At 42.6% G+C, this 57,671-nt stretch carries 48 protein-coding genes and 1 riboswitch (1 of these 49 running past the window's edge); of the genes, 17 read left to right on the top strand and 31 right to left on the bottom strand.

Going from position 1 to position 57,671, the window contains the following annotated elements; genetic code table 11:
* The 6 genes from ACSX1H_RS17220 to ACSX1H_RS17195 all read right to left on the bottom strand — a co-directional run.
* Positions 1–980 carry the 5' portion of a TolC family protein gene (locus tag ACSX1H_RS17220; RefSeq protein ID WP_439185481.1) on the bottom strand. The gene continues 391 nt to the left of window position 1, outside the view, so the window shows 980 of its 1,371 coding nt (coding positions 1–980); it begins with the start codon at positions 978–980; its stop codon lies off the left edge, out of view.
* Positions 981–1,086: 106 nt separating this feature from the next.
* A complete protein-coding gene (locus ACSX1H_RS17215; RefSeq protein ID WP_439185480.1) occupies positions 1,087–4,155 on the bottom strand; it encodes an efflux RND transporter permease subunit in 3,069 nt (1,022 codons plus the stop codon).
* An 11-nt stretch (positions 4,156–4,166) separates the two neighbouring features.
* Positions 4,167–5,225 carry an efflux RND transporter periplasmic adaptor subunit gene (locus ACSX1H_RS17210; RefSeq protein WP_439185479.1) on the bottom strand — a complete coding sequence of 353 codons (1,059 nt, stop codon included), beginning with the start codon at positions 5,223–5,225 and terminating at the stop codon, positions 4,167–4,169.
* A gap of 210 nt (positions 5,226–5,435) precedes the next feature.
* Complete coding sequence (def, locus tag ACSX1H_RS17205; protein ID WP_439185478.1) at positions 5,436–6,017, bottom strand: peptide deformylase; 582 nt, start codon at positions 6,015–6,017, stop codon at positions 5,436–5,438.
* Positions 6,018–6,128: 111 nt separating this feature from the next.
* Positions 6,129–9,479: a sensor histidine kinase gene (locus ACSX1H_RS17200; RefSeq protein WP_439185477.1), complete on the bottom strand. Its 3,351-nt coding sequence runs from the start codon at positions 9,477–9,479 to the stop codon at positions 6,129–6,131.
* Between the two features lie 143 nt (positions 9,480–9,622).
* Positions 9,623–10,411: a PhzF family phenazine biosynthesis protein gene (locus ACSX1H_RS17195; RefSeq protein WP_439185476.1), complete on the bottom strand. Its 789-nt coding sequence runs from the start codon at positions 10,409–10,411 to the stop codon at positions 9,623–9,625.
* 280 nt (positions 10,412–10,691) lie between these two features.
* Between ACSX1H_RS17195 and ACSX1H_RS17190 the strand changes: the two genes are divergently transcribed.
* From ACSX1H_RS17190 to ACSX1H_RS17180, 3 genes are all read left to right on the top strand, one after another.
* A complete protein-coding gene (locus ACSX1H_RS17190; RefSeq protein ID WP_439185475.1) occupies positions 10,692–13,031 on the top strand; it encodes a S9 family peptidase in 2,340 nt (779 codons plus the stop codon).
* Positions 13,032–13,399: 368 nt separating this feature from the next.
* Positions 13,400–15,805, top strand: a complete 2,406-nt coding sequence (locus tag ACSX1H_RS17185) for a mechanosensitive ion channel family protein (protein ID WP_439185474.1) — start codon at positions 13,400–13,402, stop codon at positions 15,803–15,805.
* Between the two features lie 126 nt (positions 15,806–15,931).
* Positions 15,932–17,551, top strand: a complete 1,620-nt coding sequence (locus tag ACSX1H_RS17180) for a diflavin oxidoreductase (RefSeq protein WP_439185473.1) — start codon at positions 15,932–15,934, stop codon at positions 17,549–17,551.
* Between the two features lie 44 nt (positions 17,552–17,595).
* Here ACSX1H_RS17180 and ACSX1H_RS17175 read toward each other — a convergent pair whose 3' ends face one another.
* The 5 genes from ACSX1H_RS17175 to ACSX1H_RS17155 form a co-directional block, all read right to left on the bottom strand.
* A complete protein-coding gene (locus tag ACSX1H_RS17175) occupies positions 17,596–18,870 on the bottom strand; it encodes a KamA family radical SAM protein (RefSeq protein ID WP_439185472.1) in 1,275 nt (424 codons plus the stop codon).
* A gap of 154 nt (positions 18,871–19,024) precedes the next feature.
* Entirely contained in the window at positions 19,025–19,282 is a 258-nt protein-coding gene (locus tag ACSX1H_RS17170) for a hypothetical protein (protein WP_439185471.1), read from the bottom strand.
* Between the two features lie 7 nt (positions 19,283–19,289).
* Positions 19,290–20,549, bottom strand: coding sequence for a permease (locus ACSX1H_RS17165; RefSeq protein WP_439185470.1), 1,260 nt, complete (start codon positions 20,547–20,549; stop codon positions 19,290–19,292).
* Between the two features lie 117 nt (positions 20,550–20,666).
* Positions 20,667–21,236, bottom strand: a complete 570-nt coding sequence (locus ACSX1H_RS17160; protein ID WP_439185469.1) for an AraC family transcriptional regulator — start codon at positions 21,234–21,236, stop codon at positions 20,667–20,669.
* A 13-nt stretch (positions 21,237–21,249) separates the two neighbouring features.
* Positions 21,250–21,897 carry a cation diffusion facilitator family transporter gene (locus ACSX1H_RS17155; RefSeq protein WP_439185468.1) on the bottom strand — a complete coding sequence of 216 codons (648 nt, stop codon included), beginning with the start codon at positions 21,895–21,897 and terminating at the stop codon, positions 21,250–21,252.
* Between the two features lie 169 nt (positions 21,898–22,066).
* Between ACSX1H_RS17155 and ACSX1H_RS17150 the strand changes: the two genes are divergently transcribed.
* Positions 22,067–22,861 carry a cation efflux transmembrane domain-containing protein gene (locus ACSX1H_RS17150; protein WP_439185467.1) on the top strand — a complete coding sequence of 265 codons (795 nt, stop codon included), beginning with the start codon at positions 22,067–22,069 and terminating at the stop codon, positions 22,859–22,861.
* A gap of 30 nt (positions 22,862–22,891) precedes the next feature.
* On the opposite strand, the gene ACSX1H_RS17145 is transcribed toward ACSX1H_RS17150, so the two are convergent.
* Positions 22,892–23,752: a histidinol-phosphatase gene (locus ACSX1H_RS17145; protein ID WP_439185466.1), complete on the bottom strand. Its 861-nt coding sequence runs from the start codon at positions 23,750–23,752 to the stop codon at positions 22,892–22,894.
* 185 nt (positions 23,753–23,937) lie between these two features.
* Between ACSX1H_RS17145 and ACSX1H_RS17140 the strand changes: the two genes are divergently transcribed.
* Positions 23,938–25,515: a peptide chain release factor 3 gene (locus ACSX1H_RS17140; RefSeq protein ID WP_439185465.1), complete on the top strand. Its 1,578-nt coding sequence runs from the start codon at positions 23,938–23,940 to the stop codon at positions 25,513–25,515.
* Between the two features lie 123 nt (positions 25,516–25,638).
* A complete protein-coding gene (locus ACSX1H_RS17135) occupies positions 25,639–26,070 on the top strand; it encodes a thioesterase family protein (RefSeq protein ID WP_439185464.1) in 432 nt (143 codons plus the stop codon).
* Between the two features lie 55 nt (positions 26,071–26,125).
* Here ACSX1H_RS17135 and ACSX1H_RS17130 read toward each other — a convergent pair whose 3' ends face one another.
* The 13 genes from ACSX1H_RS17130 to ACSX1H_RS17070 form a co-directional block, all read right to left on the bottom strand.
* Positions 26,126–26,713, bottom strand: a complete 588-nt coding sequence (locus tag ACSX1H_RS17130; protein WP_439185463.1) for a hypothetical protein — start codon at positions 26,711–26,713, stop codon at positions 26,126–26,128.
* Between the two features lie 10 nt (positions 26,714–26,723).
* Entirely contained in the window at positions 26,724–27,206 is a 483-nt protein-coding gene (locus ACSX1H_RS17125; RefSeq protein ID WP_439185462.1) for a YncE family protein, read from the bottom strand.
* A gap of 204 nt (positions 27,207–27,410) precedes the next feature.
* On the bottom strand, positions 27,411–28,718 hold the full coding sequence (locus ACSX1H_RS17120) for a PKD domain-containing protein (RefSeq protein ID WP_439185461.1): 1,308 nt from the start codon (positions 28,716–28,718) through the stop codon (positions 27,411–27,413).
* Positions 28,719–28,741: 23 nt separating this feature from the next.
* Positions 28,742–30,664, bottom strand: a complete 1,923-nt coding sequence (locus tag ACSX1H_RS17115; protein WP_439185460.1) for a TonB-dependent receptor plug domain-containing protein — start codon at positions 30,662–30,664, stop codon at positions 28,742–28,744.
* An 89-nt stretch (positions 30,665–30,753) separates the two neighbouring features.
* Positions 30,754–30,964, bottom strand: a riboswitch (cobalamin riboswitch).
* A 71-nt stretch (positions 30,965–31,035) separates the two neighbouring features.
* Positions 31,036–31,737, bottom strand: a complete 702-nt coding sequence (locus ACSX1H_RS17110) for a sulfite exporter TauE/SafE family protein (protein WP_439185459.1) — start codon at positions 31,735–31,737, stop codon at positions 31,036–31,038.
* Positions 31,738–31,743: 6 nt separating this feature from the next.
* Positions 31,744–32,187, bottom strand: coding sequence for a FixH family protein (locus tag ACSX1H_RS17105; protein WP_439185458.1), 444 nt, complete (start codon positions 32,185–32,187; stop codon positions 31,744–31,746).
* A 32-nt stretch (positions 32,188–32,219) separates the two neighbouring features.
* The gene (gene ccoG / locus ACSX1H_RS17100; protein WP_439185457.1) at positions 32,220–33,611 is read right to left on the bottom strand and encodes a cytochrome c oxidase accessory protein CcoG; all 1,392 of its coding nucleotides are present in this window, start codon (positions 33,609–33,611) and stop codon (positions 32,220–32,222) included.
* A gap of 82 nt (positions 33,612–33,693) precedes the next feature.
* Positions 33,694–34,053, bottom strand: coding sequence for a four helix bundle protein (locus ACSX1H_RS17095; RefSeq protein WP_439185456.1), 360 nt, complete (start codon positions 34,051–34,053; stop codon positions 33,694–33,696).
* Between the two features lie 56 nt (positions 34,054–34,109).
* A complete protein-coding gene (locus tag ACSX1H_RS17090) occupies positions 34,110–34,724 on the bottom strand; it encodes a c-type cytochrome (RefSeq protein ID WP_439185455.1) in 615 nt (204 codons plus the stop codon).
* A 64-nt stretch (positions 34,725–34,788) separates the two neighbouring features.
* The gene (locus ACSX1H_RS17085) at positions 34,789–34,980 is read right to left on the bottom strand and encodes a cbb3-type cytochrome c oxidase subunit 3 (protein WP_439185454.1); all 192 of its coding nucleotides are present in this window, start codon (positions 34,978–34,980) and stop codon (positions 34,789–34,791) included.
* Between the two features lie 11 nt (positions 34,981–34,991).
* Entirely contained in the window at positions 34,992–37,136 is a 2,145-nt protein-coding gene (gene ccoN, locus ACSX1H_RS17080) for a cytochrome-c oxidase, cbb3-type subunit I (RefSeq protein WP_439185453.1), read from the bottom strand.
* Between the two features lie 39 nt (positions 37,137–37,175).
* Positions 37,176–37,382, bottom strand: coding sequence for a cbb3-type cytochrome oxidase assembly protein CcoS (gene ccoS, locus ACSX1H_RS17075; RefSeq protein WP_439185452.1), 207 nt, complete (start codon positions 37,380–37,382; stop codon positions 37,176–37,178).
* Positions 37,383–37,585: 203 nt separating this feature from the next.
* Complete coding sequence (locus ACSX1H_RS17070) at positions 37,586–39,955, bottom strand: heavy metal translocating P-type ATPase (protein WP_439185451.1); 2,370 nt, start codon at positions 39,953–39,955, stop codon at positions 37,586–37,588.
* 287 nt (positions 39,956–40,242) lie between these two features.
* On the opposite strand from ACSX1H_RS17070, the gene ACSX1H_RS17065 reads away from it, so the two are divergent.
* Both ACSX1H_RS17065 and ACSX1H_RS17060 read left to right on the top strand, forming a co-directional pair.
* Entirely contained in the window at positions 40,243–42,030 is a 1,788-nt protein-coding gene (locus ACSX1H_RS17065) for a T9SS type A sorting domain-containing protein (protein WP_439185450.1), read from the top strand.
* A gap of 32 nt (positions 42,031–42,062) precedes the next feature.
* Complete coding sequence (locus ACSX1H_RS17060; RefSeq protein WP_439185449.1) at positions 42,063–42,266, top strand: hypothetical protein; 204 nt, start codon at positions 42,063–42,065, stop codon at positions 42,264–42,266.
* A 204-nt stretch (positions 42,267–42,470) separates the two neighbouring features.
* Here the strand turns inward: ACSX1H_RS17060 and uraH are convergent, their stop codons facing one another.
* From uraH to ACSX1H_RS17045, 3 genes are all read right to left on the bottom strand, one after another.
* Positions 42,471–42,890, bottom strand: coding sequence for a hydroxyisourate hydrolase (gene uraH / locus ACSX1H_RS17055; RefSeq protein WP_439185448.1), 420 nt, complete (start codon positions 42,888–42,890; stop codon positions 42,471–42,473).
* A 342-nt stretch (positions 42,891–43,232) separates the two neighbouring features.
* A complete protein-coding gene (locus ACSX1H_RS17050; RefSeq protein ID WP_439185447.1) occupies positions 43,233–44,537 on the bottom strand; it encodes a serine hydrolase domain-containing protein in 1,305 nt (434 codons plus the stop codon).
* The gene (locus ACSX1H_RS17045; protein WP_439185446.1) at positions 44,534–46,966 is read right to left on the bottom strand and encodes a mechanosensitive ion channel domain-containing protein; all 2,433 of its coding nucleotides are present in this window, start codon (positions 46,964–46,966) and stop codon (positions 44,534–44,536) included. The genes ACSX1H_RS17050 and ACSX1H_RS17045 overlap by 4 nt, the downstream gene beginning before the upstream one ends.
* Before the next feature lie 361 nt (positions 46,967–47,327).
* Here ACSX1H_RS17045 and ACSX1H_RS17040 point away from each other — a divergent pair, with 361 nt between their 5' ends.
* A complete protein-coding gene (locus ACSX1H_RS17040; protein WP_439185445.1) occupies positions 47,328–49,178 on the top strand; it encodes a hypothetical protein in 1,851 nt (616 codons plus the stop codon).
* Positions 49,179–49,279: 101 nt separating this feature from the next.
* Here ACSX1H_RS17040 and ACSX1H_RS17035 read toward each other — a convergent pair whose 3' ends face one another.
* Positions 49,280–50,584, bottom strand: coding sequence for a B12-binding domain-containing radical SAM protein (locus ACSX1H_RS17035; protein ID WP_439185444.1), 1,305 nt, complete (start codon positions 50,582–50,584; stop codon positions 49,280–49,282).
* 481 nt (positions 50,585–51,065) lie between these two features.
* Entirely contained in the window at positions 51,066–51,365 is a 300-nt protein-coding gene (locus tag ACSX1H_RS17030) for a hypothetical protein (protein ID WP_439185443.1), read from the bottom strand.
* A gap of 348 nt (positions 51,366–51,713) precedes the next feature.
* Here ACSX1H_RS17030 and ACSX1H_RS17025 point away from each other — a divergent pair, with 348 nt between their 5' ends.
* The 5 genes from ACSX1H_RS17025 to ACSX1H_RS17005 all read left to right on the top strand — a co-directional run bounded on the left by ACSX1H_RS17025 (position 51,714) and on the right by ACSX1H_RS17005 (position 54,470).
* Entirely contained in the window at positions 51,714–52,376 is a 663-nt protein-coding gene (locus tag ACSX1H_RS17025; RefSeq protein WP_439185442.1) for a hypothetical protein, read from the top strand.
* A 165-nt stretch (positions 52,377–52,541) separates the two neighbouring features.
* Complete coding sequence (locus ACSX1H_RS17020; protein WP_439185441.1) at positions 52,542–53,018, top strand: glutathione peroxidase; 477 nt, start codon at positions 52,542–52,544, stop codon at positions 53,016–53,018.
* A 75-nt stretch (positions 53,019–53,093) separates the two neighbouring features.
* Complete coding sequence (locus ACSX1H_RS17015) at positions 53,094–53,795, top strand: SDR family NAD(P)-dependent oxidoreductase (protein WP_439185440.1); 702 nt, start codon at positions 53,094–53,096, stop codon at positions 53,793–53,795.
* A 3-nt stretch (positions 53,796–53,798) separates the two neighbouring features.
* Complete coding sequence (locus ACSX1H_RS17010) at positions 53,799–54,293, top strand: hypothetical protein (protein ID WP_439185439.1); 495 nt, start codon at positions 53,799–53,801, stop codon at positions 54,291–54,293.
* Positions 54,294–54,305: 12 nt separating this feature from the next.
* Entirely contained in the window at positions 54,306–54,470 is a 165-nt protein-coding gene (locus tag ACSX1H_RS17005; protein ID WP_439185438.1) for a Lacal_2735 family protein, read from the top strand.
* Between the two features lie 250 nt (positions 54,471–54,720).
* Here ACSX1H_RS17005 and ACSX1H_RS17000 read toward each other — a convergent pair whose 3' ends face one another.
* Positions 54,721–55,008 (bottom strand): sll1863 family stress response protein, encoded by a 288-nt coding sequence (locus ACSX1H_RS17000; RefSeq protein ID WP_439185437.1) that lies wholly within the window; start codon positions 55,006–55,008, stop codon positions 54,721–54,723.
* A 1,009-nt stretch (positions 55,009–56,017) separates the two neighbouring features.
* Between ACSX1H_RS17000 and ACSX1H_RS16995 the strand changes: the two genes are divergently transcribed.
* The 3 genes from ACSX1H_RS16995 to ACSX1H_RS16985 all read left to right on the top strand — a co-directional run bounded on the left by ACSX1H_RS16995 (position 56,018) and on the right by ACSX1H_RS16985 (position 57,280).
* On the top strand, positions 56,018–56,566 hold the full coding sequence (locus ACSX1H_RS16995; RefSeq protein ID WP_439185436.1) for a hypothetical protein: 549 nt from the start codon (positions 56,018–56,020) through the stop codon (positions 56,564–56,566).
* Between the two features lie 247 nt (positions 56,567–56,813).
* Positions 56,814–57,062, top strand: coding sequence for a hypothetical protein (locus tag ACSX1H_RS16990; RefSeq protein WP_439185435.1), 249 nt, complete (start codon positions 56,814–56,816; stop codon positions 57,060–57,062).
* Positions 57,063–57,118: 56 nt separating this feature from the next.
* Positions 57,119–57,280 carry a hypothetical protein gene (locus ACSX1H_RS16985; RefSeq protein WP_439185434.1) on the top strand — a complete coding sequence of 54 codons (162 nt, stop codon included), beginning with the start codon at positions 57,119–57,121 and terminating at the stop codon, positions 57,278–57,280.
* The last annotated feature ends 391 nt before the right edge of the window (positions 57,281–57,671 follow it).

Below are 57,671 nucleotides of genomic sequence, written 5' to 3'. Positions count from 1 at the left end.
GAGAGTTGAGCCGCAACCTGAGTGGTTGTTTGCCCATCGACTAAATCGGGTATTTCCATATAGCCATAACTCACCTGGCCTCCAATTTGTGGCTTATAGGCACTCATGGCCGATTTCTTTTGCAACTCTGATATGGCCACCTGACCATCCATCATTTTAAGCTCGTTGCGGTTGGCAAAGGCCTGCTCCACACTGTTACTAATGGCAATTAATTCGGGATCGAGGTTGAGCGAGTCAGACACATCCACATTTGAATTCAGATCTAAACCAATAATCTGACACAGGTTCATCTTCATGACCTTATAGGCATTCTCAGCCTTCAGCAGGTTTAGTTGAGCCTCATTTTTTTGAACGGTTACAATCAACTGCTCACTCTTAGGTGTCAGCCCCAATTCATACATGTCTTTCATTTGTTGCTCCAACGAATCGAGCATTTCGAAATACTTGTAGGCGACTGTCAGCTGCTCCTTAAAAGCAACCAGGCTCCAATAGGCGTTATCGGTATTGTAAATCACCTCATCGCTTTGCAACTGGTAGGCCTGCTCAGCAATTTCAACACCTTTATCGGCCATTTTATTCGCAAAACGAATTTTACCACCTAAATAGATGGGCACATTCATGGCCACCTGTCCATTGTAATAGCGCATTTTCTCAGTACCAATGGTCATACCGGGAAAACCAACTACCTGATTGGTTGCATTACCCGTGCCGTCTACAACGGACAGTTCAAAGCCCGGGATATTAATATCATCCATACTTGGCAGGTAAAGCGCACTGGCAGAACCATCAATTTTAGGCAGATAAGCCGTACGTGCCTCCTTTTTCTGTGACTCCGCTTCGTGATGCTTCAGCTTGGCCACTTTAAGTGTTTTGTTATAATCGAGTGCCATCTGACGGCTTTCCTGTAGCGACACCTTTTGCTGTGCCATACCAGAGTAGCCAACCAAAAGGCAAATAATTGATATGTAATATTTCATCATTTTTGTAATTATTGAAAGGTCTTCAACGTTGTTTTTTTTCAAAAAAGGAACCGGTTAAAGGCTTTCCTTATAACCAGCTCCTTCACACTATTCTGCATGAAAAAAATTATTCTTCGATAACCTCAGCTTGATGGTGCAGAGATTTAGTATCAACTTTGTACATAACCGCATATAGCACTGGTATTACAATCAGTGTAATTACCGAACCTATCAGGAGACCAAACATTATGGCAATGGCCATGGTGTTAAACATGGGGTCAAAAGCCAATGGCAACATCCCCAAAATAGTAGTCAGTGAAGCCATCATAACAGGTCGCACCCTGGTCAGGGTTGAATCCACAATCGCTGATAATTTATCCTTTCCTGTTTTTATCTGCAGATTGATCTCATCGAGCAACACCACGGCATTCTTAATCATCATTCCCATCAAACCAAGGGTACCAATGATTGAGAAAAAGGTAAAGTAGATGCCTGTTACAATAAATCCGAAAATAACACCAATAAAAGCTAATGGCATGATTGTAAATATAATAACCGGCTGACGGAAGTTATTAAACAGTCCGATAACAATGATAATCATCAGCAACACGGCCAGGGGCAATTTCTCACCCAAGCCTGCATTGGCCTGATTACTACTCTTATATTCACCTAACCACTCCAGCGTGTAGCCTTCGGGTAATGGAATTGCCTCAATTTTATGACGCAACTTTTTAAACAGTTCAGGTGGTGCCACACCGGCTATCGGGTCGCATTGCGCTATAATGGCACGCTGATTATCATAGCGACGAATCATGCTATTTTCCCAGCCTACGTCAATAGAATCCACCAGCTGACTTAAGGCAACACTTTGGGGCAATCCGGACCATACAGGCACTGATGCCAGTTGGTTCACGTTCTGCTCGATGGATTTATCGAGTTTGAGCATTACCGGTAATTTGTAATCACCATCGTAAAAAATACCTACCGGTAAACCATTGGAGGCAATGGCCAAGGCATTGGCCACATCGGCCCTGCTCACCATCAGCTCGCGCGCTCTGTCTTGCGAGTACACCGGCTCCAATACTTTCATCTGGTTTTTCCAGTCGTGGGTTACGAAAACAGCGTTGGGCTCATTACGCATGATTTCATTGGCTTGCTCAGCCAACTGACGTAACACATCTTCGTCAGGCCCAGTAAACTTAGCTTCAATTTTAAAATCACCTCCCACAGCCATGTAGGTTCTAACCCTGGCAAAAGCCTCAGGATAGTTCTTATCAACAAAAGCCTGCAACTCTGCAATGGTATGCTCAATTATTTCTTTGTCTTTAATGGTAATGATGAGCTCTCCATAGCTCAGACTCAAGCCGTTCATCGGACGCATCAGCGTATAACGTGCAGGCGTACTTCCCAATCCGGTTACAATGGAACCAATATTGTCCCAATCGGCAATGGCCATCTGTATTTCATCCAAATCTTTCTCCACCTGGCTGATGTCCTTCCCTTCGGGCAGACGATATTCCAGAATAAACTGATCATAATCGGCTCCCGGGAAAAAGTTTTGTTTCACAAACCTAAACGACCAGAATGAAAAAACTAAAACAACACCTGTAGCAATTACAAACAATGATTTGTGCCACAAAGCAAAGCGAATGAATCGTCCGAACATCTGATAAAAGCGGCCGCCATAAGGATCGTGCTCATTCTCCTCACCTCCTTTTTTGCTGCGTTTCTTATAAAAATACTCGGCATGGAATGGGGTTTGAATCATAGCCAGCACCCAACTCACAAACAGGGATATGGCCAGTACATAAAACAAAGGACGCAAAAACTCTCCGGCTCCGGTACTGTTAAAAGCCAGCGGCATAAAAGCCAAAATGGCAACAAGCGTAGCTCCCAATAGCGGAATGGCCGACTTTTTAGCGGTATTGATAAAGGCCTTCTTTCGATCCATGCCCCGATCCAGGTCTATCAAAATTCCATCGGCAATTACAATGGCATTATCCACGAGCATCCCCATGGCAATGATGATGGCTGCCAGCGAAACCCGGTGCAGCTCAATATCGAACCCGGCCATGATGATAAAGGTGGCCAATATTGTAAAAATTAATCCACTGGCAATCAGCAGTCCGGCACGCATTCCCATGGCCAACAGCAGCACCACAATTACAATAATAACCGACTCAACAAGGTTAACCATAAAGTCGTCTATGGATTTACTAACGTTGTTGTGCTGGTAAAAAATCTTATGGCACTCAATTCCAATGGGTAAATCTTGTTGCAGCTCAGCCAGACGCTTCTCAATGGCTTCACCCAATATAATAATGTTCCCCCCTTTTTCCATGGAAATGGCCAAACTGATAGCTTCCTTTCCATTGAACTTAAGTTTCTGAAGGGTGGGCTGATAGAACTCACGCTCCACTTTTGCTACTTGCCCCAAACGGTAACGTCCACCATTGGGCAACTTCACTTCAAAGTTCCGGATTTCATCCAGGTTCTGAAACTTATTGCCAATGCTGATGCGAATGCGCTCACTGCCTGCCACAAAACTTCCGGGATCAACAATGGCACCCTGGTCGTTGAACGACTGGAAAATAAGCATTGGATTGATCCCTAAGGATGCAAAATACTCGTTATCAAAACTGACATTAACCACTTCGGTGCGCTTACCAAACACTTCGATGCGCTTAACCCCATCAACCAGCATTAACTCTTGCCTCACATTATCCACATAGTCCTGAAACTCATGGTACTCATAGCCATCATTAGAAATAGCCAGGAATATACCCGATACATCTCCAAAATCATCGTTGACAATCGGATCACTGGCATTGGCTGGCAAGTTGCCTTTAACATCGTTAATTTTGCGGCGCAGGTGATCCCAGAGCTGAGGGAGCTCGTGCGATTTAACACTTGTTTTTATATTGATGGTAATTTCCGATAACCCAGGTATTGAACGCGACTCCAGAAAATCAATATTTTCGAGGCGCTGAATGGCTTTTTCTAGTACGTCGGTTACTTCCTGCTCTACCTCCTGAGCCGATGCGCCCGGGTAGCGTGTAATCACTACCGCGGCTTTCACGGGTATCTCCGGATCTTCGAGCTTCCCCATTGAGTTGAAGGAGAAGACTCCTCCTAAAATTAGGGCAACAAAAATGAAGCTCAAAAAAGCTTTTTGAGATAATATTTTTTCTAACATGTTAATTCGGCTTATAATAGGTTAGTATTCTCCAGAATTCTTACAGTTTGTGATTCGGATAAACTATATACGCCTGCCGTCACCACATACTCGGTCCCTTTGAGACCTGAGTGTATGGAGATTTGACCGTCATTCTGTATTTTACTGACTGCTACCGCACGGCTGGTCACCTTTGAACTATTTTGATCATACACCCACACATACGACTTGTCACCTTTATAAAACACCGATTCAACCGGCACAACAATGGCATTGCTATTGGCTGAGGCCAGCTTAATCCTTACTTTGGCCGACATACCTGGCTTCAGACCGCTCTGTGGCGAGTTAGTCACCTTCAGGCGCACATCAAACATATCATTGCCATTGGCCTTTTCATTAACCGATAAAATCTCTGCAGGCACGCTGAAAGCGTTGGCATTGGCCACATCAATGGCGATGTCAGAAAAGTTTTTGGCCTTACCTACCTTGCTTTCGGGCAAGCTAAAAATAACTTCCAGATGGCTGACATCCAATAATGCGAATATCGGTTGGCCTGGCGACACATTTTCATAATTATGAATTTTCTTACGATAGATAAACCCATCAAAAGGAGCCCTTAACTCAGTATCGGCTAAAGCATTAGCGGCCGCCTCGTAAGCACTTTTTGTGGCCAGATAACCCGCCTCCAGCTTTTCTAAGGTGTTGATTGGCAGTTTATTCTTCTCATACAGCTCCTTATAGCGCGTATACTCGCCGCTGGCCTGCTCAAACTGTGCTTTTGCCGACTGTAAACGTATTTTATAATCACGCGGATCGATGCGGGCAATCAATTGCCCTTTTTTCACATAATCACCTTCATCCACCAGCACATTGTACACTTGTCCACCAACTTTAAAGGCCACACTAACTTCCTTTTCTTCCTTTAATTGTCCGTGAAATACAAGCTCTTCGTTGTCTTGCGCCTTAGCTAAACGCTGAACTTTAACGTAGCGGGGAGCTGTAGTTTGTTTTTCTTCTTTGGAGCTACAGCTAACAACGGCCAATCCAACAACCAACATTGTAACCACGCCATGTAACACTTGTCTCATCATGATAGAATTCAAATTTGATACCTTTCTTTAGAAAATATTTTATTTCAAGCACAAAAGTACCGGTTCAGAAAAGCCGGCATCTACCATTTTTGCACGAAGCGGTAATATTATTGCATCAGGCGACCGGTGGCCTGTTTAAAGCGCAGAAAGGCACAAAAAAAGCCTCAATTCATACGAATTAAGGCTTTTATATATCCTATTAACGACCAGCTACTTGGCGAATCTCATGCGATAACGGGGCGCTACCTTGCCTTCAGCGATTTTATTTAATTTCCCTTTCAGTAATCGTTTTGAAATACCTGATAAATGGTCAACGTACAAAATGCCTTCGGTATGATCGTATTCGTGCTGAATAACGCGGGCATTGTAACCTGAGAAAGTTCTGGTGTGTTTTTCAAAATTCCGATCGTAGTATTCGATCTCAATGGCCCAGGGCCGCTCTACTTCACCACTAAGGTCCGGCAGGCTCAAACACCCTTCATTATCCACCCACACTTCATCCGATTCCCCAACAATACGAGCATTGATGAACACTTCCTTTACTGGTTGCTCATCTTCAAAGAGCTCTTCACGCTCTTCTTCTTTCATTCCTTCATACACCTGAATGGTGTCCACTGTAAACAAGCGAATGGCCTTATTAACCTGCGGAGCCGCCAGTCCAACACCGCCTGCTTCATACATGGTTTCCCACATATTATCGATCAGATCTTGCAAACCTTCGTAATCCGCTGTTATTTCGTCACAAACTTTTCTGAGCACTTTTGTGCCATATGCAGTTATTGCTAATGCCATTTATCTTGTTTTTTGGTTTTCGCTGCAAAAATAGTGTTTTTAGGATAAACCAAAATGCTACCAAAAAGTTTATTGGAATTGCGGACACTTTCCTGCCCGTTTGCTACTTTATCACTCCCTCCGGCCTTTTCGAATGGTAAACCAGAATTCGGAACCTACTCCTTGCTGACTAAGGGCGCCAATTTGCCCCCCATTTTTTTCGGCAAACTCTTTACAAATGATTAAACCTAAGCCGGTTCCTTTCTCACCATCGGTCCCCTCTGCTTTTAACTTTTTATCGGTTCGAAAAAGGTATTTCAAATTTTCCGGACTGATACCCACTCCGGTATCCTTAATACTTACTTTCCAATGCTCGTCTGAGCTACTAATAGAGAATACTATCTCTCCACCAGCGGTGAACTTAACGGCATTGCCCGTTAGGTTGCGGATGATGGTGTTGATGGAATTACGATCGCCCTTGGCTGAAAAGGCATCCGGCACATTATTAATAAGACGGATCGATTTTTTGGCAGCCACAGCTTTGTAAAGGTTAATATTTTCAGTGATGAGGGCCGAGAGGTCAAAGTCTTCATCTTTAAAGCAGATTTTGCCACGTTGCGAGCGCGACCAGGTGAGCAAATTCTCCAGTAACTGATAGATATTTTGCACCGAGCTATTAATTCGTTTAACAGCGTGTCTCTTATCCTCTTCGTCTGTAGTTTCATAATTTTGCTCAAGCATCTGGCTTATTGACATCAAACTGGTAAACGGATTTTTTAAATCGTGCGATATGATGGAGAAAAACATATCCTTGGTGGCATTCATTTGCTTCAGGTTCTCTTCAGAAATTTGCAGCTGCCTGTTCGCCTCAAGTATTTGCTGATTTTGCAGCAGTAACACTTTGTTCGTTTTCATTTTCAGTAAAAACCGATAAATAAATACAATAACCATCAATACCACTATCAATTCGAGAAGCACAAACCAGCTGGTTTGCCAGAAGGGTGGCCTGATAGATATTTTTAGCGTAGCCGCTTCCTTGCTCCAAACGCCATCGCTATTGGTACTTATCACTTTAAAAATATAATCACCTGGCTTTATATTGGCAAAAGAAACATAATTACGGCTACCTGCGCTGTTCCATTCTTTATCGTTTGGATACAGCTGAAAGGCATACTTAGTTTTAGCCGAAAAGAGATGATTAAGACCCGAATATTCCAACGCAAAAAAGCGCTGCCTGTAATCCAGCACGATGTGCTCTGTATAGCTGATATTGGCGGGCATTACAAACTGGCTGTCGAGCTCTGCCACCACGTGCCTATTGGAGCCTGTACCGTGCACCGTGTATACCGGTTTTCCTAATACCTCGAGGCGTGTAATCACCGGCTTATTCACTAACGTATTCTCACTTAACACCTCGGGTGTGAGGATGTTGAGACCGTATACTCCTCCAAAATACAATTTGCCCGAATGCCCCTTATGAAAAGCTCCTCCATTAAATTCATTACTTTGCAAACCGTCATTTACATCGTAGTTTTTACACGCCAATGTGGACCGGTTAATGCTACAAATGCCCTGATTGGTGCTCAACCAAAGGTGCCCATTACTATCTGGCAAAATACTGTAAATAACCTCATTGGGCAATCCATCCTTCACCCCCAATACCTTTACCCGACCATTTGCCGGATTCAAAATATTCAGACCTTCATTCGTCCCCACCCATATCATGCCCCCAACATCTTCATACACGCAAAACACAATGTTATTACTGAGTCTGAAACCTTTTTCTGTTGCTGTTGTATAGCGATCAAAAATACCTGTCTCCGGATTAAAACGATTGAGGCCGCCTCCATAGGTACCAATCCATAGCCTACCAAACCGGTCTTCTACAATACTGGCGTATACAAAATTGTTAGAAAGACTTTGAGGATCAGTCTCACTGCTCAAATACCGATGGAAGGTACCTGTCTGTCGGTCAAATAAATTAAGACCATTGCGCGTGCCCACCCACAAGCGCCCACTGCTGTCTTCAAAAAGCACTCGCACCGAGTTATCTGATATGGACTGCTCATCATCTGCATTATGCAGATAGGCCTTAAAACGATTGGTTAGTGGGTCAAACCGATTTAAGCCACCTCCATCGGTACCTGCCCAAATTACGCCCCGACTATCCTGAAAAACTTCACGCACGGTATTGTTACTGAGTGATCCAATGGCATCGGCACGATGCAAATAGGTGGTGAACCGATCTGTTTTAGGACAATAATGGCACAAGCCCTTATCATTCGTTCCTATCCACAGGCAGCCATCAGCCGATTCGAATATGGACCACACAAAATTACTCGAAAGACTATTGGCCTCTAGCGGGTTATGCTTTATCAAATCAAACTTATTAGCCGCTGGCTGATAAATATTAATACCGGCACCATAGGTTCCAAACCAAACATTGCCATTTTGCGGATCGGCATAAATACAGTTAAATGCATTTTGGCTAACACTTTCTCTATCTGTCGGGTTATGCAGACATCGGGTAAGCTCCAGCTGATCATTCACAATAAACAATCCATCGCCATGGGTGGCGTACCAAACAGTTCCGCTATCACTCACCCATAACGATTTACTGGTATTAGTTGCCAGGCTTCGAGTGGTGTTGGCCGTTTCCAGAATTTGTTTGGACCAACCCTTGCGCGGGTCGTATTCCCATAGTCCGTTAATTGCACTTACCCAAAGACGCCCCTGTTCATCCCATTCAAGGTTATCAATCTCCCCCATTGTTTCGGGAGTGGCGATCGCCACATCTGAGCCATCCATCAGGTTATATCTAAACAGTCCTGTCCGGCCTGAATAGTAAACGATAGCGCTATCAAGTGTTACATCTGTTACACCAACAGTCGATAAACGTTTTAAATCCGTACCATCCGCTAACAAAAACAGCCCATTGCCGGCACCAATAATTAATTGGTTCCCGTACAACTGAAGAGAATTCACCTCTACCAATGTATCAAAAAGTGCTGTTTCATTGGTTGATACGTTGATAGTACTGAGGCCCTTTTTTGAACCGATAAAAACATGATCGTCATGCACTTTCAGGCAGGTTATTGTATCGTTAACCAGGAGATCCGACTGACTGGCTTTATAGTTTTTAAAGACTTCACTTACCGGATTAAATCGAGATAATCCGTTACGGGAAGCAAACCAGAGATGTCCATTGGCATCCTCTGCAATGTGCTCTATCCACTTATAGCAGATGCTATTTGGATTTTTGACCTCGGTGCGATAAATGGTGAAGTGATAGCCATCGAATTTATTGAGTCCGTCTTCGGTACCAAACCACATAAACCCTTTGCTGTCTTTGTAAATGCAGTAAACAGAACTCAGAGATAAACCATCGTTAATACTGATACTTTGAAAACGTATTGGAGAATTTTGTGCAGCCCCCCATTGCATAAACATTAATATAAATCCTATGACAAAAAAACGCTTCATCGCTGCAGAGTTAGTTGCATAAATTTACGTAATGAGAAGGCACAAACCAAGTTAATAACTGATTATCAGTAGAAAAACATGCTTACTTAAGGGCGTGCCAACACCTGGCCGTTCCATCTGGAGCAAATATTCTATTCAATGGTCTATTCGATCCAGATATGTCCCACCAGGTATGTGCGGGCTTTTCCACTGACCAATACGCGGCTGTCTTTGTTTTCACAGTGCAGCACGCCACCCCTTTCAGACAGTTGCCTGGCAGTCATTTTCGTTTTATTGAGTTGCCGGCTCCAATAGGGAGTTAGTGTGCAGTGAGCCGATCCGGTTACCGGATCTTCGAGGATAGTAGCCTGCGGAGTGAAAAAACGAGACACAAAATCGCAACTACTCCCTTTGGAAGTCACAATGACTCCTCCGGTTCCCAAATTGATCTTATCAAAGGCATTGCGGTCTATTTGCAGGTTCATCACGGTGCTTTCCGAGGGATATACCAGCACATAATCACGAGCCTTCAACACGGCATCAGGCTGAATACTTATGGCTTCTTTAATCAATTTGGGTAATTCATCCGGTTGTGGCGGTCTGGCAGGCAAATCAAGCGTAAACATGTCCTTTTCGCAGCGCACCTGAAGCTGACCACTAAGCGTTTCAAATACCAATTTATTGCATACGTGATTCAGGTGCACTTTTAAAACATAAGCCGCCGCCAAAGTGGCATGGCCGCACAAATCCATCTCCAAATCGGGAGTAAACCAACGCAAGTGAATCCCTTCCTCGTTCTGCACAAAGAAGGCCGTTTCAGCAACAGCATTCTCTTTTGCGATGGTTAATAATAACTCATCGGGCAACCAATCTTCGAGTGGCACTACACAAGCCGGATTACCACCAAATATTTTGTCTGTAAAAGCATCTATCTGATATATTGTTAGCCTCATAAATCTTGTTTTGAAAGTTTCGGTTGTCCAGCAACAGACTGTTAACTTGAGCTCTAAAGGTATTAATTATTTAACCAAAGTCGACATAAACAACAGTTGCAATACACACACATTTCGTCAGTGGAGAGTAAGCACTATCCAAAACAACCCGTTAAAAGTACAGCATCTTCATAAGGAAACGAAAGAAATATCATATCTGAAAGCTTACAGAATACCTATTTTAGTGCCCCCGAATTAATTTAAACTCCATACATCCTTAAAAAACAAAACAGATACGCGCATGAAGAAAATATTTATTTCACTGATACTCACAGCAGTATTTGCAATTCCCAAAGTAAGTGCCCAGGAAGCCAATTTCGAACTGGCCGGCAAGTTCACCCAAAGTAACGTAAAAAAGTACTTGGGTTCGGGCAACGTCAGTCCCAACTGGCTTGAAAACTCTCATCTATTTTGGTATAGCTACAAAACAGCCGATGGCCGGTTCTACTGGTTTGTCGATCCCGATAAACGCAGTAAAAGGCCGTTATTCGATAATAACGATTTGGCCGCCAAAGTAACAAGCATTACCCATAAAGCCTACAATGTGCATGATCTTCCTATCAAGAAGATAGAGTTTGAAAAAAACAGTCAATCCAGCTTCACCTTTGAAATGGATGACCTGAAGTTCAAATACAACATGAAAACCCAATGGGTAAGCAAAATAGATACCGTTAAGAAAGAAAAAAAAGAGGCCTGGAAAAGCTATTCGCCCGACAGCACCTATATTGTTTTTGCGCGAAAACACAACCTGTACCTCATGCGCTCCAACGATACTGATAGCGTTGAAACCCAACTCACCACTGATGGCGAGCGTTGGTTCAGCTATCAGAGCAAGGGGGGCGATACCACCTCCGACAAGCGCCTGAGTGCCCGCGTGTATTGGTTTAAAGACGAAAAGAAGTTTTACACCATGCGCTATGATATGCGCCAGGTAAAAGAAATGGCAGTGATTAACTCGGTAGCTAACCCACGCCCGACCATTGAAACCTACAAATACTCAATGCCTGGAGACGAACATGTTGGCATTCCTCACCTGGAAATTTACGATCTGGCATCAGAAACATGGGTGAAACCACAATTAGAAAAATGGAAAGACCAAAGCATTAAAGCCTATCGTCCATCAAAAACATCTGATAAGCTGTTTGCCATCCGAAAAAAACGCACCTGCGACGAGCTGGAGGTGGTACGCATCAATACCTCTAGCGGCGATGTAACACCTCTCTTCAGCGAGCAGTCTAAACCCTATTTTAACGACCAAATGCATCAACTGCATCTTATTAACGAAGGTGAAGAGCTTATTTGGTGGTCGGAGCGCACAGGCTGGGGACAACTTTACCGCTATGATTCCAATGGCAAATTAAAGAACCAGATTACCAAGGGTAACTTTGTTGTTGGTCAGGTAGCACGAATTGATACGGCCTCTAACGCCATCTATTATCCGGCATACGGCAAAGAGAAAGGTTTTGATCCCTATTACAGCATCTATTACCGCACTAATTTTGATGGTTCAGGCACGCGCCTGATAACACCTGAAGAAGCTAATCATCACTTCAGCATGCCTGCTACCGATGAGCATGCCAACTATTTTGTGAATAATTACTCACGAGTTGATCAGGCACCTAAAGCAGTAGTACGCGACAAAAACGGCACTGTGATTATGGAACTGGAAACCATGGATTTATCGAGGGTTAAGGAATTAGGCTGGTCATTCCCCGAAAAATTTGTGGTGAAAGCCGACGATGGCGTTACCGATTTGCATGGGGTTATCTGGAAACCTTTTGACTTTGATTCCACCCGTAAGTACCCGGTAATTTCGTACGTGTATCCAGGCCCGCAAACCGAGGCTGTGGTGCGCGACTTTACTGTTACTGCGCGCTACAACACTGCACTGGCACAGCTGGGGTTTGTGGTGGTTTCTGTTGGACACCGGGGCGGCAGTCCGAAGCGCCATAAGTACTATCACACCTACGGCTATAATAACCTGCGCGACTATGCTCTAAAAGACGATATGTTTGCGCTCCAGCAGTTGGCCAACCGTTATCACTACATCGACATTAACCGAGTAGGTATTTTCGGCCACAGCGGAGGTGGTTTTATGTCTACCGCTGCCATGTTTACCTATCCGGACTTTTACAAGGCCGCTGTATCGTCGGCTGGGAACCACGATAACAACATCTACAATAAGTGGTGGGGCGAAACACACCATGGGGTGAAAGAGATCAAAAAGAAAACAAAGCAAAAGCAGGAACAGAATGATTCAACAACGGTAGAAGCCCATGAGGATGAGTATGATATTTCTTTTCAAAGTAAGATTCCAACCAATCCATCCATCGCTAAAAACCTGAAGGGCCACCTGCTGCTCGTTCATGGTGAGATTGACAACAACGTGCATCCGGCCAACACCATGCGAGTGGTTAAAGCCTTGATGGATGCCCGGAAGCGCTTCGATTTTATGATGATACCCAATGTGCGTCATGGCTTTTCCCAATATTCACCCTATTTTGAGAAAATGCTTTGGTACCATTTTGCAGAGCACCTATTGGGCGACTATCGCAATAATGTGGATCTGGATTTACCTTAAACCAGACATTACACACTCACACAATACCACCAGGCGCCCCTCTTAGCATAGAGTGGCGCCTGTTTTGTCTACCCCCTTCGCTACTGTAAAGATTAAACCAGACTAACAGGAAACAAGCATAGCCACCTCATCTCCAACCAATCCCCCACATCAACTCTCCTAATAATACCACTCTATTATTCCTAACTTCACTGGCGAACTGGCCGCAACTTTAATAGACACACGGCCGCACAACTCACAGAATACCCTTTCCACTCTGTTAGTACAGACAACTTGCCACGATAATTTTTTAGCCCAACTCAGCTTAATCTGTTATTTTACAATTCTTCTGCGTATTTTTAAGTCAATAATTACAAATTCATAGCTGGATGACTTTCTACCGTTTATATCTTTTTCTCTTACTAGTTTCATTTTTCAATCACCTGCAGGCCCAAACACCGGTGTCTGAAGCGAGCAAAGTAGATAGCTTTGAACAAATTGATATTATTGAAATCCCCAATAGAAGTGCACAGGTTGTTGCGCGACTCAACAGAATTGAAAAAACCATGCTGCAGCAAGAGTCGTTGCAGCAGCTGATAACCACTAGCAACGCCAGGCTCAGTGTTATAGACAGTGTGTATAAGCTTGAACAAGTAGCCAATCTGGATGCCTTAAACCGTCGTCACTTGATCAATAAACGCTCCTACTGGAAGCAGCGCGAAGGACAAATAGAAGATATTAAAAGCAAACTAAGTGAAGAGCTCAATCAAATTAATGCACATCTTGAACTGGTACAGAACATTGACAAACAATGGCGACTTGTTGCGCAATCGTTAAACCTGGATACCAACGATAGTGTGGTGAGTGACAACGTCAAACATCTTTATGAAACAAAAAACAAAGTATTAAACAGACTCGTAGAACAAGAAAGCAGCCTCCTGGAACTTCAGAATCAGGCGATTTCGAAACAAACGAAAGTAGACAACTTACTCGAAAGCATCACTCAACAAATAAATGAGGAGGAACAGAATATATTTCTTCATACCCCCATTGTTATTCAAGACTTATTTGAAAAAGAGAAATATATCTCAACGCTGGACATCATCAAAAGGAACCTCAAAATAGAAACGCAGCTACTGGGCGACTACATGCGTGATAACCGCTCCAACAGCGTATTGTTTATACTCATCCTGATAAGCGGCGTAATTGCCTTTCATTGGCTAAAAAAATCGATCTCCAAAAAGGAGGAGAGCCTCAGCGACTCCTATTACCAGTTAAGCTTAAACAAACTGCTGCGTAGCTATCGAAGCACGGCTTTTGTAATCGTCATCTGGCTTGCGGCCTTAATATTTCCTAACCAGCCACAACTGTTTAAAGACTTGATTCGTATCGCCATCTGTCTGCCGCTGAGCATACTCCTGTACAAGCTCGTTAATAAGCGGCTGTTTGTAAGCTTAATGATACTATTTGCCATTGTGCTGATTAAAATACCCATCAGCTTTTTCCCTTCCAACTACACCATTTACCAGGTAATTATACTTTTACTGGCACTAATTGAGCTCATTGCCCTGCTTAACATTCGGAGCTACATACTCAAGTTAAGTATCCCTAACAGACTAGCAGCACTGTTTATCAACCGGATTATTCTGGCAGCCATACTGGCTGTAGGTATATTATTCCTACCTGGCCTCCTTGGCTTTACACTGCTTACCGAACTCATTGTAAACATCATTATAACCAATGCTTTTAGTATTTCACTTCTGTTTGTTTCCATGGTTATTGCCATCGGCATTATCGAATACCTGTTTGAGAGTATTCGCATGAATCAACTTAAAGTGGTGGAAGTTTATGGACAAACATTTAAAAAGCGACTGGTGCAAACCATTCGTTTGGTTTCTGTTCTAACCGCACTGTATATTATCCTTTTCAGCCTGAACATTGATGAAGAAGTCTTGTCATTCTTCTTGGAAGGGATATCGCACCAGTTTGCCATCGGCTCTTTTAGTGTTTCTTTGGGACGGATTATCCTGCTTATATTCATCCTGTTTCTCTCAATCGTTACTTCCAATGTCATAAAAATTCTTTTGGAAGACGATGTATTAAGCCGCACCAAGCTTGGGCAAGGCCTACCACATACCATTGCCCTTTTAGCCAAATATGCCATGATAACACTAGGCATAACTATTGCTGTAAGCATAGCTGGCATCCCCATGACCAGCCTTACCGTTTTAATTGGTGCCTTTGGTGTGGGGATTGGCTTTGGCCTGCAAAATATATTTAACAACCTGGTATCCGGATTAATCCTCCTTTTTGAACGTCCCATAAAAATTGAAGATGTTATTGAGGTAGGTCAGTTACTGGGGCGTGTGAAATCAATTGGTATCCGCTCAAGCATTATCCGCACGTTTGATGGTGCAGAAGTAATCGTTCCTAACGGACAACTAATTTCCAATGAGGTGATTAACTGGACACACTCCGATCCTCAGCGGCGACATGAAGTGTTGGTTGGCGTGGCTTATGGCTCTGATGTGGTTAAAGTAAAACGCATACTGGAAGAACAGTTGCATTTGCATAAAGATATCCTTAAAGATCCTGAACCAAGCGTTCTGTTCGTCAGCATGGGTGAAAGCTCACTGGATTTCAGACTCCTTTTCTGGATATCAAAGGTGAAAGAGGGTGTGGCTATTAAGAGTGATGTAACGCAGATGATTTACGCGGCCCTCACCAGGGAAGGCATCCAGATTCCTTTCCCACAGCGCGACATACATATCATCAGTCAGCCCAAAAATACATAATAGTATTTCTGGTTCTTGAATGTAGCGGCCTGTCGATCTCTTCAGGCATTCATTTACAGGCTGCAAAAAACTGCTTTTGCTGAACAATTTCCATTGTAGATCCTTGAAAGATATATCAGTAATATTATGCATACTTTCAAGAACACCTTATACATCCTGTTTGGCAGCAGAACCGGCAATTCAAAATCAGTAGCAGTATTGGCTCATGAATACGCAAAAAGTTTGGGCTATGCTTCGGAACTAAAAGATATGCAGGAGATGGACTTTCAGGATCTTCAGCAAATAGAACACCTACTACTTATTGTTAGTACCCATGGCGAAGGTGAGCCACCGGTACAGGCCGAGAGCTTTTACTCCTTTATTCACAGCTCAGATATGAAAGAACTTAACTGTCGCTATGCAGTATTAGGATTGGGCGACAGCAGTTACCGCTACTTTTGCCAGACCGGCGAAGATATTGACAAGCGACTGAGTGAGTTGGGTGGACAACGGGTGATGAGCCATGTAAAGTGCGACATTGATTTTGAAGAAACTGCAAAAAGCTGGGTGCTTGACGTGTTTGATACGCTCAAAGGAGAGTTATCACCAGTGCATCCGCCTCAAAAGGAAGGTTTTGTATTTGATTTAAAACTTGGCAACGACACCAACTCAGCCTACAAGGCTGAACTCTTAAGTAAAACCTTACTAACAGCCGAGAATAGTTCTAAAAAAGTGCTGCACGTAAGCCTCTCATTAAAGAATTCAGGACTGGACTATGAGCCGGGAGATGCGCTTGGCGTATATGGGGTTAACTCCAGGAGTTTAGTCGATCGTCTGCTTGGGGCGCTTGGCTTTGACAAAGCTTATCCGGTGCAGGTAAAAGAGCAGACACGCCTTTTGAAAGAGCTCCTGATACACGATTACGAGCTCACTATGCTGACTCCGCTCGTTGTGCGCAACTATGCCGAGATTGTCAACAATCCCGTCCTTAATAAGCTGATTACAAACAGCGCCCAACTGGAAGCTTATACAGCCGAAAGGGATGTGCTGGATTTAGTAAGCGATTACCCCGGAAACATCTCTGTGGAGCAACTTTTGGGGGTGCTTCGAAAGCTTAGCCAAAGGCTGTATTCCGTTGCCTCCAGCAGGCTGGTCGCAGGCGAAAAAGCTGATATCACCGTGAAAATTATTGAAAACCAGCATAACCAGCGGGTGCACGAAGGTGTTTGCTCCTCTTACCTTTGGAACCGTTTAGATGTGGGCGACCGCGTACCTGTTAGTCTCGAAACCATAGCTAAATTCAGATTGCCCGAAGATGACAATACACCCATTATTATGGTTGCTGCCGGAACAGGCATCGCCCCTTTCCGTGGCTTCTTACAGGAACGAAGTGCTCGCCAGGCAAAGGGGAAGAACTGGTTGTTTTTTGGCGAACGAAACAGCAAATCAGACTATTTGTACAAAGAGGATCTGGCTGAGTTTGTCAACACCGGGATACTCACACGATTAAACACTGCTTTTTCGAGGGATCAGGAAGAAAAAGTTTATGTTAGTCATCTGCTTGAGCAGCAAGCCAAAGAACTGATGGACTGGCTGAATAATGGAGCGATAATCTATGTTTGTGGCAGTAAAGACAAACTGGCTGTTTCAGTGCGCAACAGCCTGATCAAACTATTTGGCACCTGCCTTCAGTTAAATGAAGAGCAAGCCACACGCTACCTCGACGAACTAAAATCAAAAAGACTGTATCAGGAAGAAGTCTATTAAGATCTCCTGAGGCAGTCTTTCAAACTTCGTGGGCTCAATAATTATTATGAGCTAAACTTCTCAACCGGCTTCAGTTGATCAATCCAGGTGGCCTTCTCGTCATAGTGCATTAAAAAAGGCTTATACGACTTACTGTAATCACGATGACGAATGTACTGCATCTGAAAATACTTCTCTCCGTTCACCGGATTTTCGATAATGCCCATAATTTGAGCCTTCCCCATGGCGGCCGACATCGATGGCGCCGTTACCGTTTTGGCAAGACTTGCCGTTACGCGGATGGCATCGGTATAAATTTGATAGGCTTCGGCCAATGGCACCTGAAAATACCCATACGGCCCGGTTTCGCGTTCTATAAACATGTAGTAGGGCACCATGCCCATGTTTACCTGCTGATCCCACATGGTGGCCCATACGTCCGATGAGGCATTGATGTGATTCAATAAAGGTGACTGCGTCCGTATTTCGGCACCTGTGGCACGAATATTATCAACGGCCTCGGCAACCGCACTGTTCGACATTTCCTGGTAGTGGTTAAAATGGGCCATTATGGACAGGTGAATCCCCTTGTCTACAATGCGCTTGAATAAATCCAGCATCTCCTGAGCCTCATCATTGTATTGAGGTAAGAACACAAAGGGCCACCAGGTTAATGATTTGGTTCCGAAACGAATCGTCTTCAGATTTTTTAAATCAGCATTAAAAATTGTATCGATGTACTTACTAATAGTGCGTGGACTCATAATCATCGGATCGCCACCGGTAAACAAAAGCTCATGCAAATGCTCGTGCTGCCTGAAATAGTCGCACACCTGATCGATCTCTTTCATAGAAAATTGCAAATCCAAATCTTTAACAAACTGAGGCCAACGAAAGCAAAAGGTACAATTGGCATGGCAAGTTTGCCCCTGCGTTGGAAAAAATAGGGCTATATCGCGGTATTTGTGCTGCACCCCGGGAAGCGGCTCCCCATTTAGCAAAGGAATATTGGACTGCTGCTGGGCCGGATGGGGATTTAGGCTCATCCGAATGGCATTGGCTATCTGCGTTTGCTCGGCCTGCGGACGCCCCTGCTCTACTGCCCATTTCATTTTGTCATAATCTTCTTCCCTCAGCATATGGCGGTTGGGAAACGTCAGAATATAGCAGGGATCAGTGGCATAATTCGTCCAGTCAATTAAATAATCGACCACATAGTTATTGGCCTTAAAAGGCAATACCTTAGATACAATCTCAATCTCATGCTTCACCTCTTCGGGAAGCATCTTCATGTATTCAATCTGTCTGAAATTTTTTATGTTATAACTGGAAATCTTCATATAAATAACTGCTGGTATTGGTCTTCATTAATACCAACACAGCTAGTTGCATATTGTTTCAATTTTATAGCCAGTTACAACAAGTATCGCTCACCAAAAAGCAGTAAAAAAAATGGTTGCTGCCAATAACCTTGCAGCAACCACACATTCTTTTTTAGCATTTTCCGCGGGCACAGGGACTATTGGTGATAAAAATACCAAAAGCCAGTCCCATCAGAACGTTTTGTAAGGCCGTGTCGCTCCAATAGAGGCGGTTGGCTCCATTCTGTTCGAGAATAAATAAGCCATAGCCTATGGCAGCGCCAATAGCCGCATAAATAATGGTTTTTCTGAAGTGAGGCGAAGTAAGCTTTCGCTTTAGCCAACTTCCCTCATTCTCCAACTCAAGTTTTTTAAACTTAAAAGGCTCCATAATAAAGTTATTGACATGTGTAGCCCAGTGAATTTATGGTATCTTTTACAGTATTCAGCTCAATGTTATCGCCTTCCAGCGTCACAGTCTTCTCGGCCAGATTTACCCGGGCACTGTTTATGAAATCCAGTTTTTCCAAATTCGTTTCAACATTCGCTTTACAATGGTTGCAAGTCATTCCATCCACTTTAATTGTTTCTGTTGCCATAGTATATGTATTAATCAAATTAGCATTTTCACGTTTAGTTTTAAGATACTTTTGGAGGTAGCCATTTAGAATAAGCAATAGTAAAAGTACTCCCGAAGCAATCTGCCACCACTCCAGTCCTCCGCCATGATGATGTCCTAAATGCTGGTTCATTATTTGTGTAAACCAGGCTTGTGGCAGCGCATAATCAATTAGCAGTCCGAATAACAGGGAGCCAGCAATGATTGTTCCCAGATAGGCAAATAAGCTGCGCTTGCCCATTACTTTGCCAATCATTGTAATGGTGGCCGCGTTAGTAGCTGGTCCGGCCATTAGCAGCACAAAAGCTGCACCCGGACTAATTCCCTTCAGTATCAGTACCGCGGCTAAAGGAATAGAACCGGTAGCACAAATATATAAGGGTACCGACACAACTAAAATCAGCAGCATCTGCACAATTGGCGGCAAATTCAGTAATTCAAAAAAATCATTGGGGATAAGGGCCGAAATAACGGCGGCCAGCACCAAACCGATTACCAACCATTTAGAAATATCCTGAATAAACTCAACAAAGCCATATTGAAAAACATCCCTTACCTTTTGAAAGGTTGTTTTTTTGGTTCGCACCTCTTCTTTATACTCTCGGTTGTCCTGCTCATTGTTGGTTACCACACTGGTAATTAAGCCCCCGGTAACGCCTGTTACCAAGGCTGCCAACGGCCGAATGATGGCAAAGGGCAGTCCCATTAATGAAAAAGTAGCCAGAATTGAGTCCACACCTGTCTGCGGAGTAGATATCAGAAAAGAAACAGTTCCACCCTTCGATGCCCCGTTTTTATAGAAGGCAGTCCCGGTAGGAATAACGCCACAGGAGCACAAAGGCAGCGGAATGCCAAAAAAGGAAGCCAAAACGGACGAGCGCAACGGACTACCACTAAAGTACTTTTGAATGCTTTCCTTGGGAATAAATGCGTATAATAATCCGGCAAAGAAAAATCCCAAAAGCAGGTAGGGAGACATCTCACTTAAAATGGCAAAAAAATCTCCTAAAAACGATACTATAAAACTTTTTAAATCCATAAAATCTGTCTGTTAAAATTATCCACAGGCTCTTTCCACCTGTTAACAAGACAAAGTAAATGAGATTTAGGTTCAGATGTGTTACACGTTTTTGGAAAAGGCTTATATCATTTTGGACTAGACTTCATCCAGGGGCTTGCGCCGATGGTCTTTCAACTGCTTAAAATGGGAAGGCGTAAGGCCCGTAACTTTTTTAAACTGTCCGGATAAATGCTGCACACTGCTATAACCCAATTGCCAGGCAATTTCCTTCAAAGACAGTTCGTTATATGCCAGCAACTCTTTAGCCTTTTCAATTTTCTGGCTGATAATGTATTTCTCAATGGTAATGCCTTCAACCGATGAAAAGAGCTTACTCAGATACGAATAGTCATATCCCAAGGTCTTGGCCAAGTAGTCGGAGCTGTTAACCGACTCATCAAAACCAGCCGAATGATGAATTTTCTCGATTATTAGTGTTTTGATGCTATCGACCAGCTGCCCTTTCTTATCATCTATCAGCTCAAAACCATTTTCTTTCAGCACCTGACGCACCTCCTTCAGTTGCTCAAGCGATGGTTCACTATGAAGGTCAACAATGCCCAATTCAACCGATTTAACATCCAATTGCAGCTTATTAAACTCATCCTGCACCACCTTGATGCAGCGATTACAAACCATATTTTTAATATGTAGTGTGGTACCCATTACCTGAATGCTATTAGTGTTTGTGTTCCTTTTTTTGCTTGCCCGGCATATCCATCAGGGCTAAACCGGCATCTTTTAACAAGCCAATAGCCCACTTTACAATAACCAGTGAGCTGATAATGGCCGCAATCGTATCTATAAACGGAATGTCCCATTTCATGGCTGCCACCAAACCAATAATAGCACTTAAACTGGTAAAAGCATCGGCAATAACGTGAAGATATGCCGCCCGGATATTATGATCGGAATGCTCATGCTCGTGGTGTAGCAAAAATGCACTGGCTATATTTACTACCAAACCAATAGTAGCTACTAAAATAGCCTCTTTGTAAACTATTTCGGCCGGATGATACAGACGTCCTACCGCTTCTACCATAATAATAACTGCAAAAATTAACAGCATTAAGCCGCTGGTGTAGCCCGATAGTGACAACACTTTATCTGATCGCCCCTGCCCGGTTTGAACTGCCGACCAACGCCTGATAATAACATACGCCAGCCAGCTCAAACCTATGGCCAGCACATGCGACCCCATGTGAATACCATCGGCCAGTAGAGCCATCGATTTTGTGGTGATACCAAAAATAATTTCAACGACCATGGTCAGTGCCGTTAGCAGAACCACCCAAAGGGTTTTCTTTTCGTGCCGATGTTTATCCATAGAACCCAATACCTTTAATTAACAAAACTAACCGCTTTCGCAGGTTTTTCAAATAGCTAAAATTGGTGATTTTTGCTCACCCTGTAAATTTACAGCTCATATTTTTTGGATTAGCTAAAACATAAGTGATATATTAACGGCCTCCTGGTAAAGCTTAGTAATAACACACATGGAAAAATCAGTATTTGAAATAGCCAAAATGGACTGTCCCTCGGAAGAAAACCTTATCCGCATGCAACTGGACGGTATCAAAAGCATTCAACACCTGCAGTTTAACATTGGCGAAAGACAACTCACCGTTTATCACAATGGCGATATTGAGCAAATAGAGCAGCTGCTGGACGAGCTCAAACTGAATAGTAAGCGACTGAGCACCGCCACAGGCCACCAGGAGGAATTTACCGAGCCGTCCAATCAGCGAAAACTCCTTTGGTGGGTACTGATCATCAATTTTGCCTTTTTTATTATTGAGATGAGTACCGGGCTTCTTGCCAAATCTATGGGGCTGGTAGCCGACAGTTTAGATATGTTGGCCGATGCTTTTGTTTATGCCATCAGTCTAATGGCGGTTGGCAGCACCCTGCACAGAAAAAAACAGGTGGCACACCTGGCCGGCTACTTTCAAATAGTACTGGCTGTCATTGGCTTTGCAGAGGTAATCAGGCGCTATTTTAGTGATGAAAGGATGCCGGACTTCAGCACCATGATTATTGTTTCTGTGCTGGCGTTGGTAGCCAACAGTATTTGCCTATACCTGCTCCAAAGCTCCAAAAGCAAAGACGAGGCCCACATGAAAGCCAGCTTGATTTTTACCTCCAATGATGTCATCATCAATCTGGGCGTCATCGTCGCCGGCTTATTAGTGAACTGGCTAAACTCCAGCAAACCTGACTTAATTATTGGAACCATTGTATTTTTTCTGGTCGTACAGGGAGCCAGGCGTATTTTAAAGCTTGGCAAGTAAACGAATGACTTGGCACCGGCTATAACGCGACTACCCCACGTTGACCACTTCAGGCCTTAGCTCAACAGGTTGCCATTCACCGTCAATCAGTTCGGTGGTGTGCGTAAAACCTGCCTTTAATAGCAATTGAGCCACCTCATCAAAGCCATTAATCAGTTTATCGGGGTGGTGCGCATCGCTATTGATGGTAATGGGGATATTGAGTTTTTTAATTTGAGCAAAATGCTCCGGCCCCGGAAATAAATGACCATTGCGGAAAAAAGCCTTGGTATTAATCTCCACAATCACATCCTTTTCTTTAATTAGCTGCAAGGTTTTGTTCACCTCTTCAATGTACCAGCTGGCGTTTTCATCCAATAAGGACAAGCTCAGGTTGTGCATCTTCACTTTGTCCATGTGCCCGATAATGGTTGGGGTTGCCTGTTCTATCATCTCTCTTTGGAGCTCATAGTACCTGACTACAGCCTGCTGAATATCTCCTCCAAACGTTTCTTCTAATCCTTGCTTAAACTCCTCAACCGGCGCATCAACCGACCAGTGGGTACCGTCCTTCATCTGTCCGATAAAATGGACTGAGCCCACCACATAATCAAGGTCGGCACGCTGAATTAAAGCATCCTTTGGTGAAACAAGACCTGGAATATAATCAGCTTCAAGCGATTTAAAGACCTTGATCTGTCCTTTAAATTTTTCTTTGGCAGCCTCTACCTCCCGAAGGTAACTGTCTAAGTTGGCGGCTGGCATGTTCCAATCCGTTGCAAAAGGCACCGGGGCATGCGATGAAATACCAATGGCCTCCATCTTTAACTCAATCGCTTTCACAATATAATCCTCAATATGTCCCTGTCCGTCACAATAGTTGCAGTGCCCGTGGTAATTCGTCCATCCCATAACTTACTTCGCTATCAAAGGTTTAACCTATTCTTTGGTTTTACTGTTAATTCAAAAGCAAAAATTAAAAAATATCTTCAAACTAAAGCAAAAACAGCATTAATTTTTAATCAAACAATTCTTTTAAATGAAAAACATGAAATCGTATTGATTGTTTAACTTTGCAGCTTGCAAAATTGAAGGACATGGGTTTTATCGATGAAATAAAAAGACGACGTACGTTTGCCATTATCAGTCACCCTGATGCGGGTAAAACAACGTTGACTGAAAAATTACTCTTATTTGGCGGTGCCATTCACGTAGCCGGTGCTGTTAAATCCAATAAAATAAAAAAAACAGCTACCTCCGATTTTATGGAGATTGAAAAGCAGAGAGGAATCTCTGTGGCAACTTCGGTGATGGGGTTTGAATACGATGGTTACAAAGTAAACATTCTGGATACACCTGGTCACCAGGATTTTGCCGAAGACACCTTTCGTACACTGACAGCTGTTGACAGCGTAATTATTGTGGTGGACGCCGCTAAAGGTGTAGAGGCACAAACCCGCAAACTGATGGAGGTGTGCCGCATGCGCAACACGCCGGTGATTGTATTTATTAATAAGCTCGACCGCCCCAGTAAAGATCCCTTTGATTTGCTGGATGAAGTGGAAGAAGAGTTAAAAATTAAAGTGCGTCCCTTGAGTTGGCCGATAGGCAACGGCCCGGAATTTAAAGGCGTATATAACCTGTTTGACGAAAGCCTTTACTTATTTGAGCCCAACAAACAGGTGCTCGAAGAAGGTATTTCGATAAAAGACCTGAATGACCCGGCATTACAACAACAGATAGGCGACGATTCGGCCGACATGATTCGCGAGGAGCTGGAGCTGGTGAACGGTGTTTACCCAGAATTCGAATCTCATAGCTACCTGAATGCAGAAGTGGCGCCGGTATTTTTCGGCAGTGCCCTCAACAACTTTGGGGTGCGCGAACTATTACGCTGCTTTTTAAAGATTGCTCCCTCACCACAACCATCACAGGCCGAAGAGCGCATGGTAGACGCTGAAGAAGAGAAGTTTAGTGGTTTTGTATTTAAAATACACGCCAACATGGATCCCAACCATCGTAACCGCTTGGCTTTTTTGAAAATTTGTTCCGGTAAATTTCAGCGAAATACCAACTACCTGCATGTGCGCAATGGCAAGAACATGAAGTTCTCGAGTCCTACAGCTTTTATGGCCGATAAAAAATCCATCATTGATGAGGCCTATCCTGGAGATATTGTGGGGATTCCCGATACGGGCAACTTTAAAATTGGTGATACCGTAACAGCTGGCGAACAGCTGCATTACAAAGGACTCCCCAGCTTTTCGCCCGAACTGTTCAGGTACATCGAAAATGCCGACCCAATGAAGTCGAAACAGCTGGCAAAAGGTGTTGATCAGCTGATGGATGAAGGGGTAGCACAGCTCTTTGTCAGCCAGTTTAACGGTCGAAAAGTAATTGGAACGGTTGGTGCGCTTCAGTTCGAAGTAATTGAATACCGCCTATTGCACGAGTACGGTGCCAAATGCCGTTACGAGCCAATCAACCTTTACAAAGCCTGCTGGCTCGAAAGTGATGACAAGGCCCAATTAGACGATTTTAAAAAGCGTAAGCTGCAGTACATGGCGAAGGATAAATTTGGTCGTGATGTATTTATGGCCGACTCGGCGTATATGCTGCAAATGGCCGAGAGCAACTTTAAAAATATTAAATTCCACTTCACCTCGGAATTTTAAGAAAACAAGATATCTATTAAAAGGTGGGCCGAATTGGCTCACCTTTTTTTGTTGGCTTTAAGAGTCCCGGGTTTATTTCCTGATAAAAATAAAGTAAATTTATAGGAAACAAGCCCAACCGTTATGACTTCAGATTGCGATAAAAAACACAAAGGAGCTCCAGCGAGTAATTACTACTTATCTGTTGGCAGCCAAACCGATCGATCCATTATCATTCAAAAAGTTGATTTAGCCAGCTCACTGCAAACCGGCAAGGTCCCTTTTCTCTCAACCGCTGCTATGATTATTTATATGGAGCAGTGCTGCGTATCGCTCATCGACCCCAATTTGCCATTTGGCTACGATACGGTTAGCACAGAAATGAACGTGCGTCACCTCCACACAGCCAAGCTGGGCGAAGAAGTTATTTGCCGGGCCCATCTTAAGTTTATGGAAGGAAAAAAGCTGTTCTTTGATGTGGCCATGGTCAATAAAAAGGGGGAATCAATTGGTATTGGCGCCCACGAACGTTACATCGTATGCCATAACACCTTTGTTGAAGAACATGGCGGATAAAAAAAGGCTAACCCCATTGGTTAGCCTTGTGCTGTATTTTGCGATTCAATGAATCTTAAAAATTAAATACGGTCATTATCGGGTTGCTGCCTGCCTCATACTCTTCTTCGGTACTCAAGCCATCTTCAGTACGACCTAATACCACCAGTTTACCAGCTTTAGATAAAGCCATCACACGATTGGTACGACCATCGAAATCAACACCGGCAAATGGAGTATTGTCATAATCTCCGATAACAGCAGCGCTCTTTGATAACTCCGATCCGGGCTCAATATAAACCGTATTGCTGCACAGTTTACCATATACATAATACAACACACGACCATCGCGCGAAACAGTGAGCGGATTAGGCGAGCTGGCAAGTTTATCACCCAACACGAAATCAACCGGTTCGTTAGTCAGGTAAGTCGTATCACGTTCTGTCGGCAAATCTTTATCCAGCGTTTCAGTCACAAACTCCCGATCTAATTTTACCAATGCCTGCTGAGCGCCATCGCAATACACCCATACTTTGCGGTCAATGTCTACCACCATGTCAATGGGGTTCGAAAAGCTGAGATTCACCGTATCTGCTTTTTGATGATTACTCATATCGATAACAAAAACCTGCGCCCCTGCTGTTGCATCGCCCTGACAGGCCACATACAAATATTTACCTGAGGAGGTGAGCTTTTTGTGCCCCGGGAGTGAGTTCGTAGGTTTTTACAACCTGATTGGCCGCTAAATCGTACAACGACACACTGGAATCGCCATGGGCCACATATAATTTTGACTCGCCAGCAAGCAGGATATCCTTAGGGTTGGTGAACTCGTCCAGACTTCCGGCGTTCGTTCTTCGCTCCAGGTCTATCCGTTCAATACTATTTGCCGATGGAACCGCTACATAGGCTATGCCCTTTGGAAAATTCGACGGCTTATGAATGGCAATTGTGGTCGCTCCGGGACCTATGTCGGTATAAATATCCTGTTGACAAGTTTCCCGTTCGTAATTGTAATAACTGATGCTGCCATTGCCAGCTCCCTGGTTTAAAATAAAAGCTCCCTGATGTCCTTCCAGATTATAAATATTCACATCATCACAGGCACTAAAACCAATAAGAGACGCCAACCCTGCGGCCAATAGTATTTTCTTCATATGTCCTATTTCTCTATTTTTCTGTATTAATGAGGCGTTTGCCCTTTTTGAATTACCAAAGATATTATTCCTTTTTAAATTATTGGCAGACCAGCTTACAGATTTTGGCCACATTCGCCCGCGTAAAAAAAATAAGGCCGACTTGCAGGCCGGCCTTAATAAATTTTCCCTCTAATGCGAGGTGAATATGCAGATCAACTGTGATTAGTTAATATCAAACATCATTATTGGTGAAATACCACAGTCCAACTCCTTCACAAAAGTCGCGTCCGAAGTATACACATTTACTTTACCAGCCTGAGTGGCACCGGGCGCAATAAAGCTGTACACATTATCTGTTAGTGAATTAACCGCAATTCCATTTAAGCCAGCCAGTCCTTCGGCAAAATTAGTACTTTCGAAAGTCTTAGTGGCGACATCAAAAACAGCAATGGCCCCGGTTAAGTTCCAATTGGCATCGTAAGCAGTAGTCATCACATACAGCTTCGAAAATGACTTATCGGCTGCCAATATGTTGGCATAGGTTGAGCTAACACCTGATAACTTATAGGTGGTCAATTCATCGGTTGTTGTATTGATATACCCCAGTCCATCTTCGGTTGTAGGATTGCTATATGTATTTACTAAAGACACATACAAATTGTCGTTTGCATCCTTAATAAAATAAGAGCTCACCGCCGGAGTGGTGATGTATGAGATTGCCTCGCTTGACAAGTCAATAACGGCAATTTTAGTATCGTAATTCAGTGCCGCATACAATTTGCCATTAACAATTGCTAAACCTTCCGGTCCGCCAGGTAAGTCGAAGCGCCCAACTACGGTGTTAGTCGTTAAATCAATTTTCGCAATATACGAGAGGCTGGTATCTGTCCAGATATCCCCTCCCCAGCACGAAACATACAAGTAATTGTCGTCGCCAACGCAGTAACGTGGCTTCACAATTCCGTCGGTAATTCCGTTCTCGTTTTGTTTAAAACTGGTAGCATCAACGTAATTTATTTGGTCAACGTTGTTACCCATGAAATATACCTTTCCTTTGTAATTATAGGCATACTGCACATTTGAAACCATGTGTTTCCCATTTACATAGGTAAAATAGCCGTTGGTTATCTCATCGGTCACTTTATCATACAAGGAAATGGTTGTTTTTTCGCCGGAGTAACCACCATAGTTAATCACATAGCTAAACTCACTGACAGTTACCACTTTCTCAGTGGAATCTTTAACACCTCCATTGTCAACAATTAGTTTAACAGGGTACTTGCCACCAACCTGATAGGTGTGCTCGGGTGTTTCCTCTGTTGAAGTCTCCCCATCACCAAAGTGCCACTGGTAGCTGGTTGCTCCTGCCGAATAGTTGGTAAAAGTTACTGCTTCGCCAACCGAAACAGCATAAGAAGAAGCCTCAAACTGAGCCTTCACAACTGGTTGCGCGTCATCATCCTCACAAGAGGTAAAGAAAAAGACTGAAACCAGCATTACTGCTAAACAACTTAAAAGATTGCTTTTCATTTTTCTAATATTAAGGTTTTATTTTATTTGAAATTATACGTTATACTCACCCTGTAATTGGCCCGGGGCATTGGATACCCGTAGGACGACTGATAGTCCTTATTCGTAAGATTATTAAACGAACCGGCAATACGCAGAACGTTGTCGCGATTGATTTGGCAGCGATAAGCCAACTGAGCATTTAAAAGGACTAATTCCGGAAGCATTTTGTCGCCCTGCGAGATGTATTGTTCGTCAGTATAACTCGCATCAAGCCCGGCCATAATGTTTTTATAGGAGCCATTAACATACAGTACGCCCCTGTGCAACGGCACGTACTCCAGTTGCCGTCCGATGGCCATGTTTTCGCTATTGGAGTTATTGGCAGCCTTTCTAACCACCGGATTGTAGGTGTAATTCATTCCGCTATTAAGCCCGTATTGACCCAATATCCAGTTCCAGTCGGTACTGATTTCGAGGCCTTTGCTTTGCACGCGCTGCACATTTTGAGCTTCCCATCCCCCATTATTTACCCATAGTAGCCAGTTGTCCACATCTAAATAAAACGCATTGAGTTTGAGATGTCCAACAAGCTGTTCGCTGGCATAGCTCAGTTTTGTCCCCAGCTCGTAATTCATCCCTTTTTCTGGCTTCAGGTCTGGATTCCCACCTGGTATCCAATAGCGATCATTAAAGGTGGGCACCCGATAGCTGCGCGACACATTTCCTGTAAAACTCCACACATACGAATCGCCCGAAACAGCATTGAAAGAGAAGCCCAAAGCTGGTGTTAAGGGCACCGAATAGTTGGTTACAAAAGCTTGTCGAATGTTGATCGTTAAGGTTAACTTATTAAAGAAACTATGGAAATAGGAAAGATACAGATCTGTCCAGTTTTCATGACTCAGGTCCGTATCATAAGCATACACATCCGGATAAATGGATTTCAGGCTCACGCCTGTTTTAATGCCATTGTTGATGCCCAGCTTATAATCGGCCTCAGCTTTTCCTAAAACACGCTGGGTTGCAATGTTATCTGTTGACTGGTTGTGAACCGAATTATCGTATACATAGCCTGCTCCAACCAACCATGAAACCCGCTGCTGTTTACTGGTATACTCCGACCATAAGCGCACATGCTCATCCATCAATGTTTCGCGAACATTGGGCTGAAGGGCATTTGTTTGCATATTCTGCTGAATCTCGTGCCAGTCGTGCTCAAACCAGGCCTTAAACGTTAAAGCGCTTCTTTCATTAAACCGGTAGTTAAACTCCTGGATAACTCCCTTGTTATCGATGCTGGCATTTTGTTGAACATCCTCCCCAAAATCGCCTTTCTTGTCATAATCATAGGTCGTGTTATAGAAAGGGAAATCGTTGGCTTTAGCATAATAGAAAGCTCGTGTAACACCTTCCCACTTACCATTACCATAAAAGAGTTTTGTTCCGTACAACTGTTCTCCAAAGGAGCCATTGGCCACACGCAGCTCCGCTTTCAGGCCATCCACCCAATAGTTGTTCATCCCTAAATGAATAGCGCCCCCAATACTTCCTGAACCATTTACAACAGAAGCACTGCCATACTGCAAGCCAATTTCGTCGAACAGATACATGGGTACATTGCTCACATTGGAATGCCCCAGTGTTAAAGAATTGATATTGATACCACCAAAATTAATACTGGTGTGGTCGGGTGAGGTCCCTCTCAGGCGAATAGTTGATAAGGAACCCGCCATGCCTTTAACTGCCACGGGTGTGTATCGCAACAGCAACTGCTCCAGGCTTCCATCTTGCATCGCCAGAAATTGCGCCTGTTTTACTTTTTCAATTTTAGAGCCGGCCTGAAAACGGCTGATACTATGCCCCGTTACCACCACCTCTTCGACTCTCACTGAATCACGCACCACATCATCGCCCAAAACTGGCAACGACGCCACCAAAAACACCACTAACAGTTTACACCTCATCTTTTTCCAGGTTAATTAAACTGTTCTGACAATACGGATATTGAATACACAAAGAATGTATCGTTCTGCATTTATTCCGAATGACATGAACAATTGAATACTCTTTGGCAGGTCTTCTGACTTATTCCACCGCAACCGCCTTCCCGTTCCCCGAACAGTGGCTTTGTTGATTACGGCTTTATTCCGGCCTGATGCCGGAAGGAACTTACAGCAGCGGATACTGTTGCCGACTCTCACGGCATTCCCTCTTCATCACGTGGCACTGATGATGCCTTGTGAACCAAATCGGTGCAAAAGTAATGGAAAAGTAAATCAGAAAAAATCTTTTTCCGACTTTTTTATCTGAAATAGTGCATTCGTCTGGCTGACAATTAATGACAACATTTTACCTCCGTGGTGTCCTCTTTAAATTCCGGACTGAGGTATGGGATGCCCAGGTTCATGCCACGAAGGATAAACAGCAATCCAAGCAGGATGATAAAGACGGGAATGGCTCGACGGAGTCGATGCAAGAAACGGCTTTTGATGATGTTGGCGAAATAGGCGACCGCAAACATTAAAGGCAAAGTGCCCAAACCAAAAAACACCATAAACAAAACGCTATTACTAAGGCTGCTGGAAGTGATGGCTCTGGAAATAGCCACATACACCAAACCACAAGGTAAAAAACCATTTAACACACCAATAACCAGCAGGTTACTTAGCCGCTTTCGGTTTAGCGAGTCGCCAATCTTCTTTTTCAGGGTGCTATAGATGGAGGTGGATACTTTACTGGTTGACTTTGGCAGCTTTATGACCCCCGGTAACACAACGGACAGTATCATAAGCACCCCGCAGGCAATGGACACCCACTGCTGCACACCTGACAGCTTCAGGCCGGCACCCAGTAGGCCAAAAATTAAACCGAGCAAGCCATAGGTAACCGCCCGGCCTATATTGTACAAAACAGCCCCGGTGGCTTTTTGAGCAACAGAACGCGTAGGTAAAGGTAAGGCCAACGCGAGCGGGCCGCACATGCCTACGCAATGCAAGCTCCCCAGGAAACCAAAAATAAATCCTTCTAATATGTACATGGCGAATTAATCTACAAAAATAGCCTGTTTGGTGAGATAAGGTTGCCCATTGGCCTGCCATTCAATAATTAGCTCATACTTACCACCTCTCAAAGCATCTTTTGTTATCCTCATCTGATAGGCTGCATTCAGTTTAATCTCTTGCTCTATATCCAAATCTTTATCTGATGGCCTGTATAAGTGCACCAGTCCGCTGATGGCATTTGCATCAGCAATATCATCAGGAAACTGAATCAACAAGGATTCGCCCAATGACACCTCTACTTTTTTGCTTAGCGCATGATAGTTTTTAAGTTTTTCAATCTGATCATCGTACTTCAGCTCTTTAGGATAGTAATCTTCAGTTACCATGTCTATGCGCTCGTTGGTTACAATAAATACGAGGCTTACAAATCCTAAAACAGCAGTTGCGATTACTACTACAATGCCATGTCCCCAATTAAATTTCATCGGTATGTGTTTTTGTTAGGTTACTTAGTCGTTTAGGGGCCTACAAAAGTGGTGTGAATGGTTTCAATCAACTCCTCCCCGTTGTAGATACCCAGTACAACAGGGGTGTTGCTGCCGCTCATTTGCTCTTTAGTTAGTTTCACCAAAAAAGCTCCCTGTATCTTTTCCTGCTTCTTCACCGTCATGCTGCTCCCTGCTAACTCCACCTTTCCTTCAGGAGACACCAGTTTGATGCTAAGATGCCCTTCATTATCTGTTTTATTGATGATCTTATAATTATAAATATTGGAATACGTGTTTTCATCCAGTTTTTGATACAAAGACCCCTGTACGCGCAATATGGTAGTTTCGTAGCTCGAACGTAAGGTGAACAGCACTACTAAAACACCAATTAAAGCAGCCGTTAAAGCCGTGTAAGCAACAACGCGGGGCGTCCATTTGAATGACGAACCATTGATGATGTTATTTTGCGAAGTGATGCGGATGAGTCCTTCCGGCAAATTATACCGACGCATGGTACTGTCGCAGGCATCCATACAGGCTGTGCAATTAATGCACTCCAGCTGTATGCCATTGCGAATATCAATACCGGTTGGACAAACGCTCACACATTTATGACAATTCACGCAATCGCCCTTTCCGGCAGCCGCACGGTCTTCTCCATTGCGCATGGGTGCCCGCCCCTCTCCTCGCTTATAATCGTAGGTCACCATCAGGGTATTGTTGTCGAGCAAGGCACCTTGCAGCCGACCATAAGGGCACACCAGTGAGCAGACTTGTTCCCTGAAATAGGCGAAGACAAAATAGAAGGCCCCGGTAAACACCATTATGGCAATAAACACGCTCATATTTTCGGCGGGTGAACTCACAATGTACTGATGCACAGTTTCCGCTCCTACAATATAGGCCATCATCGTGTGGGTAATCGCCCAGGAAATCACAATGAAAATAAAATGCTTCAGCACCGAACGCCACACCTTGTCAAAGGTATCTTCCCCTTTGGCCCTGATGCGCTGCTGATCGCCACTTCCCTCAATCCAGTATTCAATCCGACGAAACACCATTTCCATAAAAATGGTTTGCGGGCAGGCCCAGCCACACCAAATACGGCCATACACCACCGTAAAGGTGACGATGGAAATAATAATGGTAATCAGGCCAATTACAAACAAATGAAAATCCTGTGGCCAAAAGACCACTCCAAACAATACAAACTTTCGCTGCAGAATGTTGAACAATAATAAGGGCTCATCCCCAACTTTAATATGTGGTGCTGCAAATAAAAACACCAGAAGAATCACCCCTACAATCGTGCGGGCATTGTAATATTTCCCCTTGGGCTGGTTGGCATACACCCAGTTACGCCGCCCCTCTTCATTCATGGTCACTATCCGATCGCGAAAAGAATTTTGGTCGTTGTTCATTTGATTTATTTGGAAATCTGGTTATTTGCAAATTTGATTAACTGTAATAATTGTCAATTCTAATATTATACTAACAACTTCATTATTTCGGCAATCCTTTGTGAAAAGCATTCAATTTATTAGACAACTCATTAATCTCTCCTCTATATTGCTCTAGGGCATTATCATCAATATATCCCAAGTCGTTTGACAAAATCAACTGATTTAATACTTCCAATAAGCTTGTAAAAGCAATTTCAATAAACCGAGCTCGTTCTTTATGACTAAAACGTCCACTTCCTTCTGCAATATTTGAAGAGATAGAAACACACGCTCTTCGTAACTGATTTGTCAAACCAAACTTCTCATTCTCAGGAAATATTTGCGTCGTTTGGTAAACCCTCTTTACTAGTTGACGAGAAAGATGCCAAATTTCAAGTTTTTCGAAGTTATAGATATACATATCTTGAGCTACCTAGCTTAAGCGATTAACCAAATTAACAAATATGCAAAGAACAATTATGGTACATACTTCTCCCCTTCGGGTGCCTTGGGGTTTGGTGGATTGGTTCCCTGCAGAGTGGTTATGTAACTGGCTACCTGATGAATTTGCTTGGCTGACAGCTGGCCTTTCCAGGCAATCATCCCCTTCTCTACCACCCCATTATTTATTATTCGGGTGATATCGGCAAAACTTCCGCCATGAATCCAATATTCGTCAGTAAGGTTTGGCCCTACCAGCCCCTGCCCTTCGGCCAAATGGCAGACTGCACAGTTTGTTTTGTATATTTTTGCCCCTTTCTCCAGTCCGGCTGCATCGGCTAAAGGCACGGAGAAATCAATGTCGGCCATCTGGATACTTATCCCTCCTGCTGCTTCCTCTTCTTCTTCAGGATTAGCGGCTAACATGGCCTTTTCATACTCCTGTATCTGCAAATCGCCATCTCCGTAAAAATGGTACTTTGCCAGGTAGACGTAGCCAAAAAGAATTGAAAAAATAAAAATAAAGGTAAGCCACCAGGGCGGGTTATTGGCTAGTTCACGTATCCCGTCAAACTCGTGCTCCGGCACAAACTTATCATTGGTTAAGGGGTCTATTTCAGGAAATTCCTGCTGTTTTTTATTTTCTTCCATTATGTGAAATAATAAATTAGCAGAGGTCACCACCAAAGCCGTGACCAGCTGCTCAATTTTTAAATTATTCGTTTGACAGCGGCAACTCATCGGCCTTATCAGTGGCATAATTGGCTACTTCATCGATGTATTCTTTCTTCATACGAATCACCATGTAGGTCACCACCAAAAAAAAGGTGAAAAAGATGAAGAAAGAGATTATGGGGTAAATCTCTACACCCGAAATCGATTCTAAATAATGTCGTACCAGTTTCATACTATTCCTCCTTATTCAGTAGCCGTTTCGGCTTCCACTTTGTAAATATCTGTTCCTAAACGTTGCAAATAGGCAATCAAGGCAATGATTTCTTTATCGCGCGTGGTCTCAATACCCGCCGCCGTCAGCCCGCCAACAATTTTATCGGCCTGCTTGTAGTAGTCTTCCACAGCCTGCTCATCGTAGCCCTCGGGATAAGGCACCCCTAATGTTTGCATGGCTCTGATTTTAGCCGGCAAATCAGACAAGTCCATATCATCGCTGATCAACCAGGGGTACTTCGGCATGATGGAGTTCTCATTCAACTTCTGCGGGTCGAGCATGTGGTTATAATGCCAGGCATCCGGTTTATAAATCTTTCCTGTCATCACCCCTTCGCGGGCCAAATCCGGACCAGTTCGTTTTGATCCCCACTGGAAAGGATGATCATACACAAACTCACCTGCTTTGGAGTACTCGCCATAGCGCTCTGTCTCCGAACGGAAAGGCCGTATCATTTGCGAGTGACAGTTGTAACATCCTTCTCGCAGGTATATATCGCGGCCCTCCAGCTCCAAAGGCGTGTATGGCTTAACACTGGCAATGGTTGGCACATTTGATTTAATGAGGAAAGTTGGAATCAGCTCGATAAATGTTCCAATCAACACCGTAATCAAGGAAATAACCATGAACTGAACGGGCTTACGTTCTAACCAGCCATGGGCTTTCTCGCCCTTCTTACCTTTGCTAATGTCTTCCACCACGGCTGTGGTCTCTTCATTGGCTGTCATTTTTCCCTGAGCGGCTGTTTTAAATAGGTTATAACCCATGAGCATAGCTCCCAAGAGGTAGATGAATCCACCAAAGGCACGCATGTAGTACATCGGACGGATTTGTGTGACAGTTTCCAGGAAGTTCGGGTAGGCTAACAGGCCTTCTTCGGTAAACTCTTTCCACATCAGGCTTTGTGTCAGGCCCGCCCAATACATTGGGATTGCATAAAACAGAATACCGATAGTGCCGATCCAGAAATGGGCGCCCGCTAATTTTTCGGAGTAGAGCTTGGTTTTAAAAATCTGCGGCACCAACCAATAAAGAACACCAAAGGTGAGGAAACCATTCCAGCCCAGAGTTCCAATATGAACGTGCGCTACGGTCCAGTCGGTAAAGTGACTGATGGCATTAACGTTTTTGAGGGACAACAAAGGGCCCTCGAAAGTCGCCATCCCGTAGGCCGTAACCGCTACTACCAGGAACTTAAGCGTTGCACTTTCGCGCACTTTATCCCAGGCACCACGCAGCGTGAGCAAGCCATTAAGCATACCACCCCAGGAGGGTGCCAGCAGCATGAGTGAGAAAACGGTACCCAGCGACTGTGCCCATTCGGGTAAAGCTGTATAAAGCAGGTGGTGCGGTCCGGCCCAGATATAGATGAACAAGAACGACCAGAAGTGTACAATGGATAAGCGATAAGAATAAACCGGACGGTTAGATGCTTTTGGAATGTAGTAATACATCAGGCCCAGGTAAGGAGTGGTTAAGAAGAAAGCCACCGCATTGTGACCATACCACCATTGCACCAATGCATCCTGCACCCCGGCATACCACGAATAGCTTTTTGTTAAGGTAACCGGCAGCTCAACAGAGTTAACCACATGCAGCACCGTTACCGTAATAAAGGTGGCCAGGTAAAACCAAATGGCTACATACAGGTGCTTGACCCTCCGCTTCATAATGGTCCCAAACATGTTCCATCCGAAAATGAGCCACACAACGGCTATCAAAATGTCAATGGGCCATTCCAACTCGGCATATTCCTTACCGGTAGTAAAGCCTAAAGCCAGCGTTACAGCGGCCAAAACTATAATGAGCTGCCATCCCCAAAAATGCACGTAACTCAATACATCGCTAAACATGCGTGCTTTAAGCAGGCGCTGCAAGGAGTAATAGACACCCATAAAAATACCATTTCCCACAAAAGCGAAAATGGCTGCATTGGTATGGATGGGCCTGAGCCTACCAAAAGTTGTGTATTCCAACTCAAAATTAAAGATTGGCATTGCCATTTGAAGAGCAGCTAAAACTCCCGCTGCCATACCAACCAATCCCCAAATAATGGTGGCATACATAAAATATTTGACAATTTTATTGTCGTAATAAAACGTCTCTTGCTTCATGTGTTCAACATTTTTTCAATAATCAGATGGAAGCCGGTGTCAGGCCTTTGCCTGCTTACCTGCTTTACTGAGATCTTGGATTTGAATATTAGATTTTTTTTTCTGTTCCTTCTGATCAAATAAGATGCGTACCGAAGGCGAATAATCATCGTCGTACTGCCCTGATTTAACCGCCCACACAAACAAACCCAAAAAAATGAGTGCAACACACAAACTGGCCACCACAAGCATTATAATTATCTCCATATCAACTTATTTGAATTTGCAAAGCAAAAGTAGAAAATAAATTAAGATTAAAGGATCTTATTATTCATTAAATTCTTTCACTTTTATCGCCTTTAAATACAATCAGTCCGACATGATTGTTTAACATTTATTAATTTTTTTAACCATTCCAATCAAATCATTCCCTTCTCCTTCAAATGCCTCTCATTTTATTACTGAACTACTTACAGCTTTCTTTTCTTTCCGGATAGCATTACGCTAACGCTGGTAAATACAACCACCGACACACTGCTCAAGGGCATCAATACAGCTGCAAACAAAGGGCTCAGCTGCCCCGATACTGCGAAAGACAAACCAACTACATTGTATAAAAACGAGATGATAATGGAGGCATACACAATGCGGAGAGCCGCCTTGGAAAAGCTGATGAAGCGCGGTAAGTCCCTGAGTGCCCGGGCACTGATAATCGCATCGCTGGATGGGGAAAACTGATGAATATCGTCGGCCACGGCAATGCCCACGTGCGCCTCTTTAAGTGCACCAACATCGTTTAAACCATCGCCCACCATCATTACCTTTTTACCGGCCGCCTTCAGCTCCTTCACATAGGTCTGCTTGTCTTTGGGAGTCTGGTAAAACCGCAGTTTATCGGCATCGTTCACCACACGACTCAGCACTGCCTGCTCGGCATCATTATCGCCCGACAGGATGTGCACATCGGTATACTGCTGAACGGTTTGCAGCATGGTTTGCCAATCGGGCCGGTAGTGGTTTTTAACGGTGTAACACCCTATTACCCGGTCATCCAGCTGTATGTAAACCTGTGCCGACTGGTTATTGGCTGAGTGGTGAAGCCCCACGAACTGAGCCGATCCCATGCGGATATGATGATTCATTATCCGGGCCTCCACACCCGCCCCTTCGGTTTCTGAATAGTTCAACACCTCAAAAGTATCGGCCTGTTCCAGGTGTCTGGCCAGAGCACGACTCAAGGGATGCCTCGATTGGTCGGCCAGTGATTTTATAATCGATTGGGTATAATGGTCAGGCGTATCCCCATCAAACTCCACCTCAAAATGGTCCGGATCGGTTAAAGTGCCGGTTTTATCAAAAACTATTGCATCTACTTTGGTTAAGCGCTCAATGATAGAGGTCAGCTTCAGGTAAAAATGGTTCTTCCCTAAAATACGCCCGGCATGGCCAAAAGCGAATGGCACGGACAAAGCCAAGGCGCACGGACAGGCAATGATTAACACCGAGGTAAAGGCCATTACCGCTTTGGAGCTATCCACCATGGACCAGTAGAAGCCCGTAAAGGTACTTATCAGGATGATGACTATAGTAAAATACTTACTGACAACATTGAGTGTGTGCGATATCATGGACTCCTGCTCATCGGTCTCGCTGCGCTCTTTCCACAATTCAGCCAGGTAGCCTGTTTTCACTTTCTTTTCGACCTGCAGCAGCAAGGCGTTGCCCACCACACGGCCTCCCGCATAAATCAGCTCGCCTTTCTCTTTACGAACCGGCACTGATTCGCCCGTGATAAAACTATAGTCGATAGAAGCCCCTAGCGATAGTAAAGTGGCATCGGCAGGAATGATTTCTCCATTTCGCACCTGTATCTGATCGCCACTTTGCAGCTCACTAATCGGCACGATTTCTTCCGCATCAGCGGTAATGCGAGTAATCCCCAGCGGAAAGTAGGAACTATAGTCGTTGTCGAAGCTCAGGGCCTCGTAGGTTTTGGCCTGGTACCACTTACCTATTAAAAGAAAGAAAACAAGACCGGTTAGCGAATCCAGGTACCCCGAGCCACTGTTGGTAATGATCTCAAACATACTGCGCAGGAAGATGGCTGTAATACCAATGGCAATAGGCATATCAATGGACACAATGCCCCGCTTAATGTTCTTCCAGGCCGTGATAAAATACTCATTCCCCGAGTAAAACATGGCTGGCAGGGACAATAGAACGCTTATCCACTTAAACCAGGCAATAATTTCAGGGTTCAAAGCGATGTCTTCCGAGAGGTAATCGGGAAAACTAAGCAACATCACATTGCCAAAAATGAAACCGGCAATGCCCAGCTTAATCAGCAGGCGTTTGCTCCGTTTGGCTGTCTTTTTCTGCCCCTCGGTTTTAATATGCGGCTTATAATTAATCGAAGCCAGCAGCGCCATCAGCTCACTCAGCTTAATCTCCTCCTCGTTGAAGGTAATTGCGGCCTCGCGCCGGTTAAAATTAACCGATGACTGAATAACACCTTTATGCAAGCGGTGCAGGTGCTCAATTAACCAGATGCACGAGCTGCAATGGATGGCCGGAATATAAAGCTTGACCCGCCCAATGGACCCATCGTAAAAATCCAGTACCGAGCGCTTAATGTCTTCCTGGTCGAGGTAATCGTAATAGTCGGTGGACAGCTTTTTATTGCGGTTGCCGGGCGCCTTCTCAATGTCGTAGTAGGCCCCCATATCGTTCTCCTTGAGTATATCGTACACCATTACGCAACCTTCGCAGCAAAAGTCTTTGTCGTCGTGCCGCACCCACGATTGTGAAGGGCTTCCGCAATGGTAACATGTTTTGGACATTTATATGAGGTTTAGAATTTGCTGTGATTAGTTTGTTATACCATATAAAAACCAGAGACTGTATTTTGTTTTAAAGAACAACATTTTAACCTATTACGAACAAAGGTTATAGGAATTATACTTATGTAAACAAGACTTTGAGATACTATTAGATAAGCAACTCTTAGAGTGAACCATACAGCTAAAGCAAGACATTACAGTGACATAAAGAAACTCCAATCGCACAAGTTTATTTACAAAATATTTTACTAAATTTATGATTCAAATCCTAATCTACTTACATAATTATGAAACAATACCTACTCTTCTTGTTAATATTCGTATTTGTGGCACCCACACTTACAAGTGCACAGTTCAACGTAACCTCCAGCAACTTAAGAGGCCTAAGAAATGGTGACATCACGTTTACGGACTTTGACGCCGATGGAGATATTGACGTATTAATGATTGGTGATGACATAGAAGCCAACGCCTTTTCTCTTATCTACCTAAACGACAACTTAAGTTTTACGGAATCCAAAATAAGCAGCTTCCCCCCTCTAATGGATGGCGCCTTTGATTGGGCCGATTACAATAATGATGGTAAGATGGACTTAGCTATAATGGGCTTTAGCCAAACTGATGGTCAGCTTACAACAGAGATATACACGCACGACAAAGAATTCCTCAAAACAGACATTCAGTTGACTGGAATAAGCAGAGGAGGTATTGATTGGGGTGATTACAATAATGATGGGTTGGCCGATTTATTAATAGCTGGACAGGATGCCGAAAGCAACTCCACAACAAAATTATTTGAAAATCACGGCACCTACTTCAGTGAGGTAGAATTGCCAAATGTAGAAGGCGTATCATTTGGAGATGTAAAGTGGGCTGATTTTGATGGTGATGGACTTCTTGACTTTATAATATCTGGTGTTCAGGGACAAGCACCTGAAACTACCGCTCCTATAACTAAGTTGTATAAAAATACAGGTAGCGGTTTTGAAGAAGTATTGGAAAATACATTTATCGGTGTTTATGAAACTTCGATTGAATGGGGCGATGCTGATAACGATGGTGATTTGGATGTCATCATAACTGGATTCACTGCAGATAATAATGGCTCCACCTTGTATATCAATGAGGGTACATCTTTTCGCATTCACGAAACCGGGCTTCCTAATGTATTTGAAGGTTTTGCCAAGTGGGGCGACTATAATAATGATAATCAACTGGATATTCTTATAACCGGAAATAGTCTTGAATCACCGGCTGAAATCTGTGCGGTGTATTCAAACAATAATCTCACGTTCGAGAAGGTGTTTGAACATACTGGCATCGGTCAAGCGTCAGGCGGGTGGGCCGACTTTAATAATGATGATTACCTTGATTTTATCGTAATGGGACAAACAGAAAGCCATGAAATGCTTGCTACCGTTTTTATAAATGAAGGAGGCAATGAAAGTAATGCAGGAAACAATACCCTCAAACATGCAACAACCACTATAAATAATCCACCAAGTACACCAACTAGTCTGGTTTCAGAAGTAAAAGACGGAAAAGTAAAGCTCTCCTGGGGAGCTTCCAGTGACGATCTGACAAACCCAAATTCCTTATCTTACAGTGTCAAATTATTTAAAGAAGGACAGCTATATATTTCATCCCAAAGCAACGAAAGTGGCAAAAGAAGCATTGTAGCACCTGGCAATGCAGGCCTTCAAACATTTTTTATTAGTGAAAAATTACCCAATGGAAGCTATACTTGGTCTGTACAAGCCATTGATAACAGCTATTCTGCATCGCCTTTCTCAGAAACCTACGATTTTAGTATTGAAAAACAGGTTGGAATAGATTCCGATGACATGGATAAAAGTCGGGTAAACATCTTCCCCATCCCTGTTAAGGATCAGCTTTATGTCGAAGGGATTAACACCCAATTTACAACACAAATATTCAGCATGAATGGAACATTGGTCATCAGCAATGCTCTATACAATGATGGCATAAATGTCAGTCAATTGAAAAATGGTATTTACATTCTTAAACTCAAATTCAACAACCGTACAATGCACCGGAAATTCATTAAAAAATAACACCTAACGATATAACGCTTAAACCCGAGATGATGACCAATAAACAAATCCTGTTCATTTCCATTCTATTAATCTCTGCTTCCGTAATAATTGAAATATTAGTTGCTACCCCAAGCATCGCACTCGACATTGACCTTATCGAGTTCTTTGCCGGATTGCTGTTTGGCATTGGCATAGTACTTCCGGTTAAATTGCTACTGGATAAAAAACGGAGGAAAGAAAAAATTAGTGAGTAAAAACACTAATACAACAATTCATAGCATTGGCGGTTTTTCCTACAACTTTACCAAAGTTCGGAACTTTGGTAAAGGTATTACTCCCTAAAAGAAAGAAACTCCCACCGAAGCGGGAGTATAGGATAATTTCCTTCGCCACATTGCCTTATTGTGATAAGCATCTATTAAGCTGCTATTGCTTTTATAGCCCTGCAGCGCTTTTTTTTAATTCCCTCTGTAGGTTGAGTATCCAAATGGTGTTAATGTGAGTGGAACATGATAGTGATTATCGTCCTGAATATCAAATACAACCTCAACAAAAGGGTAAAACGTCTCTTTCTTTTGACTAATAAAGTAGGGTTTCGTTTCAAATTTCAGTTTGAAGATACCTCGATTTGAGGCGTCGCTCTTGTTCTCCAAAAAGTTGTTCACTCGACCATTATTGTCTGTCAACTTTTTATCCACCAATATCCAATCACCACTTTCATCCAACTTAAACAAACTGATCTCTACATTTTTAGCTGGCTGTCCAACTGTTATATCAAGTATATGGCTTGACAGTTGATACACCTTTTCCTGAGCGGAAACTGTTTTGAAAGTAACTGTGAATACAAAAAGAATCGTAATTAGTAAGGCCTTTTTCATTATGCTTAATTTTTAAAAAATTTATTATGTGCTCTTCCAGGAAATAGGCATTATCTGTCTTGTTAGATATCATGCCGCAACCTATTTTCAAAGAGACTAACTCAATTTTTCAGCATTTGTTTAAATTCTTCCGATAATTAATCTTGCAATTCTAATTTTCAACTACCTGCACATTATGCAATTTTATCATTTTTCACCTCATTTTTGCTATGCAGTTTACCTTTTCAAGAAACAATGATAAGCACTGTTTTACTAAATTATTTAGTTTCATGTCTATTCGGGAGGTTCTCATATGTGTATGCTCTGTAAAAAGCTATACCATTGACCACTCGAAAAATCTACTTACTGCAGATAATCTGCAATTGCCTGATAGGCTGGCAAAGAATACGGATCGTTGGCCGCATTGCCGGCAACCGGATGGGAGGCAAATCTGACAATGACCATTTCTGCAGCCGGATCAATATAAATGGTTTGTCCATGCACTCCGCGTGCAGCAAAAGCCCCGTTTCTATTATGAGTGACCCACCACATATCGCGATAACTCCAGCCCTTATGCTGCTTATGGTAGAGCGATTGATCAAAAGCACTGCGCTCACCGCCTCTCATGATGTTATCGACGACACTGGCCGGTAATACCTGCTGGCCGTTAAAATACCCTCTATTACGGATCATTTCACCAAATAGCGCCAAATCGCGCAGGTTGCCACTAAAGCCCCCTCCGGCAAAAGCTATACCTGCACCATCCACCTGGTAATATCCATCATATCGTGTGCCAAGGGGTTGCCAAATACGTTCAGATAATAATACGGGAATACTTTTACCGGTCACACGGGATATTATCCACCCCATCACATCAGTATTAACCGTTTTATAGGCAAAAACCTGCCCGTGCTGCCCATCTTTTTGTACGGTTTTCAAATAGTCGAAATAGTTATTTGGGCCAGCATAGCCGGCTTCCTTAGGAAAAGGATTACCAGCCTTTCCAAACAGCCATATTTCGGCTTTGGGATTGGCATAATCTTCACTAAACTGAATAGCCGTAGTCATATCTAATATTTCGCGGATAGTAGCATCACTGAAACCGGAGCCTTTTAATTCAGGCACATAAAATACGGCCGGCTTGTTTTCATCCAGCACGCCTTCAGCCACCAGCATCGCCCCCAATGTACCGGTCAGGGTTTTACTCACCGACATTGCTGCGTGCACTCCATTGGGGGTTAAAGCTCCAAAATAACGCTCATAAATAACTTTTCCCTTGTGAAGAATAATAATCCCATCAGTGTAATTTTTATACAAAGAGGCCTCCCAGGTCATTGGTTCCTGGCTACCGAGCGGCACAAATGTAAGTGAATCAATTCCCTTTTTAGTCTTGGCTTTCAGCTGGTAATGTTTAGCCTGTGCGGCTTTTACCTCCGTAGTCGGTAAAAACTGACGCATGTGGCACACGCTGTAACGAAGCGCCGGAAATTGAAAAAAGCTGCCATCAGCGGCTGATATCACCTTCTCGGCAGGCGGTGGAAAGCCATACATCCATCCCATTTTATTAGGATCCGATGCTTTGGCATCCAATGTTGACTGACTAAGCCCCTCATGGAAAGGAAGTAAAAATACTACAAGGGCTAATTTTACTGTTAGAATCCGATTCATGATTTCGATTGTTTGTTATCGTTCTCAACTATAGATAAATCACTCGTTTTAATATGCAGATCGCGCTGCGGAAAAGGAATGGTGATACCCGCTTCATAAAGGGCATCATGAATTTTAAAAATCATTTCGCTCTTGATGATTATCCAATTGTCAAAATTATCGGTCCAAAATAATAAGCGAAAATCCAGTGAGCTCTCACCCAAATCATTGAAAAGCACCAGCGGAGCAGGATCTTTTAATACGTCAGGGTGCTGAGAGATGGCATCAAGCATCAGCTTTTGTGTTTTATAAACATCCGATCCATATGCCACACCTGAAATTATTTCAATACGCCTGCGCTTATCTGAGAGGGTCCAGTTAATAAGTTCGTTGGATATTAAGTTCGCATTGGGAACAATCACTTCAGCACCATCAAATGTGCGCACTTTACTCGAGCGTATCCCCATGGATTTAATGGTACCCATAAGCGGTCCAATTTCTACCGTATCTCCAATTTGAATGGGCCGTTCAAACAAGAGTATCACACCCGACACAAAATTATTGACAATGTTTTGTAAGCCAAAACCAATGCCGACACTAAAGGCACTAAACAAAATGGTTAGTTGATTCAATGGCATACCCACGGCACTAACGGCCAAAATCACGCCGGCACTAATAAGGCTAAAACGAATAACCACCGAAATCATTCGGGGAACGCCTTTGGCTAAAGAAACATTGTTAAGTACGTCATCTTCTAAAATGACCCTAATAAAACCGGAAATAACAACCGACAACCAAATAATTAAAAAGAACAGCAGCACATTGCCTGCGGTAAAGGAGATGAGCCCCAGTGATACCTTAGCCTGAAAAAATGAGGAAATAATATCATAAAATGAGTGACTTATACGTAAAATCTTGATGACTGAATCGATCCAAAACAGCGAGGCCAGAAAAATAACGACAAAATTGATCCGCTTTTTTATAATGGTCTTATTCTTTTGCAGAACATTGAGGTGACGAAGTCGTTTAAAATCGATGAGCAAATGAATTAAGCCCAACAGCGTTACCGAGGTAACAATTAACAGCAGCCCAACCAAAGTGTTAGTGATGGAAAGATCGATAGCAATTTCTGCAAGTCCCAACTGGCCGGCAAGGACAGCAACCACTCCTGTTGCAGAGGCCAGTAAATGAAAAATAAGCACAAAGCGCAAAAAATAAGCAAACGCCCTATTGGGAATGGTACGCGCACCAAAATGCCGAAGAAGACTTATTAAAAACACGATTTCGATGCTGCCCATAAACAGCAGAATGAGGCGATTAAAAAGACTGGCTGGAGGGAAAATATAATTGACAAAGCGAAATAAAACAAGTAAAAAGAAAATAATCAAATACCTGTTTTCTCGGCGGTCTGTCAATCGGGCAATAATGTCTGATAATGGGATAACCAATATTAAGATGGAAATGTCTATCAATATGGGCGGACGATTGATGAGAAATAGTCCAGAAGAGAAGATTGTGATCAGTAAGGCCACACTAAATGGGCGCTGTAAAATATGAATAGTGGCTTGCTTAAACATGTTGGCCCGATCATTATTCACATGTAAATACTTTCGTTTGAGAAGAGAGAAGCCCACTAGCATCACTACAAAATAAAGCAGTAAGAAGTTAGTTCGTTGACCATTACCATTATAAAAATGCTTGAGAATCGATGTATTATCCTGCCAAAAATACTTAAGGTACATTTGCAGCTGATAGCTATTCAGGGTTTTAAAGTCCATCTCCCAAATGGTTGGCTGAGACTGAACTAATAACTTATCGTACTGCTGCTTGTTAACATTTTCAAGCCGTTGAAGCAGCTGCTCAATTGTTAGTTCGTATTGTTTAACCTTTTTAAGCAAAGGAAGCACTATATTCGTTTTACTCAACACCAGTTGCTTCACCTCTTCTACCTTTGTTAAAACTTCATCAATCGAATTCGTGATTAAAGAGTCATTCAAAAGGCTAGCCATCTGCTGCTTTGTTCCCTGCCAGCGTTGCATGCTTTCATTAACAGCTTTGCGCTGAAGCGATAAATCCCTAATAATCGTCTCCAGCCTTGAATCCCTTTTTGTCAGTGCGCTCTGGTAGTTACGCCAATACATTCGCTGATTAACCAAGCTGCGTGGCACCAAACTGTCGATATCTAATGTCTTTTCGATGCGCAAAACAGAATCCACCTCTCTTAAAAGCTGATTAACGACATCCTGCTCTTCCATCAATTGCTCGTTTGCTACCAGCTCAGATGCTACCTTATCCAACTGAAAAATGGCCTCAATAGAACTGGTGGGTATTTGCTCAAACGGAATATAACCTGACTGCACGGTATCCTGTTTGGCAAACAGCCTTTTCTCCTGCGATAGTATACCGGAAACCACAAACAGACAGCAAGTGATAATTATGATCTTTAGCACTCGATTAATTTTTTACAGGTTAAAAATACATTGAGGCAGGCACGGCATTTTTTAGCCCACCTTTATCGGCCAAACCAACAATAGTTGACATGCGAATCAAGATTGTTCTGTTTCAGTCAGGATAACTTACACTACTAACCAATTGATAGTCAAATTTGTTTCCGAAAAACTAAAGACCCATCCGTGTCGACCATCAAACTGAATCAGCAATCAAAAAAAACGTTACATGCAAGTGGTTTTAACTCTGCAAAACCATGCAATTACTCATAGACCAGACCTCCCCTCCCTTTGTTGGCTCTTATAAAAAGACGATACCCTCTAACTGGATGTAATAAATAGGATTGTCAATAAAAAGCTAACAATGAAAGTGTCGCCACGAAAAAAGCCCAACCTTCAAAAGCTTTCCCATTCCTTAGGCTATGCTATCTTTGTGCACCTGAATGAAAGCAAAGAAAAGCACAAAACACACATGCATATAATGACTGTCTCCCCTCTAGTAAGACTAAACTGTCTGCTATTTTTATTATTGATGTTACCAACCGCAGGAAAAGCCCAGGCGGGACTTGAAAGTGGCTTTTATACCTTTTTACGAATAGATAGTATTGATGAGGATATCAGCTGGAGTGGCATTGCTCAGCTACATCTCGATTGCTATTTGTATGTAGATAGCACCAACAAGCAGCTCAGCTATTTTAAGTGGGGCAACCAGCTCAGGCACCGTTTGCAGATGATTGATGAGCACACCTATGGTGTAATGGATGGCTACCTTTGGGGATGCCAACTGCATAAAGAAGATGAGCAGACTCTGTTGCTGGACAACCTTATTTTAGGTGAACTCAACACCAGCATCCCCTACCGTTCGGAATGGAAAAAGGTGGAGGAAACTGATGCTGAATTTCTGGAGCTCCAAAAGTGGCAAAGCACCTGTCTTGAAAAGGATGCCGTCTATCTGCAAACGCTGAAGAAAAAAATAGAAACCCATGGGTTTAAAGATTATCCGGGCATTTACAAAGATATACACATAGAGCTTCGTTCCGAAAACAGTGAGCAAGAGGAACGCTGGTCAGGCGCTCAAATTAAGTTGCCATTAGAAGAAATCTCCTTTCGCGAAGGCCTGTGTAGTTTTTTCATCCCTAATATTGATAAGGTGTATATGCGACGAGTTCGCCATGTTTTTCCTTTAAGCAAAAAAAGCAGCGGTGCGGTGAATGCCCGCCAGGTACTTATTCAGGGCAACTCGTCTGCAAAAATAGAGGTGGGCATTGAGCTATTTGAAATTAAAGCCCCCGAAAATGCTATTGATTGGGATTACTGGAAAAATAATTCAATCCTGTCCCCTCTGCAAATCTTACACGACGAGCCCAATGGCACCCTTTTTCTGTGTAACGATGGGACTGAACTGCTGGCCAACTATCACTATTACGACCATAAACACAACTGCCACGTGCTTGCCTGCGGGGGAACGGACAGTGATGACATCGATGGCATTAATACCTTGTACAGCATCCTGAGAACCTTAAACCGAACGGAACACCAGGGAGAAATTATGACCATCCACTCTGCTGTCCAATTAAGTCCTGATGCTTTCAAATCAAAGTACGGAGCTGAACTATTAACACAATTAAGCGACTCGGCGCTTCAGGCAGAAAGCAGAAAAAAATTCGGCGACATCGAAAAGCTGCTTCAACGCCCCTGGTTTGGCAACTGTGAAAGCGGCATGTTTTTGCTGGGAAACTTTGCCAATAAAAATACCAACTACCTCAACTATTCCATCCATAAGAATAGCCTTGAAGAGGCGCTGCACGATTTTAGTTCGCACAGCATTGTTCAGAAATCAGAGGTACTGTATAAAGACGAAACACGCATGGTAGCAATCCTTGATGATACAAGGTTTGTTTCCCGCTTTGCAGTGCCCAAAAATGGCCTCATTTATGTGTTTGACAAAGTAATAGGCACTTACAGGCATTCGGTGATTGAGCTTGAGGCAGCTGCCTTTTTTCAGGATATGAAACAAGCAAGGCTGGAACGCTTCATTCCACAACTGCCCGCCAGCTTCATCCGTAAGTATGTGTATGCATTCGACAATGCTGAAAGCCTGCCTGCAACCGATGACGATTTACAATTTAAAGTGTGGAATGCTGATGCCGAACCGGTGATATTAAAACTGCCGAAGAAGCTGCTAAAAACTAAATGTAAATCTCAACTATTCTAATCCAGTCAAACCTATCTTAATTAAACTTCGATTACCAACGCGCAATGCAATCTATGGCCTATAAGCTTTACCAACATTAATTCGGAGCTGGATATACTTCACTAACGCAAGAGCTTTGCTTTTAAGTCAACCAGCCTTCGGGTTTCTACTTTAACCTGTTTCATATGCCCCAAATTCATCGATAGGTAAACAAATGGTTTGTACCAATTGCCCAATAACCGCTTCAAAACAGAGACTTTGCTATAAAACTGCTTTCTGGCCTTGACTTTCCCCACTTGTAGCTCAAGGGGCGACATGTTTTTGGGCTTAAAAACAACGGTATTGTGATCATAATACCTCCAATCGGTTGTTATCAGCCGCTGCTCGTTTTTTAGTTGCTCATAGACCTTGGTGCCAGGGTAAGGCGTCAGCACATTGAAAGAAACGGTACTCACTTTATTTTTAACCAGGAACTGAACGGTTTCATCAAAAATTTCCTTGGTGTCATCATCAAATCCAAAAACAATCGATGCATGAATGAGTATTCCCATTTTTTTCACTTTTTTAAAAGCCTGTTCCAGATCCTGAATCTCATTGATGGATTTGCGCATGGTTAACAGCTGCTTAACCGATACACTTTCAATCCCTAAAAAAAGTGACTGACAGCCACTGTCTGCCGCCAGTTGCATTAATTCATCATCGCCTACCAATAGAGATATGGACGCTTGACCAACCCACTTAATTTTTAAGGGTTTAATCGCCTTAAAAAGGGCTTTTGCATATGCCGGATTCCCAATAATATTATCGTCCAGAAAAATAAAAACTTTAGCGTTTGATTCTTTGATATCACGCACCACATTTTCGACAGAAATATGCCTTATTTTTTTTCCGAACAGGTTAGTAACGCAGCAAAAATCACAATTATAAGGGCAGCCTCGCGTGGTTAAAATGGGGATGATATTAAATAGTCGTTTCGATGCGATTTTATCAAAATCTTTACGAACGTATTTTTCTAAATCAGGGTTTGGTTTGTGGTATTTCTGCTTTAAACTGTTGTTTTCAAAATCATCCAGGAGCGTCTGCCACACACCTTCAGCTTCTCCAATCACCACTGCATCTGCATGCACCAAAGCTTCATCTGGAAGAATGGTAGGATGCACGCCGCCTAAAACCACCGTTTTCCCTCGTTGCCGAAAATCATCGCACAGCTCGTAGGCTCGGGGTGCATTGGCCGTCATGCAGCTGATGCCCACTAAATCGCAATCCTGCTCCAGGTCAATCGCCTGCATTTCTTCTTCAATCACCTTTACTGCGAACCGGTCCGGAGTTAATCCTTCGAGTATATAAAGCGCTAATTGTGGAATCATAAGCCCTTTATTAGTTCGCTTTTCGGTATCAACGGTTGGTGAGATAAGAAGAATTTTCATGTGTATAAGTTTTATTAAGAATAGACGCATAAATCTCGCGTGTATGCCGATGCTCTCTAAGACCTCGAAAATAGGAGCGCCCGATCCATCAACTATTACGTGCCATTTTATGTACCTAAGCTATTGTATTCAATCACCAATACCTTTCGGTGACTGTCCTAAACATAATTAACACAGTTAACCGTTTGACTTAATACACAACTATCAATTTATCAGGAAAAGAAGCGACAAAGACAAACTTTACTTAACAGGTGATTTTGACCACATTGTTTTGCTTAAAGATTAAGGTCAAAAAGCACTTATAAGTTACGAAACTTAAACAGGTAAAACAAACTAAGATGATTCCTGCCTTTAAGCATCAATTTATCTCGTTCGTGTTCTTCTTGAATGAATCAAAGTACATCCAAAAAAGATGAACAGCACAATAATAACCACCAGTTAATAAATCCCTTTGCTAAAAACTAAGTTAGATGCGCTATTGTTACTTCGTACTTTTGTTACCCTGTAAAAAGTCACCTCTGTTAGGACTTTTTACCATAGTAAGAAAATCCCAAACCTCACTTAAAATTTGACGTTCATCCACTTCAGTTGGCTTTTTACCATCCAGATACTGCACATCGGCCACACTACTGAAAAACTTATCAAAATCGGTATAATAGCCCTCAGTCCGCTTAAAGCGTATAAAGGCACTGGGAAAACTTAGCTTTATCACAAACTCATATTCGGGAAAGAATAGATTATTTGTGGCCAGGTAGTAGTTTTTAAAATTTTCAGGAATCATGATGTAGTTTTTTCAGACAGTTAAAAACAATGCAGCGCTGCGATCCGGTTGTTTAGGTCGGTGGTGCTATCCTTCTTGTGAAAGCAACCAAGCATCGTCAGCAGTGGCCATTTCATAACAAATCACGATCAATACCTTGTGGACAATACATACGATGCGCCACCAACAAGTTAGTGAAAATATAGTGGAAACAGGCAATATGATGAATTAATACTGCATGCATCTGGTGGCGAAAGCTTGTTACATAAACCGGTGAAAACACCAGAAATTATGCATCTTTACCGGCCATAAAATATTACTCAAAGCTGCATGGTGCAGGCCAATGGCAGTAATCACATAGATAAGATCATGATAAAAAGCTTATTAATAGTTGCAGGTCTGGTACCCTTCCTTTTTGCCTGTGTGCGGCCTTTAGAGCAGAAGTATTACGATGAGACCGCTGAAAAACACCTGAAAGCAATAAAGAAGGAACTGGACTCGGCGGATTATGTCCTTCTGGAAAGCGCCCTCCATCGATTAAAAGCAGAAAACACGCGACTGATAGATGTGACCTTTGCTGATATCTTATCACAGGGAAAGGAATGGGCTGCCGAACAACAAAAACTGGAAGCCGAAGCAGCCATAAGAGCAGAAGCAGCCCGGAAAGAGGCGATAAAAACAGCTCAACTGAACAAGGTAGTAGAAGTAGTATGCCTTGAGAAAGGGTTTATGGAGTCGCACCATTGGGATCAGTTAACATTTAAGTTCCTAATCAAAAATAAGTCCGACAAAAACATAGCCGCCCTTAAAGGTGAAGTGTCGTTCAATGGAATTTTTGATGAGTACAATACCATCCATTTTCATTACGATCAGCCCATTAATGCCGGGCAGGAAGCAACCTGGAACGCCAATACTGAATACATTGATTTTATGGGGATACACGACGACCTGAAAAACAAAGAGCTGCAGGACTTAAAATATACCTGGAAACCCCGGCAAATCGTTTTTGATGATGGCACAGTGATCGAGTAGTGCATACATCATACATAACAAGCTATCCAAACAAATATTATTAGCCAACAAACAGATGCAAACTGAGAAGAAGTAGCGTTTTCCCGCTATGGCTTATATTGATTGCCATAAACTTACCGCTTCATTGCTTGTTTATAAGTTATAAACAGCCGAAAGAAAAAGCGCATGAAAAGTTTCTATGATTTTAGCATTCCTTCTGCCAGTGGAAAAACCATATACATGAACCAGTTCAAAGGCCAATTGGTGTTGATTATAAATACTGCCACCAGGTGCGGTTTTGCTTCACAGTTTAAAGGCTTGGAAGAATTACATCGTAAATATAAAGACAAAGGACTGGTCGTTTTAGGGGTTCCATGCAATCAATTTTTAAATCAGGAACCAGAATCGAACGACACCATCGAACAAATCTGTCAGCTAAATTTTGGGGTTACCTTTCAACTCACCTCAAAAGTTGATGTGAATGGCCCGAATGCCCATCCTATTTTTTTTCATTCAAAAAATGAGTTTGGAGGTTTTTTGGGCAAAAGCATTAAGTGGAACTTTACAAAGTTCTTGGTGCTAAAAGACGGAACCCCTTATAAGCGCTATGCCCCTTTTGTTAAGCCTTCAGTCATTGAAAAAGACCTTCTTCAGCTGCTTTGATGAAATAAAAACGCTCTTTGTTTAATATTTTATCGTATTTGATAAACATTTCTACGCATCTGCGGTTTATATACTATGAAGAATTATCTAATAATAGGAGGTTCAAGCGGTATAGGACGTGCCATCTTTGAGGAGCTGCACAATGATGCTTCGACCAATGTATTGGCAACTTACCTATCAAGTGATGATGACTCGCTGATAAGCAGGAAAGACTATTTCTATCTGGATGTTAATGCTCCAGAATATGATTTTCACTTTTTGCCTGAAACCTTAGATGGTTTGGTTTATTGTCCGGGCAGGATCAGCTTAAAACCTTTCGGCCGGATTAAACCAGAGGAATTCATCGAAGACTATAGCGTCCAACTTATTGGAGCAGCACGCATCATTCAATCCTTATTGCCCCGATTAAAAAAAGCGGAGCAATCCTCAGTGGTCCTATTCTCTTCGGTGGCAGTGCAAAAAGGATTCAAATTTCATTCGCTTGTTTCTTCATCGAAAGGCGCCATAGAAGGACTGACAAAAGCTTTAGCTGCAGAATTCATGCCTGATATACGGTTTAACTGCATCGCCCCTTCGATAACGAATACACCGCTGGCCGCAAAGTTCTTAGATAATGAGAAAAAAATCGAATCCAATGCACGCAGGCATCCTTTGCAAAGAATTGGAGCCGCTGCGGACATCGCTTCGATGGCTGTGTATTTACTAAGCGAAAAATCTTCGTGGATGACGGGACAGGTTGTTCATGTGGATGGTGGAATTTCAACTCTTAATTTATAGCATATGAATTTACGGGGAACAGCATTTCATAAAATAGATAAATACGTAACAAAATGGATGGCTGATAACGGGCTTTTTTTGCTGCGATTGAGCATAGGTATTATTTTCTTTTGGTTTGGATTTCTCAAATTTTTTGATGGCCTCAGTCCTGCTGAAGGAATTGCATTAAAAACTATCAAAACATTAATTTCCGATTCGTTGTCTGACCAGTTAATACTTAATATACTTGGTGCCTGGGAAGTATTAATCGGCCTGGGATTGCTGTTTAATATTTATCTAAGGGAAACGCTTCTTTTACTATATCTCCAAATGATTGGCACCTTTACGCCTCTCTTCCTGTTTACATCCGAAGTATTCCATATTTTTCCCTATTCCTTTACTTTAGAAGGACAATATATTGTGAAAAACATTGTGATTGTAAGTGCAGGTATCGTTTTAGGGGCAACGGTACGAGGCGGGAGACTGGACCCGCAAAGTAAACCAAATACTCACCAATAATACCTGAAAGATATGTTTAATTTTCTCAAAGCGAACAAAGAAAAGAAGCTTCAGAAAAAATACAATAAATTGCTTGAAGAGGCTTTCCATTTATCGAAGGTTAACCGAAAATTATCGGATGAAAAATATGTAGAAGCAGAAAAACTATTAGCCTCAATGGAAAGCAAGAAACCGTGACAGAAACAAACAAGGATCTATAAACACCGAATCTTGGTGCCCTTGCTTATTTCCACCACGGTTTCTAAAAAGCGTTTTGGGAGTTAAAAAAAACTATTTTGAATATGTTACCAGATTCAATTCTTAAAGAGCGTAACTCACCCTCCCAATGTCAGGTTTATTAACTCTATAACAAGCAATTGAAACCTGGTACATATCTATATCATCTGGTATTATACCCCACACTCAGTTATTGATATTTCTTTGTGCATTATTTGTGGAATAGTGAAGTGAGCTCCTGAATGCCCTTCTTAAATAAATCCGCACTCTCAGAAAACGACTTCTTGGCTTCATCCCAGTTTGCACCAGTAGTATTTAATAGTTCATCATACTTGATTTTTAAGTCATCCTTTTTAGACTTCAATTCTGCTATTTTTTTGTTATAAGCAGCTTTCGTTTCAGCCGTTGTATTGGCTTTCTTAGCTTCTAATTCATCAATCTTGTCAAAAATATCATCGATGCTCTTCTTTGCATTTTCTTTAAACGTTTCCTTATCCATAAAATAGGTATTTAATATATTAACAATTTATTTTTATCTGTTCCTGTTTGTTGAAGGCAGCATACAAATTTTCAATTTGAACTTTACGTGCGGTAATGCTATTGCTGCTTCCAATTACAAAGGGGCTTCATAACGCTCTACAACTCACAATACTCGTCTGAAACAAAGCCAATTGATGCATTGACGCAGTGAGTAACTTCCCTGTTTTGATCGTTACATGTAGTTTCCATTTTCGCTTTCTGCATCACTATAACTTTCAATTAAGAAAGCTGCAAATGGCAGAAAGACCGTCAGGCGCATGCGTGATTGCATAAGCTTAATTTCTTTTTTAGCACCCTCGTTAAGTTACACAAATACTATCACATAACCAATTAACAATGGCATCTTTTCCTCTTTTTGCATTGGCTCAATCGCAAACATTGCTTCTTAATAAGAAGATGATGCTGTCGTCGGAGCAGCAAGCAGAGCATTACCCACCTTCAAACTCAAGGAGCCTACTTGCCCAGTGATGAACTTCTTTGAGCAATGAAGCAACGTAGGCCATATTTCAAGCACAACCAAACATGGTAATAAAGGTGCTTCTTTGGAAACATTGCTAATTCTAAAACCTTATTCAAAATATTGATCTAAGAGGTTGTGCCCCCAATTGCTTAAGCAAACATTTTAAGGTACGAACTAAAGTATTCAAATTCAAAATTACTTTGTACACAAAGTAACTACAACACCCACCTCCTTTCGTGTTTATCTCATGAGAAACAACCGCAACCCACTAACTCCATGGACACCTATCGTCTAGCTACTTACAAAGATGATAAAATAACAAGTCCATGATGAGGCTAACAATTTAATTACCGTTCAATTACTTACGTATTCAGTACAATTTAATTTAAATCAGCTCCATTACTGGCCTAAAATATTGTTCGTGTACGAACTTTTTCCGCTTTTTACTTCTTTTTCCCATTAAAGCGACGTATTTTTGTATTACACTATCATACCACGAAAAACACATATGATTTTATCTAAACGAAACATCAGCCGCAGCCTGGCGGTTGTGCTAACGGCTGGTTTATTCTTTCAAACAAGTTGTACCTCATCTACTTTCAAAAAACACTTAAAACTTGATTCAAATGCAATTAGCTACAATTGCTACAACAAACAAAAGCTAATCATTAAAGGTGTTGTAGAGGTGGATAAATTAGCCCCTACCCCTAATTACCGAGCCGACAGATTGCCTAAGAAACAATCGCAACAACTTTCAACCCTAATTATTAAATCGAGCCTCCCTCTGAATTACCAAAGAAAGCTGAGAACAGGGAAAGCACTCACTATTGAGCTCAATAATCAATTGTATAAAGGCAACATTACTGCGGTTAAAGTTGATGGTTTTAAAAATAAGATTGATTTTTCGCTAGCCATTAACACCAGCACTAAAACGCAGTATAAGGATGGAGCAACAGTTGCCTTTGAGCTAAAACCATTGTCACCAGAACTCATATCGGGCCTACCGCTAGGTAATGCTTCCCTGCAATCTCATTCTGCCATGAACACTCACCGATAACCCCCAACCTCTGGTTATAACTACCTGGAAGGTATTCATTTAGGTGCTGAAGGTTAAACTCAGAGTAAGGGCCGGATTGAAGAGCCGATGAATTTACCAAACAAATATTCAAACACTATCCGGCTCTTCAGGGCAAAATAGTACGTGAGGCACCCCTGACAAGGCTGGTAGTAGGCATCTTATTACAAAAAGCACTTTCCCGGGGCCAATGGTGTAACTTACCGGTTTCGAGTGCGGAAGCTGGCTTATGAAGCAGTTCAGGCCATTCGTGCTTAAACGCCGATGGGAAATTTTGGATACCGAAAATAAAGCCAATAAACAAACAAAAGAGCAAGGTGTAGATTATACCCTTAAAGTGTTGCCTAACAGAAATACCTACCGACCATTACCTATCGGAAACAGGTACTTACTCTTTAAGCCGGAAGAGCGATGGAGAGATGCACAATCGCCTAAAAAGGATACTGTCCATACCTGTGACATACCAACACTGTGTTAAACTCAAAGTAAAGTCATATTAAACTCAAAGTAAATTCGATTTATACTGAATTTAATATGACTAAACTATGTAACAACTCTGACTTACTATTGAACTTGTACAAGTTCTGGTATTGGAATGGTGCATTCATTAACTCAAGAAGATTGGGTGCCAGCAGACATGAATATCCTTTGGAAGTAATCAACGATACAGACAAGCACGAAAACAGGCCTTTATAGTTTTGCAGCTTTGATAAACCAGGTAATTAACATGTGCCTACTAATGCGCTCTTTTCAAAAGAGCTGTTGGACGAACTGTTTATAAATATTGGTTTAACGCCGAAACAATTAGCCATTGATTCGGTGAAGATTGACAAGAGTGAAGAGTTTATAGAGTGCCATAAACTATTGAACTTAAAAATCTGCAAATTAATCAAATACAACCTTTTGGTATTAACATATATTTAGCTTACTTTTGACATGCTTTATGTTATACCAATATGGTACAATATAAAGCATACTAGATATATCGACTAGTTAGTACCCATGTGTCAGGGCGCACAAGATTAATATTTACCAATGAGAAGTATTATACTGACAGAACGATATGTAAGCCCGACAACATCATATG

It is taken from the genome of Carboxylicivirga taeanensis, from assembly GCF_051851475.1.
Lineage (GTDB): Bacteria > Bacteroidota > Bacteroidia > Bacteroidales > Marinilabiliaceae > Carboxylicivirga > Carboxylicivirga taeanensis.
This window is presented reverse-complemented; position numbering and strand designations above follow the sequence as displayed.

Excerpts from the sequence above, each read along its gene's own strand:
- ACSX1H_RS17110 (WP_439185459.1), bottom strand. The coding sequence starts at position 31,737 with ATGTACATATTAGAAGGATTTATTTTTGGTTTCCTGGGGAGCTTGCAT.
- ACSX1H_RS17190 (WP_439185475.1), top strand. The coding sequence starts at position 10,692 with ATGAAGAAAATATTTATTTCACTGATACTCACAGCAGTATTTGCAATT.
- ccoG (WP_439185457.1), bottom strand. The coding sequence starts at position 33,611 with ATGAACAACGACCAAAATTCTTTTCGCGATCGGATAGTGACCATGAAT.
- ACSX1H_RS17140 (WP_439185465.1), top strand. The coding sequence starts at position 23,938 with ATGGGTTTTATCGATGAAATAAAAAGACGACGTACGTTTGCCATTATC.
- ACSX1H_RS17125 (WP_439185462.1), bottom strand. The coding sequence starts at position 27,206 with ATGAAGAAAATACTATTGGCCGCAGGGTTGGCGTCTCTTATTGGTTTT.
- ACSX1H_RS17025 (WP_439185442.1), top strand. The coding sequence starts at position 51,714 with ATGATAAAAAGCTTATTAATAGTTGCAGGTCTGGTACCCTTCCTTTTT.
- ACSX1H_RS17085 (WP_439185454.1), bottom strand. The coding sequence starts at position 34,980 with ATGAAACTGGTACGACATTATTTAGAATCGATTTCGGGTGTAGAGATT.
- ccoS (WP_439185452.1), bottom strand. The coding sequence starts at position 37,382 with ATGGAGATAATTATAATGCTTGTGGTGGCCAGTTTGTGTGTTGCACTC.
- ACSX1H_RS16995 (WP_439185436.1), top strand. The coding sequence starts at position 56,018 with ATGATTTTATCTAAACGAAACATCAGCCGCAGCCTGGCGGTTGTGCTA.
- ccoN (WP_439185453.1), bottom strand. The coding sequence starts at position 37,136 with ATGAAGCAAGAGACGTTTTATTACGACAATAAAATTGTCAAATATTTT.
- ACSX1H_RS17135 (WP_439185464.1), top strand. The coding sequence starts at position 25,639 with ATGACTTCAGATTGCGATAAAAAACACAAAGGAGCTCCAGCGAGTAAT.
- ACSX1H_RS17105 (WP_439185458.1), bottom strand. The coding sequence starts at position 32,187 with ATGAAATTTAATTGGGGACATGGCATTGTAGTAGTAATCGCAACTGCT.
- ACSX1H_RS17090 (WP_439185455.1), bottom strand. The coding sequence starts at position 34,724 with ATGGAAGAAAATAAAAAACAGCAGGAATTTCCTGAAATAGACCCCTTA.
- ACSX1H_RS17115 (WP_439185460.1), bottom strand. The coding sequence starts at position 30,664 with ATGAGGTGTAAACTGTTAGTGGTGTTTTTGGTGGCGTCGTTGCCAGTT.
- ACSX1H_RS17095 (WP_439185456.1), bottom strand. The coding sequence starts at position 34,053 with ATGTATATCTATAACTTCGAAAAACTTGAAATTTGGCATCTTTCTCGT.
- ACSX1H_RS17060 (WP_439185449.1), top strand. The coding sequence starts at position 42,063 with ATGACCAATAAACAAATCCTGTTCATTTCCATTCTATTAATCTCTGCT.
- ACSX1H_RS17120 (WP_439185461.1), bottom strand. The coding sequence starts at position 28,718 with ATGAAAAGCAATCTTTTAAGTTGTTTAGCAGTAATGCTGGTTTCAGTC.
- uraH (WP_439185448.1), bottom strand. The coding sequence starts at position 42,890 with ATGAAAAAGGCCTTACTAATTACGATTCTTTTTGTATTCACAGTTACT.
- ACSX1H_RS17145 (WP_439185466.1), bottom strand. The coding sequence starts at position 23,752 with ATGGGATGGACGAATTACCACGGGCACTGCAACTATTGTGACGGACAG.
- ACSX1H_RS17035 (WP_439185444.1), bottom strand. The coding sequence starts at position 50,584 with ATGAAAATTCTTCTTATCTCACCAACCGTTGATACCGAAAAGCGAACT.
- ACSX1H_RS16985 (WP_439185434.1), top strand. The coding sequence starts at position 57,119 with ATGACTAAACTATGTAACAACTCTGACTTACTATTGAACTTGTACAAG.
- ACSX1H_RS17180 (WP_439185473.1), top strand. The coding sequence starts at position 15,932 with ATGCATACTTTCAAGAACACCTTATACATCCTGTTTGGCAGCAGAACC.
- ACSX1H_RS17050 (WP_439185447.1), bottom strand. The coding sequence starts at position 44,537 with ATGAATCGGATTCTAACAGTAAAATTAGCCCTTGTAGTATTTTTACTT.
- ACSX1H_RS17040 (WP_439185445.1), top strand. The coding sequence starts at position 47,328 with ATGAAAGTGTCGCCACGAAAAAAGCCCAACCTTCAAAAGCTTTCCCAT.
- ACSX1H_RS17215 (WP_439185480.1), bottom strand. The coding sequence starts at position 4,155 with ATGTTAGAAAAAATATTATCTCAAAAAGCTTTTTTGAGCTTCATTTTT.
- ACSX1H_RS17160 (WP_439185469.1), bottom strand. The coding sequence starts at position 21,236 with ATGGGTACCACACTACATATTAAAAATATGGTTTGTAATCGCTGCATC.
- ACSX1H_RS17005 (WP_439185438.1), top strand. The coding sequence starts at position 54,306 with ATGTTTAATTTTCTCAAAGCGAACAAAGAAAAGAAGCTTCAGAAAAAA.
- ACSX1H_RS17020 (WP_439185441.1), top strand. The coding sequence starts at position 52,542 with ATGAAAAGTTTCTATGATTTTAGCATTCCTTCTGCCAGTGGAAAAACC.
- ACSX1H_RS17030 (WP_439185443.1), bottom strand. The coding sequence starts at position 51,365 with ATGATTCCTGAAAATTTTAAAAACTACTACCTGGCCACAAATAATCTA.
- ACSX1H_RS16990 (WP_439185435.1), top strand. The coding sequence starts at position 56,814 with ATGAAGCAGTTCAGGCCATTCGTGCTTAAACGCCGATGGGAAATTTTG.
- ACSX1H_RS17165 (WP_439185470.1), bottom strand. The coding sequence starts at position 20,549 with ATGGATTTAAAAAGTTTTATAGTATCGTTTTTAGGAGATTTTTTTGCC.
- ACSX1H_RS17200 (WP_439185477.1), bottom strand. The coding sequence starts at position 9,479 with ATGAAGCGTTTTTTTGTCATAGGATTTATATTAATGTTTATGCAATGG.
- ACSX1H_RS17010 (WP_439185439.1), top strand. The coding sequence starts at position 53,799 with ATGAATTTACGGGGAACAGCATTTCATAAAATAGATAAATACGTAACA.
- ACSX1H_RS17185 (WP_439185474.1), top strand. The coding sequence starts at position 13,400 with ATGACTTTCTACCGTTTATATCTTTTTCTCTTACTAGTTTCATTTTTC.
- ACSX1H_RS17070 (WP_439185451.1), bottom strand. The coding sequence starts at position 39,955 with ATGTCCAAAACATGTTACCATTGCGGAAGCCCTTCACAATCGTGGGTG.
- ACSX1H_RS17195 (WP_439185476.1), bottom strand. The coding sequence starts at position 10,411 with ATGAGGCTAACAATATATCAGATAGATGCTTTTACAGACAAAATATTT.
- ACSX1H_RS17015 (WP_439185440.1), top strand. The coding sequence starts at position 53,094 with ATGAAGAATTATCTAATAATAGGAGGTTCAAGCGGTATAGGACGTGCC.
- ACSX1H_RS17155 (WP_439185468.1), bottom strand. The coding sequence starts at position 21,897 with ATGGATAAACATCGGCACGAAAAGAAAACCCTTTGGGTGGTTCTGCTA.
- ACSX1H_RS17150 (WP_439185467.1), top strand. The coding sequence starts at position 22,067 with ATGGAAAAATCAGTATTTGAAATAGCCAAAATGGACTGTCCCTCGGAA.
- ACSX1H_RS17210 (WP_439185479.1), bottom strand. The coding sequence starts at position 5,225 with ATGATGAGACAAGTGTTACATGGCGTGGTTACAATGTTGGTTGTTGGA.
- ACSX1H_RS17000 (WP_439185437.1), bottom strand. The coding sequence starts at position 55,008 with ATGGATAAGGAAACGTTTAAAGAAAATGCAAAGAAGAGCATCGATGAT.
- ACSX1H_RS17170 (WP_439185471.1), bottom strand. The coding sequence starts at position 19,282 with ATGGAGCCTTTTAAGTTTAAAAAACTTGAGTTGGAGAATGAGGGAAGT.
- ACSX1H_RS17065 (WP_439185450.1), top strand. The coding sequence starts at position 40,243 with ATGAAACAATACCTACTCTTCTTGTTAATATTCGTATTTGTGGCACCC.
- def (WP_439185478.1), bottom strand. The coding sequence starts at position 6,017 with ATGGCATTAGCAATAACTGCATATGGCACAAAAGTGCTCAGAAAAGTT.
- ACSX1H_RS17175 (WP_439185472.1), bottom strand. The coding sequence starts at position 18,870 with ATGAAGATTTCCAGTTATAACATAAAAAATTTCAGACAGATTGAATAC.